We start from the raw sequence: 57,671 nt of genomic DNA, 5'->3' as shown, positions 1-57,671 counted from the left end.
AAGCGGTTCCCGGCGGTCAGCCTCGGCATCCTGGAGACGGACCCGGCGGACGGCCTGCGGCTGCTGCGTTCCGGAGCGCTCGACATTCTGGTCACGTACGAGTACGACCTGCTGACGCCGCTGTCCGACGGCGGCACGATCTCGGTCCACCTCCTCGACGACCCGGTCGTGGTCGCGTTGCCGGCCGGCCATCGACTGGCCGCCGCGGAGTCGATCGCCATCGCGGACCTGTCCGGCGAGAGGTGGATCGCGGGTCTGGTGGGCACCGCTTTCGGCCTGCTCGTCCAGCGCGCCTGCCGGGCCGCCGGCTTCGAGCCGCTGATCGCCCACCGGGCTCGCGAATTCAGGGTCCAGGAAGCACTCGCCAGCGCCGGCCTCGGCATCGCCCTGCTGCCGAACCTCGGTCGTACGACCGATCCGCCGGGTGTCCGGTTCGTCGCGCTGCGCCCGCCGATCTTCCGAAAGGTGCACGTCACCTTCCGGCGCGGCTCCGACCAGCGCCCAGCGGTGGCTGTCACCCTCCGCGAGCTGACTCGCGCGAGCGCAGGACACTAAGTCGATCCCCTGGAGAAAACCCAGATCCCTTACGCCCAGCTGGCGAACTCGACGTTTGCGCTGGCGAAGGCCGCGGTCCCGTAGGCATTCAGCCGTGTTCGCGCCAGCCGTTGGTCATCGGGAGGCGGCGGTCGCGGCCGAAGGCCTTTCCGGTGATTTTTGGCCCAGGGGCGGACTGCCGGCGCTTGTATTCGGCGAGGTCGACCGAGCGTACGACCCGGTCGACGATCGCCGGGTCGTGGCCGGCCGCCAGCAGGTCGGCGCGGCCCAGGTCGCCGTCGACGTAGCCGGACAGGATCGCGTCCAGTTGTTCGTACGGGGGCAGCGAATCGGTGTCCAGCTGGCCGGGCCGCAGCTCGGCGGACGGCGGTTTGCTGATCGCGTTTTCCGGGATCGGCGGGGTTTGGCCACGGCGGACGGCTTCTTCGTTGCGCCAGCGGGAAAGTCGCCACACCGTTGTCTTCAGTACGTCCTTGATCGGGTTGAAGCCGCCGCATGAATCGCCGTAGAGGGTGGAATAACCCATCGCCAGCTCACTCTTGTTGCCAGTGGTCAGCACGAGATGGCCTTCGGAATTGGACAGTCCCATCAGGACGATCGCGCCGCGCAACCTGGCCTGCAGGTTCTCCTCGGCGAGGCCGGTGAAACCGAGTTCGCCGTTGATGGCCTCGACGAAGCCGGCGATCGGCACGATCCGAAAGTCCAGCCCGATCCGCTTGGCCAGGTCGGCCGCGTCGCTTTGCGAATGGTCCGAGGAGTATTTGGTCGGCATCGAGACGCCGACCACGTTCGCGGGCCCGATCGCGTCGGCCGCGATCGCCGCCACGATGCTGGAGTCGATGCCGCCGGACAGCCCCAACACCACCGAGCGGAAGCCGTTTTTCTTGATGTAGTCCTGAAGTCCGAGCACCAGCGCCGACCACACCTCGCCGTCGGCGGACAGTCGCTCAGCCACCCGTACGAGCGCGGGCGACGTGATCGGCGGCACGGCCGGCAGCTCCAGCCGGAGCCGCTCGACGGCCATTGCGGCCAGCTCACCATCCACAGTGGACCTCGCCGGCTCGAGATCGAGATCGACCACGAGCAGCTCTTCGGCGAACTGCGCGGCCCGCGCCAGCAGCTCGCCATGGGCGTCCACGACCAGCGAGTCACCGTCGAAGACCAGCTCGTCCTGCCCACCGAGGATGTTCACGTACGCCAGCGGGGCACCGGCCTCGCGGGCCCGTCGCTGGCAGAGCTCCAGCCGGCCGTCGCTCTTGGTCTGCTCGTACGGCGACGCGTTGATGCTCAGCACCAGGTTGACGCCGGCCTCGCCGGCGGCGGTGACCGGGCCACCGGTGGCCCACATGTCCTCGCAGATGACGATCGCGAGGTCGACATCGCCGTCCGGCAGCCCCAACCGGATGATCGGCAGCCGGTCACCGCGGTTGAAATACCGGTCTTCGTCGAAGACGCCGTAGTTTGGCAAGTAGTGCTTGAAATACTTGGTGACGACCTGGCCGTCGTAAAGCAGTGCGGCGGCGTTGCGGGGGCCGCCGCCGGTGCCGTCGTCCGGGCCGCGGGTCAGCGGCCCGTCCAGGTCGTAGTAGCCGGTGACGACCGCGATCTCGCCGAGCCCTTCGGCCCGCAGTCGGGTGGCAAGCCGGGCCAGCTCGGCGCGGCTCGCGTCCGCGAAGGAATCCCGGTAGAGCAGGTCCTCGGCGGGATAGCCGGTCAGGAACATCTCGCCGACCGCGACGATCCCGGCGCCGGCCGCGTGCGCGCGCCGGGCCGCGTCGAGGACGAGGTTCGCGTTGCCGGCGATGTCGCCGACCACCGGGTCGAGCTGGGCCAGGGCCACACGCAGCTTGGGCATAGCCATATTCTCCAGGTTGCCGGCCGAACCGCACCGCGGGTGTGGCCGACGTGACGCTCGTCCGTACGGCCGCCCGTTCAGGCAGCGGTTGGTCATGACGGGGTAAAAGGTCCGCCTTTGGTGGCATGGGCATGTCACTATTTCGACACCGGCCACCCGCGGCATTTCTAAGAAGGCGAAGAACATGAGTCAACCTGGCTACCCACCAGCCGACCAGCCGTACGGGCAACAGCAACCGCAGGACGCACCCCCGGTGCCACCGGCGTACGGACAGCAGCCCAGTTATGACCCCCAGCAGGCGTACGGTCAGCAGCCGCAGCAGGGCTACGGCCAGCCCCAACCCGGATATGGCCAGCCCCAGCAGGGCTACGGCCAGCCCCAGCAGGGCTACCAGCAGCCCCCACAACAGGGCTACCAGCAGCCCGCGCCGCAGGGCTACGGCCAGCAGCCGTTCCAGGGCCAGCCGCAGTACGGCGCCCAGCCGTTCGGCGGCCCGTCTCCGTACCAGCCGCAGCGCCAGGCCGGCTTCATGGGCTGGGTCTCGTCGCTGCCGCCGTGGCTGTTCTACGTGGCGCCGATCGTCCTGATCATCTTCGGTGTCATCCTCACCGTCGTCGTACGAGTGGTCAGCCAGGACAACCCGATCGCCCTGATCTTCCTGTTCCCGGTGCTGATCGCCCTCTGGGTGTTTCGGATCGGCATGCGGATCATTCGTGGGGGCAACCGCTTTCGCCGGTGAGACACGCCGTGTCGGCCGCCCCTGTAACGAGCCCGAAACACGTCGGCGGCACACTCTGCCCTGTTGGATAGTTGTCTGAACGGGACAGAGTGAGCCGCGGGCCGGTTGACGGCGTCGACAGGGGGATAGATGGTGGACCGCCAGCAGGAGTTCGTGTTGCGAACCCTGGAAGAGCGCGACATCCGGTTCGTCCGGCTCTGGTTCACCGACATCCTCGGCACCCTCAAGTCGGTGTCGGTGGCGCCGGCCGAGCTGGAGTCCGCGTTCGAGGAGGGCATCGGCTTCGACGGGTCCGCGATCGAGGGCTTCGCCCGGGTGTACGAGTCCGACATGGTCGCCATGCCAGACCCGTCCAGCTTCCAGGTCTTCCCGTTCGAGGGCGGGCTGCACGGCGAGAGCGCGCGGATGTTCTGCGACATCAAGATGCCGGACGGGTCGCCTTCCTGGGCTGACCCGCGGCACGTGCTCCGGCGCGCGCTGGACCGGGCCTCGGAAAAGGGTTTCAGCTTCTACACCCACCCCGAGATCGAGTTCTATCTGATGGACGAGGTGCCGGCGGACGGCTCGCCGCCCATCCCGGTGGACAGCGGCGGCTATTTCGACCACACCACCCACTCGGCCGCCCGCGACTTTCGCCGGCAGGCCGTGTTGGCGCTGGAACGGATCGGCATCTCGGTGGAGTTCAGCCACCACGAGGTCGCGCCCGGCCAGCAGGAGATCGATCTGCGATATGCGGACGCGCTCGCGACCGCCGACAACGTGATGACCTTCCGGCATGTGGTGAAGGAGGTCGCGCTGTCGCAGGGCGTCTACGCGACCTTCATGCCCAAGCCGTTCTCGGACCAGCCCGGCTCCGGCATGCACACCCATCTTTCGCTGTTCACCGGCGAAAACAACGCGTTCCACGACCCGACCGACGGGATGAAGCTGTCGACGGTCGGCCGCCAGTTCATCGCCGGCCTGCTGGTGCACGCGCGGGAGTTCACCGCGGTCACTAACCAGTGGGTCAACTCGTACAAGCGCCTCTTCGGCGCTCCGCTGGACGGTCGCATCACTGAGTCGCCGGCGTACGTCTGCTGGGGCCACCTGAACAGGTCCGCGCTGGTCAGGGTGCCCGCGTACGGGAAAGCGAACTCGGCCCGCGTCGAGGTCCGCTCGATTGACTCCGCCTGCAACCCGTATCTGACCTTCGCGGTGCTGCTGGCCGCGGGCCTCCGCGGCATCGAAAAGGGTTATGAGCTGCCAGCTGGCGCCGAGGACGACGTGTCGGCGCTGACCGAGGCCGAGCGGCGGGCGATGGGTTTCACCGACCTCCCGCACAATCTGTCCGACGCGCTGCGGGTGATGGAGACCAGCGAGCTGATCGCCGAGACGCTCGGCGAGCACGTTTTCGACTTCTTCCTGAAGAACAAGCGCGCCGAGTGGGAAGACTTCCGCAGCCAGGTCACCCCGTACGAGCGAATGCGCTACCTGCCCTCGCTCTAGACGTTCGCGGCCGGTGGGTTCAACGAACCCCATTGCGGTCTACGCGTTCGACCCCCTAGCGTGGCAGCAACATCACGGGCAGTTGCCGGCGATGCGCGTCAACCACGGGGATTTCCATGTCACAGCAGCACTGGCCAGATCAGGCTGGGCCACCACCGGTCCCGCTGCCACCGCCGCCGGCCCAGTCGTACCGTCCGCCGCCGGCATACCCACCGCCGGCAGGCCCTGCGCCGCGGCAGTACGGCCCGCCAGCTCAGCAGTACGGCTCCGCGCCACCGCCGGACGGTCAGCCGGCTCCGGGCTACCCACAGCCGTACGCCCAACCGCAGCCGCCGCCCGGATACCCGCAGCCAGGTTATGGCCCTCCGCCGTACGGGCAGCAGGGTTACGGCCAGCCGCCGGCTGGTTATTCGCGGCAGGGCTATGGTCCGCGGCCGTACGGGCAGCGGCCGCTGTCACCGTGGTTGCAGTTCATGCAGGTGGGCGTGCGGCCGGGCAGCCCGGCCAAGGCCCGTTTGCGAGTGGTGTTCTATCTGGTGTCGGTGCCCATCACGCTCGTCCTGTTCGGCGGGTATGTGTGGCTGACATGGGACATTCGAGGCGGGTCTGCGGTGCGGCTTCCGATACTTATGGTGCTGGGGCTCGCCATCGGGTTCGGGGGAGCGGCCATCCGGCGGTTCACCCGCTGACCGACTCCCGTACGGGCAGCTTCGCGGGCCTCCCGGTCAGGGATTTGCGCTGGTCATGGGTGTGGGCGGGAAGGTCAACTACGGTGGCCAGACCGCCCCTCCAACTCCCGTGGATGTCAGATGTCGCAACCAAACTTTCCGCCACCTGGTCCCGGCTACCCACCCGCGGGCACGCAGTATCAGCAGCATGGACAGCCGGCCGGGTTCGCGCAGCCGCCGGCCGGTTTCCACCAGCCAGGCGGCTTCTCACAGCCGGACATCCTTGGGGCGTCCGGCCAGATCATTCCGTACGTTCCCGCTAAGCCGCGCGGCGTCAAATACGCGCTCTGGGTGGTGTTCAGCCTGGTCACGGTCCTTGCGTGCTTCGCAGCAGGCTATCTCGGCGGGGCCTGGTGGGCGAAGCAGCAGAACTTGGGCCCGGAAGCGGTGCTTCAGTACGGACCTATCGGCTCGATGGTGCTCGGTTTCAGCGGCATGGCCGTGTTCGGCTTTTTCCACGTCCGGGACACGCTGCGCCGATACCGGCAGCAGATGCGATGACCGTCAAACCGTTGCGGGTTTCCCTCACTCCTTGGATGCCAGATGTCGCAGCCGAACTTTCCTGAGCAGGACCCGAACTACCCGGCTTTCGGGGCACAGCCGTATCCGGCCGACCCGTCCGCCGGCTATGCGCAGCCGCCGGGCGGCTTCCAGCCGAACCCGCCACCGCAGCCAGGCATGATGCCGTTCAGCCAGGTGATGGCACAGGCCAACAACCGGGGCGCGGCAGCCAACCGGCGGACCACTCGCGGCGGGGCCCTCTGGGCGTTTTTCTCCCTCGCGATGGTGGTGGGTTTCTTCATCGGCGGCTACTACGTGACCAGATTGTTCCTTGGCACCTACTACGGGACCCACCTGTTCGTCGGAGAGCTGAACTTCGCCGCCGACGACCTGCACGAGGTCTGTCTCGGCGGAGCGGCCGTGCTCGGCGTCTTCGCCCTGTCGTTCCTGGCCATCGTCAACCGAGTGCGGCGCTGGCTGCTCTGGCGATCTGGCGGTGGCCGGTTCTGACCTCGGCGCGGGAAGTAGGGTTGGATGCGTGACGACGAGCCCGCTGCTGGTGGTGGAGAACGACCCGAGCGACGGCCCCGGCCGGCTCGGTGACTGGTTGACCGGCGCCGGGCTGGAGCTCGATCTCGTACGCCCGCACGCCGGCGATCCGCTGCCCGCGGATCTGGCCGCACACAGCGGGATGCTGGTGCTCGGTGGCGCGCAGGACGCCTTCGCGACCCCTGATCCGGCCACGAAAACGCAGTGGTTCCCGGAGCTGTCGGCGCTGATGCGGACGGCCCGGCAGGACCGTCGGCCAGTGCTGGGAGTGTGTCTGGGCGGCCAGCTGGTCGCGCGCGCGTTTGGCGGCCGGGTGGCCCGCGCCGAGAACGGCGGCGACATTGGGCCGCGGCTGGTCGGCAAGCGCGACCGGGCTGAGAGCGACCCGCTGTTCGGTCCGATGCCGCTGGCCCCGGACGTGCTGCAGTTCCACACCGACGAAGTGGTGCTGCTCCCGCCGGACGCGGTGCTGCTGGCCGCCTCGCCGCGCTGCCCGCACGAGGCTTTCCGAGTCGGTGACCGGGTGTGGGGGCTGCAGTTTCATATCGAATGCGACAAGGAGATGCTGGCCGGCTGGATCGCCGAAGACGCCGAGCGGGTTGCCGCGATTGGCTGGGAGCCGGACGAGTTGCTGGAACGGTTCGTCAGCGTGCTCGATGACGTGCAGGAGGCGTGGCAGCCGTTCGCCGAGCGGTTCGCCGCGGTGGTCCGCGGCGAGCTGACGGCCGGCCGGCCCGGCCTGCCGATTCTCGGCGCGGACCACTAGGCGACCGCGGTGCGCGGAGGTGGAGCGGCGCGACTTGCCAGATATGGGCTGTTGCGTACGGACCGAGCTGCCGACCTCCTGACCGGTGTGCCGTTGGGTTTGTGGGAGGCCGGCGCCGTCGTGGACAGCCCGGCTGAGGAGATCCTCGTCGCGCTCGGCGGGGTCGGCGATCCGGACCTCGCGCTGCTGTCGTTGCACCGGCTCGCCACCGAGGATCCGGCCGTGCTGCCGGCGCTTCGCGAGGGCGCGGGATTGCGCCGCCGGCTGTTGGGTGTGCTGGGGGCGTCTTCGGCCTTCGGTGACCTGATCGCGGCCCGCCCGCAGCTCTGGCACGAGCTGACCGACCCCGGCGCGTACGCACACCGCCCAGCCACTGGCGAGCTCGTTGCCGGTCTGCTCGGGGCGGTGGGCGCGAAGATCGCCGACGGACCGACCACCGGTACGAGTGGTGCGCATGCCACTGTGATCGGGCCGGCCGCGGTGCTGGCTCTGCGCAACGAATACCAGCGCCGGCTGCTCTGTCTGGCCGCTCGGGACATCACCGGCGCCTCCAGCATGGACGAGGTGTCGGCGGAGCTCGCGGACCTCGCCGACGCGTTGTTGCAGGCCGCCTTGTCGGTTGCCGCCGCCACCCTGCCGGCCGGTCGGCCGCCGGCCCGGCTGGCGGTGGTGGCGATGGGCAAATGCGGCGGCCTCGAGCTCAACTACGTCAGTGACGTCGACGTGCTTTTCGTTGCCGAGCCAGCCGATCCGGACGGCGACTGCGAGGGCGCGCTGCGGACCGCGACCACGCTGGCCAGCAGCATGATGCGGATCTGCCAGCAGGCCGCCTGGCCGGTGGACGCGGCGCTGCGGCCAGAGGGCAAGGACGGCCCGCTGGTGCGTACGCTCGCGAGCCACCAGGCCTATTACCAGAAATGGGCCCGCACGTGGGAGTTCCAGGCGCTGCTGAAGGCCCGGCCGGCGGCCGGTGACCTGGCGCTGGGCGGCGAGTGGCTGGGCATCGTGTCGCCGCTGGTCTGGAAGGCGGCGGATGCGGACGGGGTGGTCGCGGACGTGCGGGCGATGCGCCGCCGGGTCGTCGATCACCTGCCCAGCGCGGAGGCCGCCAAGGAGATCAAGCTCGGCCCCGGCGGGTTGCGGGACATTGAGTTCGCCGTTCAGTTGCTGCAGCTGGTGCACGGTCGTACGGACCCGGAAATCCGCAGTGGCAACACGTTGGAAGCGCTGGCCAAGCTGCGTGCGGGCGGCTATGTCGGGCTGGCCGACGGGACCGCGATGGGGGAGGCCTACAGGTTCCTCCGGACCGTCGAGCACCGGCTGCAGTTGCAGCGGCTTCGGCGTACCCACCGGATCCCGGACGACGACGATGGCGTGCGCTGGCTGGCCCGGTCGCTGGGCATCATGGGCTCGGCCGAGAAGGGACCGGTTGAGGCCTTCCTCGCGCAGTGGGCGCAGGTGGCCAGGCTGGTCCGCCAACTGCACGAAAAACTGTTCTACCGGCCGTTGCTGGAGGCGGTCGCGCGGGTGCCGTCGGACGCGTACAGGCTGAGCCCGGAGGCGGCCCGCGACCGGCTCGGCGTGCTCGGTTTCACTGACCCAGCCGGTGCGTTGCGGCACGTCGAGGCGCTGACCACCGGCGTCAGCCGGACGGCCGCGATCCAGCGGACCCTGCTGCCGGCGATGCTCTTCACCTTCGCGGACTCGCCGAACCCGGACGCCGGTCTGCTCGCGTACCGGAAAGTGTCCGAGTTGCTGGGCCGTACGCCGTGGTATCTGCGGCTGCTGCGGGACAGCGGCCCGGTGGCGCAGCGGACCGCGCAACTGCTCGGCGCCAGCCGGTATGTGGCGGATCTGCTGTCCCGCGACCCGGAGGCCCTGCAGCTGCTGGCCGACGACAACGAGCTGAAGCCGCGCAGCTTCGAAACATTGCTGACCTCGATGACCGGTGCGGCCGCCCGGTCGGTCGAGCCGGTGGCCGCGGTGACCGCGGTGCGTACGCTCCGGCGCCGTGAGCTGCTGCGGATCGCGTGCGCGGATGTGTTGCGGTTGCTCGATGTCCGGGAAGTCGGGCAGGCGCTCTCGGACGTTTCGGACGCGGTGTTGGCGGCCACCTTGCAGGCGGCGATCCGCGGCGTGACCGCCGAGCGCGGTGAGCCGTTGCCAGCCCGGATCGCGATCATCGCGCTCGGCCGCCTCGGCGGGCAGGAAATCGGATATTCGTCCGACGCCGACGTGCTTTTCGTGCACGAGCCGGACGAGGGCGTGGCCGACGCGGACGCGGCTCGCGCCGCGATCGCTGTCGCGGAACGGGTGCAGCGGCTGCTCGCGGCCCGCTCGGTCGATCCACCGCTGACCGTCGACGCGGGCTTGCGACCGGAAGGCCGGCAGGGCCCGTTGTCGCGGAGCCTCGCGTCGTACGAGGCCTATTACCGCCGCTGGTCCAGCGTCTGGGAGGCGCAGGCGCTGTTGCGTGCCCGGGTCGCCGCCGGCGATGCCGAAGTCGGCGAGCGACTGCTGTGGATCGCCGACGATTTGCGTTACCCGGTCGGAGGCCTGGATCAGGCCGGTGTCACCGAAATTCGCAGGCTGAAGGCCCGAGTCAATGCCGAGCGGCTGCCCCGCGGCGCCGATCCGACCACCCACACCAAACTCGGCCGGGGTGGCCTGGGCGACATCGAGTGGACCATCCAGCTCGTCCAGATGCAGCATGCCCGCGCGGTCCACGACCTGCGCTCAACGTCCACATTGGACGCTCTACAGGCCGCCGCCGAAGCCGGCCTGATCGCGCACCACTGCGCCGCCGACATGATCACCGCCTGGCGGCTGGCCACTCGCGTACGCAACGCTCTGATGCTGGTCCGCGGCCGCCCGTCCGACCAACTTCCGCGCTATGGGCCCGATCTGGCCGGCGTGGCGTGGGTCGTCGACCGGGAAACCGACGATCCTCAGTCCTTCGTCGACTCCTACCTCCGCACCACCCGCCGCGCCCGCCGCGCGGTGGAGGACATCTTCGGCGCCTAACCTCCCTCTTTCGTGCGACCAGCAGGCTGGCGGTTGTCGTGTGTAGGTGATCTGTGGTTGTCGGCTCGTCGTCGCTTGCCGGTGTGAGTCCGGTCCGGGTAGCTGCCAGGTGGCCCGATAGCAGACTGGTGGCTGGGTCTGGAAACGGGTCTGGTCGAAGCCCAGTGTCGAAAGCCCTTTGGGGTGGGTAAAGGGAGTGCCGAGCCCCCGAAGTCAGGGTGACGGCCAGGGAAGGCGCTGAAGACCTGGATGTGCCGGCGCTGAAGAACCTCGACAAGCTCAGTTTCCCTTACAGGACAGGCAATCCCGTGCATTACACGCCGGTGGCCCGCAGTCGGCACGAAACACCTGGGCTAGGGCAGGATTCGGCTGGTGAAGCCGGCGTCGCGAAGGCGCTCGTAAGCCGCTTGGACGTGCTCGGGAATGTCCTGGGCGACTGCGAATCCTTGATGGGCGTGGACGGTGATGCGTTGGGTGTCGCCGACGAGCATGTCGATGACGCGTTTGGTGTCCCCGATGGCCGCGATGTAGTCGGTGAGCGGCATTTTCTCGGATGAGCAGATGATGTCCAGCCCGGACCATTGTCTTTTCGCAGTGGCGTAGGCGCGGCGTTGTTGGTAGGGCCGGCTGACCACGATCGCCGAGCGGACCTGGATATCCAGTTGTTTCAGCAGAGCACGGGTTAGGGTGAAGTTCTCGCCGGTGTTGCGGGCTTTGGTTTCGATGAGGATGGCGTTGTCGGGTACGCCGAGTTCCAGTGCGTGTTCGCGGTAGTGGACGGCTTCGCCGCGCGGGAATCGTTCGATGGTTGTCGGGGCGTTGGCGCCGGTGAAGACGATCCGCGGGAACAGTCCCTGGTCGAACAGTTGCGCGGTGTGGGTGGCGACGCCGAGGTCATGGCTGCCCAGTCCGATGGCGATGTCGGCGGGTCGCAGCTGGTGGCCGAGTTGGTGGTAGTCCCACAGGGTTTCCACGTCGGCGTACTGCTCGGCGGTCAGCTCGGGTGCTGGCATGGCGATGGATGTCCTCGCGGCGGTCAGTCGGGGAGTTGAAAGTTGTACGTCCAGGAGAATCGGCTGGCCGCGTGGATTCCGCGGGCGAATTCGATGATCTGATCGTCGATGGTGTACGTGCGTCGTTCCAGGACGACCACCGGTTCCCCTGCGGGGAGTTTGAGTTGTTCGCCCTCGCTGGGAACTGGCATGCGCGCGTGCAGGCTTTCGGTGATGTGGTGTGGTTCTAGCCCCTGCAATGTGAGCACTGCGAAGCCGCCGCCGCGTCCCGCTGGTCCTGGTGTCGGGTTCACCAGTGGTGTTCCTTCGACGTGTGCGGGAAGGTAGTAGCTGGTGAGCGTGTGGGTGGGTGATCCGTCGTCGAGGATGAGTCGCGCTCGCTCGTACACCGGGGAGCCCGGCGGGATCGCGAACGCGGCGGCCACCTCGGCGTCGGCTTCGACCTGGTGGACAGTCTGGGTCTGGTCAGTTGGTCGCCAGGTGCGCCCGGACGCCTCGCGATCAGCGGCGAAAGCAACAACGTCGCCGAACTTCCACTTGTGTTTGGCGTAGCGTTCAACGCCAAGCCTGCGCATTGGCGGCCGATCGCGTACGACAGTGCCTCGGCGCCGGACGGGCGTCACTAGACCTTCAGCCTCCAGCAGCCCGACGGCCTTGCGTACCGTGCCGATGTTGACGCCGAACCTCAACGCCAACTCCTCCTGCTTGGGCAGCGTCGCTCCTGGCTCGTATTCGCCGTTGAGAATCCTGCCGCGCAACGTCTGCGCGAGCTCCCGGTAGCCCGTGGCCACTGCATCCCCTTATCTACCCAACTCATTTAACCAGATAACGATACCTGTAACCCATGTGTGCCACGCCGACCAGCATATACAGCTAGCTCTATTGACTTCACTTATCCATGATGATGCAATAGAGCTACATCTATTGCATCTGACGTGAGTCGGTTCTCCAGGCTTGCGTGCGGTCATCGCTAGGGATGGTGAACCTGTGGACGACTTACCCGTACATGTCGACGTGGACCGCACACTTCGTGTCAAGGTGATCGACGCATGCGGCTTGACGTGCACGTTCTGCCACAACGAGGGAACACCGGTGGTCGCCGACAATCTCGGCAACCGCACCGGCGCCTTTACTGACGGTGGCAGGTCGGGCCGGCGGTCGATCTATCTCGGGTCCAACGGGGCGCGTTTCCTGCCAGCGACGGTCGGGCCGACGCGGGAGTTCGCGACCGCTCTGGGGGTGCTGCGTGACAGGTTGGACCTTCGCGAGCTTCATCTCACCGGCGGGGAACCCACGCTGCATCCCGGCTTGGACCAGGTCATCACGGTCGCTCGCGAGGTCGGCTTCGGGGTGGCGATGACCTCCAACGGCGAGAACGGGGCCCGAGTGCTGCCGGCGTGTGCGGCGGCGGGCCTGAAACGGGTGAACTTCTCGATCTTCGGCACCACCGCAGTGGAGTTGGCGCAGGTCCAGGACGATCGATACCGTGACGCCACCCGTGCCGAACGCAAGATCCACGCGCTCCGCCGCTCCATCGAGACAGCACTCAGCGCGGGCATCGACGCCCGAGCCAACATCGTCGTACCGGACTCCACCCATATCCCGCGCGTACTGAGGCTGCTGTGCGACTACTCCGAACGGCTCTCCGTGCGGCTGCTGAACTCCCTGGACGCCGGCACCAAATCTTTGCAGGCCATCGACGCGGTCCTTGACCAGGTGCATGCAGAACCCGAAGCGCATTACGTCACCGCGGGCGCGTCGGGGTGGCGCACGCGATACCGGCTGCCAACCGGCAGGGCGATCTGGGTGAAGCGAATCCGATCCGTACGGCTGCCGCAGACATGCACCGGATGCCGATTCAACAACCCGACCGACTGTCAGGAGGGCTACTACGGTGTCCGGCTCTACCGAGACCGCGCCGGCGGATTCCAAGTGGGCGTCTGTATCCAGCGGATGGACCTCTGCATGCGCGTCGAACAGTTCGCGACCAGCAGCCTGCGCGATGAGATCATGACCCTGCGACAAGACGAATACACCTCATGGACCAGACACTCACCACACCCGGGAGACAGTGCATGGCCACCGAGTTCGAAGCCAAGGTCCTCGACATCGACCCAGACGAGATGACCGCGCGCATCCTGGTTGCCGGCGGAACCCTGACGCGAGCCATCACCACCATGCGACGCTACGTCTACGACATCGATCCCACCGACGCCACCCGATGGATCCGCCTACGTGACAACGGAAACCAGACAACGCTCACAGTCAAAGAAATCCGCAACGACAACATCGACGGCACCGATGAAACCGAAATCGTGGTCAACGACTTCGCCACCACGAACCTCCTGCTGGAGAAGCTCGGATTCAACGCCAAGTCGTATCAAGAAAACCGCCGCACAAGCTTCGCCTTCGGCCACGCCCAACTCGAAATCGACCAATGGCCACTCATCCCGCCATACCTCGAAATCGAGAGCACCTCACCCGAAGAAGTCATTGCTACTGCCCGCAAGCTGGCAATCGGCGAGGAACAACTCACCGGCGAAAACACCGTCAAGGTATACGCACGACACCACATCAATCTCGCCGATATCAAGGAACTACGCTTCCCAAACTGAGCATCGCTACCGCCACCCGCCTCGGTAGAGGACTATACAAACCGGCGGGCAAGGACCTAACCCCTTCTCGAACTCGACAAGGTGGTAGTCGCCGATTGATGACTACCAAAACGTCAAGTTCATGAAGTCAAGGCGTAGTAATTCTCGTAGACCGCGCGTGCCTTGGTCTGCGCATCGGTCCAGTCGAAGGTGTTGGGCAGGAATCGGGCCGGGCTAAGGGATTGCACGTACGGTGACGGGTCTGGCCGCATGCTTTCCATGACGTATTCCGCTAAACCCGCCGATCCGGAGACGCCGTGGGCGTTGCAGGCGGCCGCCATCACGAAGCCTCGTACGCCCGGCACCGGGCCGACGACGAAGCGGCCGTCCGGCGCGAACGCTGGCCAGCCGCGGAAAACCTCGGCCACCCTGAGCTGCGAAGCGCCCGGCACGACCGTCTCGAGGTCGGTGGCGAAGCCGGTCAACACGTCCCAGTCGGGCTCGATCGGGACGACCGGATCTCGTCGCGGGTCACGGCTGAGCGCCCGCGCTTCCCACCCACCACACAAAACTGACCGCAACTCGGCTCTTACGTACAAGTGAAGGTCCGGAATCCGCAGGACCGGCAGGTCCGGCGACCAACCGGGTGTCGGCGTACTGACGAAGTATTCGTGCCGGACTGGGATAATCGGCAGGTCGACGCCGATCATGGCGGCGAGTCCGGCGGCCCATGGCCCGGCCGCGTTGATCACCAGGTCGGTCCGAATGTCGCCCGCGCTCGTACGCAATCCTTCGACGACCCCGTCTCGTACGTCTACACCGGTCACTGTCGTGTGTGGACAGAACGTGACGCCGAGATCGCGGGCGGCTCTTGCGTACGCGGTGGTCAAACTGTGTGGCTGGAGATAGCCATCGGTTGGACACCACAGTGCCGCGCGGATGGCGGTGGTGTCCAGCAAGGGAAACCGGTCGGTGACCTGGGCGTTGGACAGGAATTCCGTTTCCAGCCCGGCCGACCGCGCGATCGCCGCCATCCGCTCGAACTCGGCGGCCCGGTCGGCGGTCAAGGCGATCCGGATGCTGCCGGTCTGCCGCCAATCCGGTGGATAACCAGTCTCCTTCTCCAACCGGGAAAACAAGTTGACAGAAGCCATCGCCAACCGGGTCCGGTCCACAGTGGACCTCACCTGGCCGACCAACCCGGCGGCCTGCCCAGTGGTCGCCTCGGCGACATCGTGGGACTCGATCACCTGCACGTCTTTCCAGCCGGCGCGGGCGAGGTGCAAGGCCACCGCGCATCCCACCGCGCCGGCACCGACGATGGTGGTCGCCGCGTCCGTCGGTTTTGACACGTCAGGCCCGGATACGTTCGCCGTGCGGGTCGAAAAGTGGCTCCGCGACCACCTCGCCGGCCACCGCCTCACCGAAAATCTCCACGGTGACCGGCGTGCCAGGCTTGGAAAGATCGGTCGGCAAATACGCGTACGCGATCGATTTCCCCACTGTGTAGCCGAAACCACCGGACGTGATGCGGCCAACGACGGCGTCGCCAATGCTGACCGGTTCGTTGCCCAGGGCGACCGCGCGTTTGTCCGCCAGCGTCAGGCAGCGCAGCCGCTCGCCCTGCAGGGGAGAGTTGATGCGCTGGTCACGCACCTCAGCGATCGCGTCCCTGCCCAGGAAGCCACCGGGTTTGTCCAGCTTGACGCAGAAACCAAGGCCGGCCTCGTACGGGTTGCGGGCCGGTCCGATGTCCGCGCCCCACACCCGGTAGCCCTTTTCCAGCCGCATACTGTCAATCGCCCGATAGCCGCCGGCTACCAGGCCGTGTTCCTGGCCGGCCGCCCACAGCGTCCGCCAGAGCGTGGCGCCGTACTCGCTGGGACAGTAAAGCTCCCAACCCAGCTCGCCAACGAAAGTGACGCGCAACGCTCGTACCGGCACCGACCCGACCGGGATTTCCTGCATGGTCATGAAAGGAAAAGCATCCAGGTCGGCCGGCGTAAGGCTGCTCAGGATGTCTCGCGCTTGGGGCCCCCACAAGGCGAAACAGGCCCACTGGCCGGTCACGTCGGTGACCCGTACGGATGGATCCCGCTGCGCCTGCCGGCGGATCCAGGCCGCGTCGTGAGTGCCGAAGGCGGTGCCGGTGACGACCAGGAACTCCTGCTCGGCGACTCGGGTCACGGTGAAGTCGCATTCGATGCCACCGCGTTTGTTGAGCGCCTGCGTGTACGTCACCGCGCCGATCTCGCGGGCGACCCGGTTGTCGCAGACCCATTCCATCAATTCAGCCGCACCGGACCCGGTGACCTGAATTTTCGAGAACGACGACTCGTCGAAGAGCCCGGCGGCTCGGCGGGTGCCGAGGTGTTCGGCGCCAATGGCCGGCGACCAGTGCTGGCCGGCCCAGCCCCGCGGGCGCAGCGTCTCGTCGCCCTGTGCCGCGTTCGAGTTGTAGTAGTTCACCCGCTCCCAGCCCGATTTCTCGCCGAAGAACGCGTCTTTCTCGACGTGCCAGGAATAGGCCGGCGAGGTGCGCAGCGGCCGGCCCGCGGAGCGCTCGTGGTTCGGATACCGGATGTCGTAGTAGGTTTCGTAGTTTTCTAGCGTACGAGCCAAAGTGTATGACGGTGACTCGTAATGCCGGCCGAACCGGCGAATGTCCATGTGCCACACGTCGTACGACGGCTCGCCCTCGACGATCCATTCGGCCATCACCCGGCCGATGCCGCCGGCGCCGGCGATGCCGTGCGCGCAGAAGCCGGCGGCCACGAAGAACCCACCGACCGCGGTCTGGCCCAGGCAGAACTCGTTGTCGGGGGTGAAGGCCTCCGGCCCGTTGAGCAGCTTGCGGATCCCCACGTCTCCGACGCTGGGCAGCCGGGTCTGCGCGTTCTCCATGATTTCCTCGAACCGCGGCCAGTCCTCGGTCAGCAGCTTGCCGTTGAAGTCGGCCGGCACGGCGTCCAATGTGGACGGGTCCAACGCGAACGGCCGGGCGTCGCGCTCGTACCCACCCATGATCAGCCCGTCGACTTCCGCACGGAAATAGATCAGCAGATCCGGATCGCGCAGGGTGGGCAGCGGTTTGCCGGTACGTTCACGAAAACCTTCGGTCACGAGATACTGGTGGGACATCGGCACGATCGGCACCCGGACGCCGACCATTCGGGCGATCTCGGCGGCGAACATTCCGCCGCAGTCGACCACGATCTCGGTCTCGATGTCGCCGCGGTCCGTACGCACTCGGCAGACCCGCTGTTTTTCGGTGTCAATGCCCAGAACCCGGGTGTGCGTGTGCACCTGAACGCCACCCGCCCGGGCGCCGGCCATCAGCGAGTAAGTCAGCTGGGAGGGGTCGATGTACCCGTCGGTCGGCAGGTAGGCGGCGCCCACCACCCCGCTGGTGTTCATCAACGGGAACAGCTCCTGGGCCTCCCGCGCGGAGATCTCAGTGAGCGGCAAGTCAAAAGTCCGGGCCCACCCGATCTGCCGGCGGATCTCCTCCAGCCGTTCCGGGGTGGACGCGAGCTTGATACCGCCGCATTCCACGAAACCCGGCGGCTGCTCGGACTGCTGCAGTTTCCGGTACAGCTCCACCGAATACATGTTCATCCGGGTCAGCGTCGGATCCGCCCGTAACTGCCCTATCAGCCCGGCCGAATGGAAAGTCGACCCGCTGGTCAGCTCGTCGCGATCGACCACCACCACATCGCGCTCGCCGAGCTGGGCGAGGTGGTACGCGACGCTCGCGCCCCCGACCCCGCCGCCGATGATGACGATCCGGGCAGCGGACGGAAAGGACTGGTCCTGCGGCACGCGCGAACTCCTTCGGTTCTAGTCTTCGGCAGCGATGGGCAACGCGCCGGCGACAGCGCGATGTTCGGTCAGTACGGTGAAAGTGCGGCGGCGTTGGACGGTGAAGTAGTAGATGGCGCCCACGCCGAGCACGACGACGACGAAGATCAAGCCACCCCAGGCGTACCCACCGGCGCCATAAATGGCTTCTCGCGGCCAAACCAGGTTGACCGCCATGAAGGCGCCATAGCAGACCGCGACGATGTTGATCGCCAGCCCGAACCTGCCGAGGCCGAAAAGCCCGCTTGCCGGGCCGTCCGGCGGCCAACCACGGAGCCGTTTTCTGAGCAATGGCACGGTTACCAGCAGGTAGGCGACATAGACGATGACGATCGAGACGCTGGTGACCAGCGTGAAGATCTGCGGAGTGCCGATGTTCACCAGCAGGATCAGCGCCGCGACCACGCCGACCACGATCGCCGGCACGACCGGCGACCGTCGGTGTGCGGAAACGTGCGCCAGCCCCGCTGAGAACGGCAGGTTGTTGTCTCGCGCCATGGAGAAGATGATCCGGATGCTCGCGGTGTGGATCGCGAGCGTACACACCGAAATCGCGATGGCCACGTCTACCAGCAGCAGCTTGGCGACGGTCGGGCCGAGCGCCGATTCCAGCACCAGCGGCAGCCCGCCCTTTTGCAGCGCGGCCAGATCCAGGGTGGGGGAGGCCATCAGCGCGAAAAGCAGCAGCAGCGCGCCGGCTATCCCGGCCGCGGCAAGCGCGTTGAGGATCGCCCGCGGCACCCGGCGGCGGGGTTCTTTGGTCTCCTCAGCCAAGGAGGACGCGGTGTCGAAGCCGAACATCACGTACGCCGGCATGATGACCGCGACGACAAGTGCCGCCCCATAGCCGAAAACACCGTAGCCGGGGAGCCCCTGACCAGCGTTTTGGGTGTGCAGCACGACATCCGGGCCGCGGCGGGCAGAGAACAGCAACAGCACGATGATGGCGACCGCGCCGACCAGTTCGACGAAGACCCCGATGTTGTTGACCCTCGAGATCACTTTCACGCCGAGGATGTTGATGATCGTGGTGACAATCAACAGGCAGCAGCCGAGAAACACCGCGTTGACGGTGTTGTCGGTGAAAACCTGGAAACCGGACCAGATCGGCGGCAGCACGATCTGCAGTGCGATGGAAACCGCCGCGACCGTCACGATCGATCCGACCAGCATCGCCCAGCCGGCCATCCACGCGCCGGCCCGGCCGGCGAGCTGTTTCGACCACTGGTAGACCGAACCGGCGATCGGGAACCTCGCGCCAAGCTCGGCGAAGCACAGCGCTACCGCGAACTGGCCAGCCAGCACGAAAAGCCAGGTCCAGAACAGCCCAGGGCCGCCGAACCCGTACCCGAAGCCGAACAGCTGGAACATCCCGGTGAGGATCGAGATGTAGCTGAATCCGGCCGCGAACGAGGAAAAGCTGCCCAACGTACGGGACAACCGTTGGTGATAGCCGAAACCGGCCAGGTCGTCGGTGTCGGTGCTGGTCGGATCCGGCATGTCGCCTCCGGTGGTCAGGTCCTGCGTGCCGCTTGGTCGAGCAGCCGGTCAAATCCGTCGCGAGTGAACTCCTGTCGCGCCCGTTCGTACTTTTCCATTCCCCAGGACCAGAAATCGAAGTCGAGATCTGAGCTGGCATGCTGGATCGCGGCCCACAGCGTCCAGCCGTACTTCGACATCAGCCCGAGCAGCCGGGCCCTTGCCACCTTGTCCGGTTGGTGGCCCTGGTAGTAGGCGGTCACCAGCCGGTCCAGTTGTTCCAGGTCCAGAGCAGACTCGCTCCAAATGTTGCCGAGCTCGAAGCAGGGGTCGTTGTTCCCGCCGTACTCGTAGTCGATCAGCCGGATCGAGGTGCCGTCGTCGATCATGTTGCCAGCCAGCAGGTCGTTGTTACACGGCACCGTCGGTACCGGATGCGCGGCCAGTGCGGCCCGGATGCGCTCGACCGCCGGCGCGAAACTCAGATAGTCGTCCGGGATCGCGAAACCGCGTTCCTGGATGATGCGGAGATAGTCCGCCTGCACCACGAACATGTCAAAGTCATTGACAAAACGCTCGCCCGCATGCAGCCGCTGACAGGCCGCCGCGATCCTTTCGGCGTACGCACCGCCGCGAATGTCGTCCTCGGTGAGGGTCCGTCCTGGAATGTACGAGACGGCCATGATCCCTTCGCCCGGCAGATATTCCAGCACCTGAGCGCCGACGCCGGTGGCCGCTGCGAGCCGGCTGTTCCGGTGCTCGGCTTGCCGGTCGATCGGCAGCGGTGAGTCGTCCGCCGGCGAGACCCGCACCACCAGATCGAAATCCGCGCCGGTGACCCGAAAATTCCGGTTCGTCAGCCCGCCGGGCAGGTCCGCTACCCGGTCGAAAGTCCCGCTGACACACGACAACCGGGACAACACCTCGCGAAGGCTCCAGCCGGACTGCGACACCGCCACATCAAGGTCAAGGGCAGCGGCCGAGGAAGGCGCCGGCACGGTCATCGGTCCCTCCACCTTTCGCAGGAACTCCGCCAGGCCCCGTTAGCGGTCGAGATTAGACTGTCGCCGGCAATTCGGTCTAGTCCAAATCGGACATCGTTTGGTCTGTTGTTCCGCTGGCTGTTTGGTGACCGTCCTGGTGGCACAGTATGCCGGAATTCGTGCGCCGCGGCAGCGTGGTTGATCTTGGTCGGCGGGCGGGGGTGGGTTTTCGTCGAGTGCGGGACTTTATCCCGCAGTCGACGTCGAGTGTGGGGTTTTGTCCCGCACTCAACGCTGGATCTGCGGCCGGAGGAAACCAAAAAGCGCCTGTCCGCGAGAAGCCGGACAGGCGCTGCACAACTGGTGGGCGATACTGGGATTGAACCAGTGACCTCTTCCGTGTCAGGGAAGCGCTCTCCCACTGAGCTAATCGCCCTTGCGTAGCAGAGGTGGAGACGGGATTCGAACCCGTGTAGACGGCTTTGCAGGCCGTTGCCTCGCCTCTCGGCCACTCCACCGCGAGGGTTTGGGCCTCATGTGGTTTCCGAGCGGACGACGGGATTCGAACCCGCGACCCTCACCTTGGCAAGGTGATGCGCTACCAGCTGCGCTACGTCCGCATGTCCCGGCAAGTTCTCCCGGCGACGAAGAGAACTGTACCGAAGTAGCAACAGCGCCGACAAACGGGGTTCACCTTTTCGACCCCTGGGTCGTTGCCTGCTCGACATCAGGGCTGTGACCTGCGGAGTCAGCCGTCGAAGGTGGGCGGATGGAGAGGTTTGCGGGAGAGGCGACGGCGTACGGCAGCCGCCCCGGTTTGTACGAGAGTGGCGCGCATCACTCGAAAACGACACCAGCCGGCCGGCCCGAGCGGGCCGACCGGCTGGTGTGGACAGGAGTGGCTACGCGCGGAGGAGTTCGGTGACCACCGCGTCGAGGTCGACGTACGAGGGTTCCTCGCCGGCCGGCACCTCGGCATAGCTGCGTTGCAGGAAGTCGTCCAGAGTCGCCGTCGGCACCTCGAAGAGGGCGTGCCCGTCGGGCGAGGACAAGGCGAGTGCGACGACCTGGCCGTCCTGGCCGGTCCACGGCCACACTCTTACGTCACCCATCCCTGCCGGCTCGGTGAGGCCGGTCAGCAGGAGGTCACGGGCGAAGGACCACGCGACCGAGGGTTCCGGATCGTCGCCGTCGGCCAGATCCGCGCAGAAGATGACATGCACGGCATATGGGTCTGTAGGTTCGTAGCGCAGCGTCGCCTGCACCGGCACCCCTGATCCGTCCGGCACAACCAGCCGTAAAGCCGTGTCCACCTGGACCGCAACTGGACGCGTACGCGCCATTTCGGCCACCTTTCTTCCCCCTGGCTAAATGCCCCGCCGTCGTCGTCTATTGGCATACCACCCTGGCTCAGACGCCAAACATGGAAATCTTCGCGGCCTGTTTTCGACACCGGACCGTGATCTGTCTGGCGCCCGGTGGCCGGCCCCCGGTGTGGGGCCGGATGCCGCATCGGTTATGGTTTAACCCGTCTCCCGGGCGATTAGCTCAGCGGGAGAGCACTCGCCTCACACGCGAGGGGTCACTGGTTCGATCCCAGTATCGCCCACTGTTAGAAGGAAAGATCCCCCATCGCGACATCGCGAGCGGGGATCTTTTCTTGCTGTCCGGATCACGATCGCGAATGTTGGTCGCGTGACTAAAAAGAACGCGGTCCGGATGTTTCCGGGGTGATACGACCGGAGTGTCGCAAGTGGACGCGCATTCACCCGGAAATAATGCGGTACGGGTGGTACGCCGGAATTCGCCGGATTCATGAATGGTCAGCCATCTGACCAAATCGGGCATGCCCGGCTGGGGAGCGGCCCGACACAGGGCAAGGGCATCACCGCCGGCCGGGCGGCGGTAGCGTCGGGATCATGAGCGAAAGCACCCCACCGGTCGCGAAACGCGTCCCGTCCACTCGTACGCATCACGGCGACACCGTCGTCGACGAATATGCGTGGCTCGCAGACAAGGAAGACACGGACACCCTGGCATATCTCCGGGCCGAGAACGCCTACGCCGAGAAGGTCACCGCCGGCCTCGCGGACCTGCGCGAGCAGATCTTCACCGAGGTGAAGGACCGTACCCAGGAGACCGACCTGTCGGTGCCCGCGCGCAAGGGCCCGTGGTGGTATTACGCCCGTACGGTCGAAGGTCAGCAGTACGCGATCCACTGCCGGCTGTCGGCGACCAGTGCCGAGCCGCCGTCCACCGAGACCGGCGAGGCGTTGCCGGGCGAGCAGGTGCTGCTGGACGAGAACGAGCTGGCCGAGGGGCACGACTTCCTGTCCGTAGGGACGTTCGACGTCAGCCCGGATGGCCGCCTCCTCGCGTACGCGGTGGACTTCGATGGCAGTGAGCGCTTCACCTTGCGGGTCAAGGACCTGGAGACCGGCGAGCTGCTCGGCGACGAGGTGCCGAACACCTTCTACGACACCGCCTGGTCGCTCGACTCGGCGTCGCTGTTCTACCTGACCGTCGACGACGCCTGGCGGCCGTACCGGGTCTGGCGACACCAGCTCGGCACCGCGGCGGCCAACGACGTGCTCGTGTACGAGGAGGCCGACGAGCGGTTCTGGGTCGGCGTCGGGCTCACCCAGAGCGAGCGCTACATCCTGCTCGACCTGCGCAGCAAGGTGACCAGTGAGACCCGGATCATCGACGCGGCGGCCGCGGACCGCGAGCCGGTGGTGCTGCGGGCCCGCAAGCAGGACGTCGAATATCAGGTGGAGCACCAGATCGCCGGCGATCGTTTTCTGATCGTCCACAATGACCCGGAAGTCGGCGGTGGCGTCAACTTCGCGGTCGCCGCGGCCTCGGTGGACAAGCCCGCTGACTGGTCGCCGCTGATCGAGCATCGTGACGACGCCCGGCTGCTCGGGCTGGACGTGTTCGACGGGCACGTCGTCGTGCACCTGCGGTTCGACGGCCTGACCGGTCTGCGGGTCTATCCGTCCACAGTGGATGGTGGGTGGGGTGAGGGTCGGGAGATCTCCTTCCCGGAGCCGCTTTACGCGGTCGACCCGGACGCGAACCTGGAATACCACACCGGCACGTACCGGCTGTCGTACGCGTCAATGATCACCCCGAGGTCCGTCTTCGACTGTGACCTCGCGACCGGCGAGCTGACCTTGCGCAAGCGCCAGCCGGTGCTCGGCGACTACGACCCGCAGCGGTACGAGCAGACCCGCGAGTGGGCGACCGCATCGGATGGCACCCGGGTGCCGATGTCCATCGTACGGCGAAAAGACGTGCCGCTGGACGGGTCCGCGCCCTGCCTGATCTACGGCTACGGCAGTTACGAGTCGTCTTCCGAACCGCGGTTCTCGGTGCCGCGACTTTCCTTGCTGGATCGTGGATTCGTCTACGCGATCGCGCACATTCGGGGTGGTGGCGAGCTTGGCCGGCACTGGTACGAGGAAGGCAAGCTGCTCCACAAAAAGAACACGTTCACCGATTTCGTGGCCTGCGCCAGGCATCTCGTCGCGCAGAAGTGGACCAGCGCCGACCGGCTGATCGCGTACGGTGGCAGCGCCGGCGGCCTGCTGATGGGCGCGGTCGCGAACCTGGCCCCGGACGCTTTCGCGGGAATCGTCGCGTCGGTGCCTTTCGTGGACGCGTTGAACTCCATTCTTGACCCGTCGTTGCCGCTGACCGTGCTGGAATGGGAGGAGTGGGGCGACCCGCTGCACAACGCCGACGTTTACGCGTACATGAAATCCTATTCACCGTACGAAAACATCGAGCCGGTCGACTATCCAGCGATTTTCGTGGAAACCAGCCTCAACGACACCCGGGTGCTCTACCACGAGCCGGCGAAATGGGTGGCGAAACTGCGCGCGGTCGGCGCCGGTGACCGGCATATCGTGCTGCACACCGAAATGGAGGCCGGCCACGGCGGCCGCAGCGGCCGGTACGACGCGTGGCGCGAACTCGCCCGGATGTACGCCTGGATCGTCGACACCGCCACCAGGTAACCAAAGGTCAGGACAGCAGGGTTTCGTACGAGGTGATGAAAAGATCCATCGCCTCGTCGACCGCCGCCTTGTCGCCGGTGGCCATCAGGTCCAGGAGGAGGCCGCGCGGGACGGCGACGCCCAGCCGGGCGTACGCGCGTGCCTTCTCCGGCGGCAGGCCGCGCTGGATCCCCCATTCGGTGAGCGGCGGCAGCCAGCTCTCCACCAGCCCGTCCAGCAGCGGCCTGGATCGCTGGTCACCTTGTAGGGCTCGGCCGTAGATCTCGAAAAGCAGCCGGACGTACGGCCAGTTCTCGGCCGCGCTGAGCCGCTGCCAGAACCGTCGCGCCATTTCGCCGACGTCGGTGGACTCGTCCGCGTTGAGTTCCGCGAACAGCATTCGCTGACGTTCCTCGACGGCCCGTACCACCTCGATCAGCAGCCCTTCCTTGGACGCGAAGTGGTAGATCAGCATCCGGTGGCTGGTGCCGATCGCCTTGGCCACCTGGCGCAGGCTGAGGTCGGCCGCGCCGTTGGTCGCGATGTAGTCGATCGCCCCGCCGAGCAGCCGCTCCTTCGCCGTCACACCCTGTCCTTCGCTGGAAGCCGTACCATATCGTATATGTACCAGGTGGTACACGCGTTGACCAGGAAGGACAGTCGATGGCGAGCCAACACGTCAGGGTGGAGAGCACGACGACCGCCGATCCGGCGACGGTTTACGCGCTCCTGCGGGACGGCAGCGGGTGGCCCGAATTCACCCCACTCGGGTCGTACGAGCTGGTGTCCGCCGGCACCGGCGAGCCGACCGAACTCGGCGAGATCCGGATCTTTCACACCGGGAGGTTCCACGCGCGCGAGCAGATCGTGGAGATGATCGAGAACCGGCGACTGAGCTATGTGCTGCTCGCCGGCATGCCGCTGCGCGGCTACCGCGCCGACGTCGATCTGGAGCCCACCGACTCCGGGACGTTGATCCGCTGGCACTCGACCTTCGACCCGAAGACTTTCGGTACGGGCTGGCTTTACCGTACGCAGCTGCAGGGTTTCATCCAGAAGACCGCGGACGGGCTGGCCGCCCGTGCGACGGAGGTAGCCCGAGACCGGTGAGCAGGTCGGTGCGAGCCTGTCGGTACGCGCCGGCCGTCAGCAGGTCGCCGGCGGCCGCGTACGCGTCGACCGCCGCGTCGAGCAAGGCCGCGCGGTCCAGCGGCGGGAACGCCTGATCGCTGACGGTGAGGCTCTCGGCGATTAGCCGGACCGCTTCGGGGGCGTCGCCCAGCCGCAACGCCAGCTGGCTCAGTCGCTGCAGGACCCGTGCCTGGATCACGCGGTCGCCGTTCCGCCGGGCCACCGAGCCGCAGCGTACGAAGGTGACCTTCGCGTCCGCGAGCCGATCGGCGGCCAGATATCCGTCGGCGCGGGCGAAAAGCCCGTAGCCGTCGGCGACCTGGGTGCCGGTCGCGAGCAGGTGGTCGGCGGCGCTGTGCAAGGTGCCGGCGGCTTCCGGCGATCCGCAGCTCAGCTGGGTCTCGCCGGTCCAGAAAATCGCCTCGTACCACAGTTTGCTGGCGTGGGTGGCCCGCGCTCGTTCGGCCGCCGCACCGAAATGGCACAGCGCGTCCTGCGTTTGCGCGCGGTAACTGGCGATCCGGCCCAGATAGATCAGCACGTGGGCCTCGGTGCTGGTTCCTTTCAGCAGCTCGCGCGCGGCCAGCAAGGACTCCTCCGCGCCGTCCAGATCGCCATCGGCGAGCCGCAGAATGCCCCGCAACCGCAACGTCAAACCGATCCCGTACGAGTCGCCGGCGTCGGTGAAGAGGTTGTGTGCACGGGAAATCGCGTCGGTGGCGTCGGCGTACCGGCGCCTGGTCGCGTGCAGCGCTCCGAGCTGCAGCTCGAGAGCGGCCTGGCCCGACCGGTGCCCGCTCTCGCGCATCGCGGTCAGCGCGTACGTGCCGGTGTCCCGCCAGTCCTCGACGTCGTCGAAAGCCGCGAACTCCTCAATGGACAGGGCAGCCAGCTCCCAGCACAGGTCCCGCAGCGCCGGCTCGTCGGCCGTCTGCCGGACGGCCGCCATCAGGTTGCCTCGCTCTGCGTCCGGCCACGCCAGCGAGGCATCCAGCAGCAGCTCCGGCCAACCGTCGATCGGTTGCCATCTGCCGGTTGCCTCGCTGTTTGTCGCGCCATCGCCGAAAACCGCTCCATGAGCTCGGTCCATAAGCGCGAGCCAGCCGGCGAAGGCGCGTCGCAGGGCAGCGGTTCGTACGGCGGCCGGCTCGGCGGCGCGGCCACGCTCTCGCGCGTATACCCGCAGCAGGTCGTGGAACCGGTAGCGGTGCTGGCCGAGTGCGTCCCGGCCGGCGACCTCCAGCAGTCGGGTGTCGACCAGCTCCACCAGCAACGCTTCGGCGTCGGCGATCGGACAGTCCAGCACAGCGGCCGCCACCCAGCCGGCGAGGTCGGGCGCGTCCAGCTGGCCGAGCCGGCCGAACAACCTTCCGGCCGGCTCGCTCAGGCCCTGGAAACTGAGCCCGAAACTAGCCCTGACCTGCAGTTCCCGATGCCGCAGCTCATCGAGTCGGTGATGTTCGTCGGCGAGTCGGTCGACCAGGTCCCGTACGGTCCAGTGGGTCCGCGCGGCGAGCTTCGCGCCGGCTACCCGCAGCGCCAGCGGCAGCCCGCCGCACAGCCGGGCCAGCTCGCGGGCGGCCGCGACCTCCACGCCGATCCGGTCCGGGCCGACCATCCGGCCGATCAGCGTCAGGCTGTCGGACAGCTCCAGTGGGCGCAGGTCGATCAGGTGCCCGCCGGGCAGGCCAGTCAGTCGTACGCGGCTGGTCACCACCACTGGACAGCTCGGCGTGCCGGGCAGCAGGGGCTCGATGTGCGCGTGGTCTGCCGCGTTGTCCAGCACGATCAGGATCCGCCGGTCGGCCAGCATGCTCCGGTAGCACGCGATCCGCTCGGCGAGGCGGTCCGGGATGGCGGCCGCCGGCAGCCGCAGCGCGCGCAGAAATGCGGCCAACACGGCGGCCGGGTCGGCCGGTCGGCCGTTCGCGCCGGCCAGGTCCACGTAGAGCTGGCCGTCCGGACACGCGCCACGAATTCGGTGCCCGATCCGTACGGCGAGCGTCGTCTTGCCGACTCCGGCAGGCCCGGAGATCGCTACCACGGACAGCGCGTCGGCGGTCTTGCCCAACACGTCCACGGCCGCGTCGACCTCCTTCTCCCGGCCGGCGAAGTCGGCGATATCGGCCGGTAGCTGGGCCGGCGCCGGCCCGCCCGGCGCACTGGTCGCACGGATCTCCCGCTCGACTTCGCGCAGCTCCGGGCCGGGATCAAGGCCGAGCTCGTCGGCCAAAGCGCGGCGACCGCGTTCGTACGCGTCGAGTGCCTGCGCTGGCCGCCCGGTCCGGTGGAGCGCGCGCATCAGCTGCCCGACGAAGCGTTCCCGCCAAGGCCAGCGGCCAACCAGGTCGGTGAGCTCGGCGACCAGCCGGTCCGGGAGCGACTGGTCGCTGCCCAGCTCGGCCTCGATCCGACCCTCCAGTGCCGTCAGCCGGCGCTCGGCCAGTCGCTCGGCGGCCTCGGCCAGCAGCGGCACGTGGTGCAGGCCGTCGTACGCCGGACCGCGCCACTGGCCGAGGGCGCGGCGCCAGAGCGCGCCGGCCGCCGTCGGATCGGCCTCGGCGAGCGCCGCGCCGGTCAGCCGCTGGAACCGGTCCGCGTCCAGCTCGCCCGGCTCGATGTCGAGTTGGTAGCCGGTCGCCTGCCGGCTGATCCGGGCCGGGTCGTCCAGCAACTGGCGGAGGTGATAGACGTAGATCTGCAGATTCTTGGCGGCGGTTTTAGGTGGCCGCCGGCCCCAAACCGCGTCGATCAGTTGGGCGACCGGCACCACAGTGCCGCGTTTTTCCACCAATACCGCCAGAGTGACTCGTTGTTTCACCGCGCCGAGAGCGACGGCACCACTGTCGGTTTCGGCGGACAATTCGCCGAGCACTCCGAATCGCATCCTATCGGCTGGCCCGCTCGCAGGTACGCGAACATTGTTCGCGAACGTATAGACGTACGAGATCGTAGAATTGGTAATTGTCGCGGCCAACGACGTAAAGCAGTCGCGCATCCACCAGTTGTTCGAGGATTTCCGTTGCGGCTGCTGGTGATTCGCCCAGGGCGCTGACGGCGAGCGCGACGGTCAGGCGCGTTGCTTCCAGCGAACCGAGATCGTCCAAAGCCTGCCGGAGCGAGGCGCTCAGGTCCTGGTAGCTCAGCGAAAGGGATGCTCGTACGCCGGAAAGGACCTCCAGACGCAGGCTGTCGTCGGCAAGCGACGCGGCCAGATCCGCGACTGGCTGATCGCGCAGCAGTTCGCCGGCGATCCGGAGCGCGAACGCTGAGCCACCGCATCGGTCCACCACGGTCGCAGCGGCGGCGCCCTGGTGCCGTACGCGCTCAGCCCCGGCCACGGCCGCCAGCAGCTCCAGGCCCTCTGACCTGGTGAAAGGGCCGAGGTCGAGCTGGTCGACGGCGGACAGGCCGGTGAGCCTTGGCCGGCTGGTCACCAGGACCTGGCTCGCACCGGCGCCCGGGAGCAGCGGCGCGACCTGGGATTCGTCGACCGCGCCGTCGAGCAGGACGAGCACCCGGCGGTCGGCCAGCACGCTCCGGTAAAGCGCGGTTCTTTCTTGCAGCTCGGCCGGAATCGGTTCTATCCCCAGAGAATCCAGAAAATCGGTGAGAATGGTGGCCGGCTCGACCCGTCGGGAAAGGGAACCGCCCAGATCCGCATACACCTGCCCGTCCGGAAACCGGTCCTGCAGCTGGTGGGCGATCCGCACCGCCAGGGTGGTCTTGCCGGCCCCGGCCGGCCCGGAAATGGCGACCACCGCGGCCACCTCGCGGCGCAGCGCGATTTCGGCTCCCCGACTGACAAAAATCGGCGGCAGTGCCGGCAGCTGAGCGGGCGCTGGCCGTCGATCCAGGGCCGGCGCCGGGGTGGCCAGCACGTCCCGCAAGGCAGCCTGCAAGCGAACACCGGGCCGCGCGCCGACCTCTCGCGCCAACGCCCGTCGGGCCGCGTGATAGACGTGGACGGACTCGCCGCGTCTGCCGGTACGCTCGAGCGCCGTCATCAACTGGACGGCGAACGCCTCGCGGGTCGGGTGAGCACGTACCAGCTGGCGCAGCTCGCCGACCACCTCCAGCTGCCGCCCGGCCATCAGGTCCGCGTCGATCCGGGCGCCCAGGGCCGTTAGCCGGAGCTCCTCCAGCCGCTCGATTTCGGTGCGGAGCAACACATCGTCGCGTAAATCTTCGTAAGCGGAGCCTCTCCACAGTCCGAGTGCCGCGGCCAGCCGGTCACCCGCCACAACGGCCGAACCGGCCGCGAGCGCGGCCCGCCCAGCGGCCACCAGGGCTTGGAACCGCTCCAGATCCACCTCATCCGGGTCGGTCCGCAGGACATAGCCGGCTGGGGTGGACCGCAGCCGATCCGGCTCTTCGAGCGCCTTCCTGAGGTGGTGGATCGCGACGTGGACGGCATTCGGCGCGGTCCTGGGCGGGCGTACCGGCCAGAGCGCGCTCATAAGCCGCGCGGCCTGCACCGGCTGGCCGGCGGCGTTCAGCAACACGGCCAGCACTGTGCGCTGGTTGCGTGATCTCAGCTCGACCTCGCCGCGAGCGGTTTCCAGCAGCGCCGGTCCGAGCACCCCGAACCGCACCGCGCCTCCACAGCTCATCTGCCCTCTTGGCAAGCGTATCAACAACCAGCCAGGGGCAGTATTTCCCTGTTTTTAAGGAGGTGGGGCGGGTAATTGCTGGGCTGTGGCGTTCGTACGCACCGTGAGTTAGCCGGCACTGGGTGAGTTGGCGCAGGTCGGGATGGTTACGGTCGGGTCATGACGGACGCGACCCAGACCCATGAGGGTGAGCCGGAGCACCACGCCGGCGGCCGCGCCAACCGGCTGAACTGGCTGCGCGCGGGGGTGCTCGGCGCCAACGACGGCATCGTGTCGGTGGCCGGCATCGTGCTCGGCGTGGCCGCGGCCACCACTGACCGACCCGCCATCCTGACCGCCGGCATCGCCGGGCTACTGGCCGGCGCGCTGTCCATGGCGGCCGGTGAGTACGTGTCCGTGAGCACCCAACGGGACAGCGAGAAGGCATTGCTGGCCAAGGAGAAATGGGAGCTCGAAAGCATGCCGGACGCGGAGCTCGCGGAGCTGGCCGAACTCTACCAGAACAAGGGTCTCTCACCTGAGCTGGCGATGGAGGTCGCCGAGCAGCTCACCAAGCACGACGCGTTGCGAGCCCACGCTGAGGCGGAGCTGGGCATCGACCCCGACGATCTGACCAACCCGTGGCAGGCCGTGCTTGCTTCTTCGGTGTCGTTCACCGTCGGTGCCCTGCTGCCGCTGCTGGTGATCACGCTGCCCGCAGTCGTACGCGCCCCGCTGTGTTTTGTCGCAGTGCTGGTCGCGCTGGCCATCACCGGCGCGATAAGTGCGCGGCTGGGTGGCGCTCGGGTGAGTCGGGCGATGGTGCGTACGGTCGCTGGCGGCGCTCTCGCGATGGCCGTCACGTACGGCGTCGGCCGCCTGCTCGGGGTGACTCTCTAACGCAGAAGGCGAGTGCCGGCAAGGCGAACGGGCCGGGTTTCACCGGTGAGGGCTTGGCTGCTGCATAGGCTCAATGCCCGTTTAAGACGACGACCAGCCTCGGTCAGGGACAACAGCAGATTTGTCTTGCAGACAGTGGTGACGAAGTGTCAGTGGACGATTTCGGTGCGTACGGGCGAGCCTCGGGATTGCCCTGGCAGGAGTCAAAATCTCCTGTCGACGGTAGTATCGAAGGACAATGTTGACGCTGCCAAAGCAGACGAACGCCACCCCTGTCGAGAGATCGATGCGCGGCTCGGCGGACGCTGAGTTGGTGCTGGATGCGGCGATGGCGACGTTCCTGGATTTCGGCATTCGGCGGGCCACCATGACCGAGATCGCTCACCGGGCAGGCATCGGGGTGGCCACGGTTTATCGGCGCTTCCCGAAGAAAAGTGGGCTTGTGCAGGCGACCGTGACGCGGGAGGTGCAGCGTTTCATCGCCGATGTGGACAGCAAGATCGCGCACGCGAGCACCCCGACCGAGCAAGTTGTCGAGTGTTTCGTGGCTTTTGTCGTTGGCGCCCGAGAACATCCTTTGCTGCGGCGGATTCTGGCCACCGATCCAGAGGTCGTGCTGCCCGCTTTGACCGTCTCCGGCGGTCCAGTTGTCGGGCTCGGCCGGGCTTATGTGGCGGACAAAATCCGCCGGCTGCAGGGTTCGGATGCGGGATCTGTAGAGGAAACCGAGATGGTGGCCGAAATGTTCGCCCGGCTGGCCCAGTCGATGGTGCTCACCCCGGACGGCCGGATTCCCAGCAGCGACGACGACGCGACCCGCGCCTTCGCTCGCCGGCACATCGCCCCTTTGGTCGTGCCAGCCAGATAACTCGTCGCGGGTCTTCTACAGGAGCGCTACGTCGGAGATTTGCCAGTGATTGTTGGTTTTGACGAGGACCATTTGCATGCGGTTGCGGTCGACCCGTGGCTGCGGGCTGTTGGTGTTGGTGATCTGCTGGTCGACGAAAAGGACCACTACCACCCGGTCGCTGGTGCCCTCCGAAACGCCGGCGCGTACGACGGTGCCTTTCGAGGTGGCGTGATATTGCTGGATGAGTTTGGTGAGATTCTGGCTGACCTTCGCATACTGCTGGGCGAACTGACCGGTTGAGTTCGCGGTGATCTTCTTGAAGTTCCCGGAAAGCGACCGATAGTCGTAGGTCGACAGGTCGGTCGCGTACGTACGGGCGGCGGCCAGCGCGCTTGCCTCGGCCTTGGTGACGGCCGTCTGTTTGTAGCTCTGCCAGCCAAAGTATCCGGCCACCGCGGCGATCGCCACGATCAGGACGACAACACCGGCGGTGCGTAGGCTGAAGGACGGCCGCATGCCACGCAGAAGTCGCCGAAAGGCCTGGCCGACACTGATCTCCTCGACCTTCTCCGCCGGCTTCTGCGCTTCTTCCGGCGGGGTCTCGGACTCTTCCGGCCGTGGCTTGGGCGACGGGCGCCGGGCGGCCTTGTCGGACTTGGTCACCGAGACGGTCTGGGACATCACTGCACTCCTTGCAACAGAATCGCGGACCAGGACTGGGATCCGTACGCGGACGCCTGGCCGCCGTTCGTGCCGAGCCGGAACTGCTGGCCGGTCGGATCGGTGGCGTTGCCGGTGGCCGGGTCATATGTTCCGGTGGTCCGGCGCTGCGGGCTGGGGACGTTTTGCGAGCCGCGCTGCTGCAGATCCGGCAGCGTGGAATTACAGAGATAGTTGGGTTGCACCGGGCGTACGGACGTGTCCGTCGGTGTCCGGCGCGGGGTGTTGTAATAGCAGACCGGCCCCTGCGCGGCCAGCAGACTGAAAAACGCGGTGTCGCCGTGAGCGATGCCGCCGACCCTGGTGAAGGTGTCCGGCAGCGAGATCAGCAACTCGTTGATGGCCGCCGTACGGATGCTGATGATCTGGCTGGTCGTCACGGTGTTACCCAACAGCGTGGTGAACGACTCCTGATTGTCCTGCAGCAGTGGGACAAGTTGGTTGGCGACGCCGGTGCCCTGGTCGAGCAGGTTGCCGATCTCGTTGCTGTGACTGCGTACTTGGCTGGTCAACCCCTGCAACGCCGAGGTCAGCGCCGGCAGGTCCACCGAGCCCGGGTTGGCCGGATTGAGCAGGCTGTTGGTGTTTCCGATCAGCTGCAGGAGTTGTGGTTGGTACGTCTGGACACTCCGCAGCAGCGCGACCAGATTGTCCAGCAGGTGACGCAGATCCGGTCCCATGCCGGACAAGCCTGTGGAGAGCTCGTTCGTCAGGGTCGCGACATCGTGGGTGTTGATGCTGTCGGCGAACGTCATCAGGTGCACCAGCAGTGTTTCCAGCGGCAGCGGGGTGCTGATCCGGTTGCCCTGAATGACGCTGCCATTGGCCAAATAGGGCGCGTTTGTGTTCTGTGGCTGCAGATCGACGTGCTGAATGTCAATGGGTGTGTCCATGTCGATCACCGCGCGGGCATTGGCCGGGATGTGCTGGGTGGCGTCGATGCTCAGTACCGCGGCGACTCCGGCGTCGTCCTGGTTGAGGCCGACCGACTGGACGATGCCGACCCGGGCACCGCGATAGGTAACCAGCGACTGCGGTACCAAGCCGGAGGCGTCGGCCATCCGTATGGTCACCTGGATCGTGCCGCGCAACGCGGTGACCCCGAAAAGCTGGACGCCCACGTACGCCGTGCAGATCGCGCCGAGCAGGGTGAAAATCACCAGCCGGACGACGGGGGAGCGACGATTCACCGGACACCTCCGCTCAGCAGTTGCCCGACGCCGCCGGTCGGCGGCGCGTTTGTCGCGGTGCTGGGGGCGATCCGCGAACCGCCGGTGATCAGCGACTCCAGAGTCCCGGACACCGAAAGGTCCGCGTCCATTGTCAAGTAGTCACCGGGAATGCTTCCTTCCAACAGGTGCTGGAAAGTCTGCAGTGACATCAGCGTCGAGCCGAGTTCGGAGTCGAAGCCAGCCAGTGCGGTCAACACCGGGCGCAACTGCCGGGCGCGCTCGACCAGACCAGCGCTGGTTTGTGAGAGCAGGCCGGTGGTGGTCTTCGACAACTGGGTGATGCTCGTCAGCAGGGTGAGAAAATCGGTGCGCTGACTGAGAAGCACGTCCAGGGCCGGCGTGATATGGGTTAACGCGGCCTGCAGGGCGGCCTGGTTTTGTGCCCCCAGGGCGGCGAAACTGTTCAACGCGCTGATCGTCCGGTTGATGTCATTGCGATGCGCGTCCAGCGATCGCAGCAGGCTGTCCAGCTGTCCGAGCAGATTTCGCACCTGTTGCTCGTGTCCAGCCAGCGCCCGGTTGGTCTCGGTGACGATGGTTTGCACCTGATCCAATCCGCTGCCGGACATCAGCGCGCCGACCGCGGCCAGGGTGTTCTCCACGTCCGGCGCGCGGGCGGTGTCCGCGAGGCCGATCACCGCCGCATTGGCGAGGAATCCGCGGTCCGCCTTGTCGGGCGGGACCAGCAGCACATATTCCTCACCCAGCACCGAAGTCAGCTCCAGCCGGGCGGTGGTGCCGACCGGCAGTTGGGTGCCGACATCGATCCGCATGTGTACGACGGCTTGAAACTTCCGTGCCTGCAGGGAGGTCACCCGGCCGACGACGGCCTGGCCGATCCGAACCTGCCCGCCCAGCGGAAGCTGCGCCGCGTCAGTGAAAATCGCGGTCAGATCGTACGAAGGGCCTTCGCCGCCACGGCCAATCGGCAGGTTCTGGAAACTGAGGCCACAGCCGCTCAGCAGCACTGCGGCGACCGCCAGCAGGGCACCGACGCGGAGTCTCATCCGCCACCTCCGGGGTAGCCGCCGGAAGGCTCGAGGGGGTTGGAGAGGTTGGGCGGGAACGGGATCGGATTCACCAGACCGGCTCCACTGCACAGCGGTACGGGCAGTTTTTCACACAGCTGGCGGGTGGCGTCGAACTGGGTCAGTACGGTGGAGATGTCCAGCCGTACGCGCAACCGCCCGTCCGGGCCGACCGCGCGGCCCAGGTTGTCCGACATCAAAGGCAAAGTGTCCAGGATCTCGGCTAGATCCTGTTGGTGGCTGACCAGGGTGCCGGTGACTTGGTTCAGCCGGGTCAGGTCTGCGCCGAGCGCACTTCCGTGTGCTTTCACCAAAGCAGCCACCTGGGTCAGCACAGTCGCCAGTTGTCCCAGCGCCGCGCTGATATCTGCGCGTTCGGCGTTCAGGTCGCCGGCCAGCCCGGTCACTGTGGTGGTCAGCGTGGTGATATCCGAGCGGTGATTGGCGAGCAACTGCACCAGCTGGTTGAGGCTGGTGACCAGTCCGGCCACCTCGGTGCTGTCACTGACCAGCACTCCACTTGCTTGCGTGAGGTTCTGCACAGCCGTACGGAAAGGGCCGCCGTTGCCCTGCAGAGCCGTGGCCGCGCTGTGCAAAGCGGCGCCGAGCGAGCCGGTTTTGTTGAGACCGTTGGGTCCGAGGCCGGCGAGCAGGGTGTCCAGCGACTGCACCAGCTCGGTCCATTTGATCGGTGAATGCGTACGGGTGGCCGGGATCAACGCGCCTGGACTCAGCATCGTGCCGCTGGTGTAGGCGGGGGTGAATTCGACGGTGTGGTCCGCGATGACGGACGGCGTGGTGACCCAGGCCTGGGCGTTCGCCGGGATCTGGGTGTCGCGCGGCAACGACATGTAGACGCGTACCACCGAGCCGCGTGGCTCCACCGAGGTCACCCGGCCGATCGGTACGCCCAGGATCGCCACTTTGCTGCCGGCGAAAACCCCGTCAGCGTGGGCGAAATCAGCTGCCACGGTCAGCGTTGGATCGGGTCGCAGCAGCACATATCCGCCACCGAGCACCACGATCAGTGCGGCGATGACGGCTCCGATCCGCCAGCCCGTGCTGCTCATCGGCATCCCTTCACCAGCGCCGAAACGCACAGCAGGTTGTCCGGAAGTGGCCCGGCCGGGCCAGAAACATCGCCCCATGGGCCGTTTCCGGTGGCGTTGGTGAGATATCTGGTCATCGGCGCGAGCTGGGTCAGAGTTGCGCCGAGCGCCTGGTCGTTCTGGGCCAGCAAAGCGGTGATCGAGTGCAGGCGAGTCAGCAGCTGGTTGACCGCCGGGCCGTTTTGGGTGAGGAACTGGCTGACCTGGCCGGTGAGCGCGGTCAGGTCCGCGACCATCGCCCGGATGACCTGCCGGCGCTGGTTGAGCATCTGTGCCACCAGGTTGGCGTCGCCCAGCAGGGTGACCAGCGTGCTTTGCTGCTGCAGCAGGGAATTCGTGACGGTTTGGACGCCGGTCAGCAGCGCGTGTATCTGCCCTTCTCGTTGCGACACGATCGCCGCGACCATGGACACTCCGGTGAGCGTTTGGGTGACGACCGTGTTGTCGGTGGGCGTGACCTCGGTGATGCTCGCCAACATCCGTTGCAGCGCGGGCAGATCCAGTTGGTCCGTGGTGGAGGTGGTGGCCCGGCTGAGATCGTCCAATGTGTACGGCACGGACGTACGGGCGATGGGGATGATGCCGCCGTCCAGGCTGCCGGATCCGCCCGGGACCAACGAAAGATAGCGCCGGCCGAGCAGGGTGGCGACTTTGATGCCGGCGGACGTGCGGTCGCCCAGCGACTGGGCGTGGTCCAGCCGGAAACGCACTTGGACGTGGTCGCCGGCCAACGTCACGCCGGTCACCCGGCCGGCCGCTACCCCGGCCACGTAGACCTGATCGCCGGTGGCGAGCCCGCTCGCGTTCGCGAAATCGGCAGTGTAGTCGCCCGTACGAAGGTAAAACACGACCTGCGGCCCGGCGACCGCGATCACCGCGATAAGGACCAGCGCCAGCGCGCCGATCATGCCGCGGGACATCGCGCTGGAACTTCCAGGGTTTTTCCTGCTGAAAATGCTCATCGACACACCTGCGAACGGGCTCCGGTGACGCTTACCGGTATGGACGCGTTGTCTCCGACGGAGATGCTCAAATTACAAATGTAGACGTTGACCCAGGTGCCGTAGTCGAGCGCACGGCCGACCGTGCCGACCAGGGTTGGCGCGCCTTTCAGGGCCTTGTCCAGAGCGGTCCGGTTGGCGACCACCATGCCAGCGGCGCGGTTGAGCTGGGTGAGGTCGGTGGTGGCCGGCGGCCGCAACTGGGTCACCAGCCCGGAAAGTGAGCCGGCCAGCGCCGCGGTGCCGTCGATTGCGGCGGCGATTTGCTGCCGGTCACCAGCGGCCGCGGCCGCCAGCGATCCGAGCCCGGTCAGCAGGGCACGGAAATTCTGCTGGTTGCGGGTCATCGTGTCGAGCACGGCATCCAGGTTCGTCAGTACGGCACCGATGACCTGGTCGCGGCTGGCGAGGTTCGCGGTCACCGCCACGAGTTTGTTCAGCAGGTCGGCGATAGTGCCGGACTGTCCTTGAAGGACGGTGACGATCTCGGACGCCAGCTGGTTGACCTGCTGGGGGTTGATCGCGTCGAAGAGCGGCTTGAATCCGTTCAGCAGCGCGGTCAGGTCCAGGGCCGGCCGGGTCCGGGAGATCGGGATCGTGTCTCCGGGATTCAGGACACCCGCGCTGTGGCCGCTGCCCGGGGTGACCGCGAGATAGCGTCCGCCAGCCAGGTCGGCGTACCGGATAATTGCGTTCGCGTTGGCTGGCAGTTGCTGGTCATCGGTGACCGCGAAGGTGACCACCGCCTGCGTGTTCTGAAGGCTGACCGAGTCGACCCGGCCGACCCGTACGCCCGCGATGAGCACGTCACTGCCCGGCACCAGCCCTTGCGCGTCACTGAAAACGGCGTGGTATTCACCGCTCGGCCCGGACAGCGGCTGGGCCAGCGTGTTGATCACCAGCACGGTGGCCAGGACGGATACCAGCAGGAACAACGAAAGTTTGATGGCGGTCCTGATCACGGCGTCACCACCTGGGTGCCGCGCAGGATCGGCCCTGCCAGCAGGTCCAGCAAGCCGGTGGTATTTGCCTGGCCGGCCGAGTTCGGATCAAGCAGGTCAGGGAAAAGAGCGCCGATGGTGTTCTGCTCCTGCCCGCTGCCGACCGGCCCGGAGGTGCCTCCGGCTGGCTGGCTGCCTGGCGGTGGCATCAGGACGGTCCCGCCCTTCGGTACGGCCGCACCGCAGTTCGGCCCGGAGAGTCCCGGATAGCGCGGGCAGTCGGCCGCGGTGTAGGCGGCTGGCGGCGGAAAGATGATCGGCGCCTGCAGTTTCAGCCGCCCGCTGCTGAAAACCTGGCTTCCCTTGTTCAGGAAGGTGTGCAGGTCGGTGAGCGTACGGCTGATCTGGCCGGGCTGAGAGGCCAGTGCGTCCAGCGGTGGACCGGTCAGTCGTACCAGCTGGATAATCCGACTGGAGTTGTTTCCCAGCAACTGGTTCGACTGCTGCGCGAGCGAGGTGCCGGCGCCGAGCAGTGACCGCAGGCTTTGCTGTTTGGCCACGATGGTCTCGGAGATGGACACCGCGTCGTCGAGAGCGTGGAAAGCGTCCGGTGCGCTGGACGACAGTTGCTCGCTCAGGGTCGCCAATGCCCGCAGATTTGGTCCTACAGACCGCAAAGCTGGCTGTAGCTGATGGGTCAGGATGTCTAGCTCGGCGATCGTGGTGCCCAGGTCGCCACCGCGCCCCCGCAGGACTTCGGCCACCGCGCTCAAAGCGGCGTCCAGCTGAGCCGGCTGCAGTTGGGACAGCAGGTCATAGATTCGGTTGAAGGCTTGGTAAAGCTGGATGGTCTCGGACGACATGTCCGCTCGCAGGACACTGCCGTCCCGCAGCTCGCCCTGCGCGCCGCTCGGCGGGGTCACCAGATCCACGTACGCCTGACCGAAAACAGTCCGCGGCAGCAGCCGCACTTGCACATTGCCCGGTATGGCGTCCACATCGGACGGATGCACCCGGATCACCAGCCGTGACGTCTCGGCGCCGGCCTGGACGGCGAGCAGCGTGCCCACGACCACCCCGTGGTGCTGAACCGACGAAAGTGGCGCGATCGAACCGCCGACGGACGGCACGGTCGCGGTGACCACCGGATCGGTGTTGAAGGCGCCGGTGCTGTTGACCACCAGAAGGACGGCGGCGGCCAACAAAACGGTGAGGGCGACCGCGCCGCGCAGGGCGAGGCTGCCGCGTCCGGGCCCGCTCATCCGGAGCCTCCGACTCCGGGCAGCGTCGGGCGCAGCCCCCAGAAAGTCAGTGTCAGCAGGACATCCACCAGCATGATCAGCACGATGCTGGTACGCAGTGCCCGCCCAGCCGCCTTGCCGACGCCGGCTGGTCCGCCGCTCGCGGTGTAGCCGTAATAGCAGTGCACGAGCGTCACGACGATCGCGAGGACCAGTGCCTTGATCAGCGAGAAGACCACGTCTTTTGGCGTCAGCAGCAGGTGGAAGTAGTAGTCGTACGTGCCCGATGACTGGCCGGACAGGAAAACCACGGCGAAACCGGTGGCCACGTACGAGCCGAAAAGCCCAATGAGGTAGAGCGGAATGACCGCCACGAAGGCGGCCAACATCCGTGTGGTGACAAGGAAAGGCAGCGACGGCACCGCCATCGACTCCAGCGCGTCCACCTCGTCGCCGATTCGCATCGCGCCGAGCTGCGCGGTGAATCCGGTGCCGACCTTGGCGGCCAGCGCGATGCTCGCGACCACCGGCGCGATCTCGCGGGTGTTCGCCAACGCTGCCACCAAACCGGTGATGGGGGACAGGCCGATGAGGTCGAGGCCCTGGTAGCCGCCCAGACCGACCTGAGTGCTGGCAACGAAAGACATCGCGAAGATGACCCCGACAGTGCCGCCGCCGGCCAGCAGCGAGCCGGATCCGAAGCTGATGTCCGCGACCAGGCCAGCCACCACTTTGGTGTAGCGGCGGACGGTTCGCGGGATGGCGACCAGTGCTCGTACGTAGAAAGTGAACTGCGCCCCGACCATCGCGAGCGCGTCGACGATCCGCTGATAGCCGCGCACCAGCACGTTGCCGACGACGTACGGGCCGGCCATCAGTACGCCCCTCGGGCCGGTACCAGGATCGGGTAGAGCTCGGTCATCGCCGTGTTGGCGATGAAAACCAGAATGAACGACAGCACGACCGATTCGTTGACCGCGTCGCCGACGCCCTGCGGCCCGCCTTTGCAGGTAAGTCCTTTGTAGCTGGCGACAATCGCCGCGATCACCGCGAAAACCGCTGCCTTCACCTCGGCGAGCACGAAGTCGGCGGGTCGCGCGTACTGCGTCAGGGTGGCGAGGAAACTGCCGGCCGTGCCGTGCAGGATTTCGACGTGGAAGATCAGGGTGGCGCCGATGCCGACGGCCATTACCACACCATCGAGCAGCACGGTGACCACGATGGCGGCGAAAACCCGGGGGAGCACTAGGCGCTCGATCGGCGAGATGCCCATGACTTCCAGGGCGTCGGTTTCCTCGCGGATTTTCCGGGCGCCGAGGTCGGAACAGATCGCCGAGCCGCCGACCCCGGAAATCATCAACGCGCACACCAAAGGCGCGGCCTGCCCGATGATCACGAAGGCGACCACCGCTCCGCTGTAGCGTTCGGCGCCAATCTGACTGGCGAAAGACCCGACGGTGATCGCCACCGCGACCCCCAGCGGGATCATCACGAGGATGGACGGCAGGCTGGTCACCGCCGCCAGGAACCACGTTTGCTCCAGGCATTCCTGCCACGCGATCTTGCGCTTTCGCACGGCCCGGCCGGCCGCCATCGCGGTCTCCACGGCGAAGCCCAGCAACAGCCCCACCTCGGCGGCGGCGCTCGCCAGCGGCCCGCGTGCCAGCGACGGCGGTGCGACCACGGGCGACCCCTCGATGCTCTTGGTGTTGCGCGACAGTGGTGGGCGTCACATGCTCTGGTGCGGGACCTTACCCATGAGTCACATGCCGGTCGATAGGTTTGCCGAAATTTCTATCAGGGTTATCTACTCTTGAGTAAGTTAAGAATGCATGCAACACTGAGTACCAGATAATCCTCGGGTGACGGCTGGAGGCGACCACCGTGACTGCGTACGAGCACGACGACATCGCGCCACAGAATCTGGTCCTGCAGCCTCGGGACGTGCATTTCGACTGGTCAGAGCTGCCGATGCACTGGGTGCCGGACGAGCCGATGGCCACTCACGTGATGAATGTGCTGCATCTGCTGCTGCCTGAGGGCGAGCGTTGGTTCGTCCGGCTCTTCCAGGAGGTCGTGCCGCGGATCCACGACGACACGCTGCGCGAGCAGGTGCTCGGGTTCATCGGCCAGGAGGCCGTGCACGCGGAGGCGCACAGCGAGGTGCTTGACCACCTGCTGGCGAAGGGCCTGGACCCGCGGCCGTTCACCCAGCGCGCCGAGTGGATCTTCCGCCGGATGCTGGGTGACCGGGAGGGTCTGAGCGGCAAGGCCGCCGAGCAGTATCTGCTGGAGCGGGTCGCGATCGTGGCGGCGATCGAGCACTTCACCGCGCACATGGGTCACTGGATGCTCAATGCGAAGGCTTTGGATGAGGCCGGCATTGATCCGACCATGCTCGATCTGCTGCGCTGGCACGCCGCCGAGGAGGTCGAGCACCGCGCGGTGGCGTACGACCTGGCGCGCCATCTTGACCGTCGATATATGCGACGCGCCCGCGCGATGATCGTGGTGGCGCCGCTGATGGGCGTGATCTGGTTGCGTGGCACGCGTTTCATGATCGCGAACGACCCGGAACTGAGAGGTCTGCCCGCTCCTGACCGTAAACGCAAGATTGGTTGGCGGGCCCTGCGCCGAGCCGGCAAACGCGGGTTGTTGCCTCGCCCACGTGAGCTCGGTGGCGCCGCACTGACTTATCTGAAGCCGAAATTCCATCCCAGCCAGGAGTATTCGACCAGTCAGGCAGTGGCGTATCTGGCGTCGTCGCAGGCCGCCCGGGCCGCGCACTGACCGCGATGGATCCGACCGCCACGATCCCGGACCGGATGCCGCCGGACCAGTTCCTCGCCTTCATGACCGGCTTCACCGACCGCTACATGCGGGGGCTTCGGTTCCTCAGCAGCGGCCGGCCAGCATCCGGTGGGACAGCCGCTGACCTGCGACTACGGGTCGAGTCCCGGACGGTGGAGGCCGAGGACGTGGTCAGCCTGCGGTTGGCGCGTACGCACGGCGGCCCGTTGCCGGCCTGGCAGCCCGGCTGCCATCTCGACGTGGTGTTGCCGTCCGGTCTGCGTCGGCAGTATTCGCTTTGCGGCGACCCGGCGGACCGTTCCTCGTACCGCATCGCGGTCCGCCGGCTGCCGTCCGGCGGCGGTGGCTCGGTCGAAATTCATCAGCTGCAACCTGGAAGCATGCTGACCGTACGCGGTCCGCGCAACGCGTTTCCTTTCGTTGCCGCGGAATCCGTGCTGCTGGTTGCCGGCGGCATCGGCATCACGCCGATGCTGTCGATGGCCTGGGAAGCCGCTCGGCGCGGGCTGGACTGGCGGATGGTGTACGCCGGACGATCTCGCGACTCCATGCCATTCCTTGCGGAGTTGGAAAATCTTGACGCCACTCGGGTTTTTGTCCGTCCTGACGACGAATACGGCCTGCCGGTCGCCGACGATGTGCTGAAGTCCGCGGTGGCCGGTGGCAGCATCTACTGCTGCGGGCCGGCGCCGTTGCTTTCGCTCGTACGCGCCGGATTCGCCGACACCGGCGCCAGGCAGCTGCATTTCGAGCGGTTCGCGGCTCCGCCGGTGATCGACGGCCAGCCGCTGGAGGTTGAGCTGCGCCGCAGCGGCCAGGTGGTGTCGGTGCCGGCCGACCGCTCGGTGTTGGCCGCGATCCGGGACGTACGGCCAGCCGTCGCGTATTCGTGCCAACAAGGTTTTTGCGGGACTTGTAAGGTGAAAGTCCTTTCCGGCGCGATCGATCACCGGGACCGCCGGCTGACCGACGCGCAACGAGCCGCTGGCGAGATGTTGATCTGCGTGTCGCGCGGCGAGAATTTGGTGGTGGACCTGTGATGGCATTCGACTACAGCGAGCGCGATATCGAGCGTTTTCGAGAGGCGCAACAGCTCGCGTACGCATGTGCGCAGAAGGTCGCTGACTGGCTGGAGCCCGGCGTCACTGAGCGGCAGGCGGCCGGCAAACTCAAGCACGAGCTGATCGCCGGTGGCGTCCAGGATTTCTTCCATGTGCCGTTCGCGTGGTTCGGGGACCGGACGGCTTTTCGGCACTTTCGCAGCCCGCTGGATTTCTTCGCCAGCGGGCGCAAACTCCGTGAGGGCATGCCTTTCGTGCTGGACTGCGCGCCGGTGCTGGACGGCTACACCGCGGACATCGGCTATGGCGGTCGGGTCGGCGCGAACCCGATCTGGGACCAACTTTTCCGGGACCTGAGCGAATATCGTTCGCTGATCCTGGAGAGTGTACGCAACCGCCAGCCGTTGAACGACATCTACGCCGACGTGGACGCACTGATCGTCAAACACGGCTACGACAACCGCCATCGGGTTTATCCGGGTCGGGTCATCGGCCACCAGGTCACCCGGATCAAAGCGGCCGGCCCGCAGGGCGTGACGTTCGCCGGTTTTGGCGTACGAACGATCCAAACGCTGGGCCGTGAGTTGATTTCCGAGCGGTTGCACGGACGTTCGCCACTGTGGGCCGACGGGCGGTCGTCCCGGCACACCCCGACACCGGGGCTGTGGGCGGTCGAGCCGCACATTGGTTTCGGTGATGTGGGGATCAAATTCGAGGAACTCCTGGTCGTCACCGACGATCCGGACAACCCCGCCTACTGGCTGGATGATGACCTGCCGCATGTGCGCCGGTGGGCCGAGATGAGCCCGCAGTTGATCGATGTGAGGGAAGGTGCGGCGTGAGGGCTGAGTCGAGCACGGTGGTGTCGGGTGACGTCCGGCTGGCGGTCTGGGAGTCAGGGGACCGTACGAAGCCAACTGTCCTTCTCGTACACGGATATCCAGACACCCACGCGGTATGGGACGGGGTGGTCAGCGAGCTGTCCGAGCGATTCCACGTCGTCACCTATGACGTACGCGGCGCCGGCGCCTCTGAGCCGCCCCAAGGCCGCGGCGGCTACCAACTGGACCAGCTGGCGAGAGATTTCTTCGCTGTCGCCGACGCGGTCAGTCCCGACAAGCCCGTCCACGTTGTCGCCCATGACTGGGGTTCGATCCAATCGTGGGAGGCGGTGACCGAGCCCGACGCGCATCGGCGGATCGCGTCGTACACGTCGATTTCCGGGCCCTGCCTGGATCACGTCGGCGAATGGATTCGCTATCGGCTGAGCAACCCGACTCCCCACCACCTCCGCCAGCTGGCGACCCAGCAGCTGCATTCCTGGTATATCGTCGCTTTCCACCTCCCGGCCCTCGCGCCGCTCGTGTGGCGACTCGGACTTTCCGCTCGTTGGGGCAAAGTCCTGCGGACCTTGGAAGGCGTGAAGACGACCGCTGGGCATCCGGCTGCGACGCTGTCTAGTGACGCGATTCGCGGCATCTCGCTTTATCGGGCCAACATGCGCCCTCGGCTGCAGAATCCGCGGCCCCGCAGTACCGAGGTGCCGGTGCAGGTCATCAGCCCAACCGGCGACCACTACGTCACCGCGGCTTTGGCTGAAGGGCTGGAAAGGCACGTATCGCAGCTGTGGCGGCGATCCCTCGCGGCCCGGCACTGGGCACCGCTGACGCACGCGCCGGCGGTGGCCCGGATGGTCGCCGAGCTGGTGGACCACATCGAGGGCGCGCCGGCCGCGCCGGAACTGCGGCGAGCCCGGGTCGGTGGTCCGAAAAAGCGTGCCTTCGACGGCCAGGTCGTGGTGGTGACCGGCGCCGGCAGTGGCATCGGTCGGGCCACCGCGCTGGCTTTCGCCGGTGTGGGCGCGAAAGTCGTCGTCGGTGACATCGATCTCGAAGCGGCCGAACGGACCGCGTTGCTGGCCGGGCTGGTCGGCCCGCCGGCGCACGCGTACGAGGTGAATGTGGCCGACGAGAAGGCCGTCCAGGAATGGGCCACCGAGGTCGCGGCCACCCACGGCGTGCCGGACGTGCTGGTCAACAATGCCGGCATCGGTCATTCGGGGACGTTCCTGCAGACCACCACCGCGGAATGGCAGCGCGTGCTGGATGTCAATCTTTGGGGCGTTATCTACGGTTGCCAGGCTTTTGGCGCGCTGATGGCCGACCGCGGCGAGGGCGGGCACATCGTCAACGTGTCATCGGCCGCCGCGTACCTGCCGTCCAAGATCCTCGCCGCGTACGCGACCAGCAAAGCCGCTGTTTTCATGCTGTCGGACTGTCTGCGGGCCGAACTGGTCACACATGGCATTGGTGTTTCGGCGATCTGCCCCGGCGTGGTCAACACGAACATCACCAAGACCAGTACGTTTTCCGGGGTTTCGGCGGCGGATCAGGACAAACAGCGGGAGCGGGTGTCCCGTGCGTACGCGCGGCGGAATTTCGGCCCTGAGGGCGTGGCGAAGGAGATCGTCCGGGCTGTCTGGCATGGCCGCGCGGTGGTGCCGGTGACGCCGGAGGCCAAGGTGGCGCGGCTGCTGTCTCGACTGTCCCCAGCCATCCTGCGCCGGGCGGCCCGCCTGGGTTAGGCCTGTCCGACCGCGTTGCGGACGACGGCTGCGCGGAAAGTGCCGGCGGGTTGTCGTAGCGAGCGCAGCCCAACTACTGGGGCGGATCCGCCGCGAAACGGACGCCGAGTTCGGCTATCCGGTACGAGCGGTGTTCCGCGCGCATCCGGCCGGCGCGTTCCAGCAGGCTGAGGCCGTGCAAGGCGGCCCAGAACACTTCGGTCACGGTGCCGTCGCCGTTGTCGCCGATCGCTTCCGCCAGTGCGTCGAACCCGGCGCGAAGCTCGGATTCGGTGTCGTCACTGGCGAATCGTGCGTCGATTGGCTGTTGGAACATGGCCTCGTACACAGCGGGATGCTCTCGGCCGAAGTCCAGATAGGCGACGGCGACGGCCTCGATGGCACGCCGTCCGCGCTTGCGGCCGAGTGCCGCACGACACTGTCGGGTCAGATCGACGAAGCCCTCCAGCGCGACCGCCAGCATGATCTCCGACTTTCCGCCGGGAAAGTGGCCATAGAGCACGGGCTGCGTGTATCCGATGGCATCGGCTAGATGTCGAGTTGTCACAGCTGCCCACCCATCGGCATCGGCACGTTTCCGCGCAGCAGCGAGAATGCGACGGTGTCGCTCGTCGCTGCGCTGCTGACGCGCCGTCTGTTCTGCCATCAGCTCTCCTCGGGTGGTCTAAGCAACCACTATCATCCTATCAGTGCTAGAGTTTCTAGCGTTGCTAACTAAGAGAGGAGCTCTTCATGGCATTCGTTCTCGCTGTCACCGCCGCATCCGTCTTTGGCCTCATGGTCGGCGTCGAGTTCGCGGTCGCCTTTGTCATCAACCCGATCATGTTGCGCCTGCCGTTCGGCGCGTCGCTCGTCGCGCGAGCTGACGGTGCGCGCATGTTGGGGCGCGCGATGCCCATCTGGTACGTCGGTTCCCTGATCCTCATCGCCGCCCTCACGGCTGTCACATGGGGCACGCCGAGCGCCGCCGCCGCACTCGTCGCCGCGGTCTTGCTAGCCATCAGCGTCGTCATGTCCGTCGTCTTGCTCGTGCCGATCAGCAAGCGCTCAATCACGTGGACCGCGGAAAGTCATCCCGACGACTGGCGGGAGCAGCAGCAGCGCTGGGATCTGCTCCACTTCGCCCGCGTCGCGATCATCGTCGTGGCCTTCGTGCTCGTCGTTGCCGCGGCGACGATGCTCTGACCCGTGCCAATCGCACAAAGCCCGAAGAGGAGCCGGGCCGGCGGCCCCGATAGCATCGTTGGTGCTGGTAACACCGCCGACATCAGGGAGTTCGCCGTGTCCGTACCCGTACGTCCAGCCGTGTCCACCACCCTCGTGGTGCCGGCCGGCACGACGGCGGCCGCGGCGGTCGAGGCGGCTGGACTGCCCAACTCCGGTCCGAAGGCGATCGTGGTCGTACGGGACGTGGACGGCAGGCTGCGCGACCTGGAATGGGCGCCAGAGGCGGATGCGCAGGTCGAGCCGGTGGCGATTGACACCGACGACGGCCGCGCGGTGCTCCGGCACTCGACCGCGCATGTGATGGCGCAGGCCGTGCAGCAGCTGTACGCCGAGGCTCGGCTCGGCATCGGCCCGCCGATCCGGGACGGCTTCTACTACGACTTCGACGTGCCCAAGCCGTTCACCCCGGAAGACCTCACCGCCATCGAGAAGAAGATGGGCGACATCGTCAAGGCCGGCCAGCGGTTCCACCGCCGGGCGTACGGGTCGCTGGCCGAGGCGAAGGCCGAGTTGGCCGCCGAGCCGTACAAACTCGAGTTGGTTGACCTCAAGTCCGATGTGGACACCTCCGAGGTGATGGAGGTCGGCGGGGGAGAGCTCACCGCGTACGACAACCTCGACCGTAAGACCGGCGACCGGGTGTGGGGCGACCTTTGCCGCGGTCCGCACCTGCCGTCCACCAAACATATTGCGGCCTTCAAGCTGATGCGATCGGCGGCCGCGTACTGGCGGGGCAGCGAGAAGAACCCGCAGCTGCAGCGGATTTACGGCACCGCTTGGGAAAGCCGGGACGCGCAGAAGGCCTATTTGGCGATGCTGGTGGAGGCCGAGAAACGCGACCACCGCAAGCTCGGCACCGAGCTGGATCTGTTCTCGTTCCCGGACGAGATCGGCTCCGGGTTGCCGATCTTCCACCCGCGTGGCGGGATTGTCCGGCGGGAGCTGGAAAACTACTCGCGCGAACGGCACGAGGACTCCGGCTACGAGTTCGTGAACACCCCGCACATCACCAAACGGCACCTTTTCGAGACCTCCGGCCACCTGCCGTACTACGAAGACACCATGTTCCCGCCGATGGACCTCGAGGGCGCGGAATATTTCCTGAAGTCCATGAACTGCCCGATGCACAACCTGGTCTTCCAGTCCCGTGGCCGGTCGTATCGGGAACTTCCGTTGCGGCTGTTCGAATTCGGCACGGTCTACCGGTACGAGAAGTCCGGCGTCGTACACGGCCTCACCCGGGTGCGTGGGCTGACGATGGACGACTCGCATATTTACTGCACCCAAGAGCAGATGCCCGGCGAGTTGCGCAGCCTGCTCGCTTTCGTGCTGGATCTGCTGCGCGACTACGGCCTCGACGACTTCTACCTGGAGTTGTCGACCCGCGGTGAGGGACCGAAATTCCTCGGCTCCGACGAGGAATGGGAAGAGGCGACCGAAACCCTGCGGCAGGCCGCTCTGGATTCCGGGCTGGAGCTGGTTCCGGACCCGGGTGGCGCGGCTTTCTATGGTCCGAAAATCTCGGTGCAGGCGAAGGACGCCCTCGGTCGTACGTGGCAGATGTCGACCATCCAGCTCGATTTCAACCAGCCCAAGCGATTTGAGTTGGAATACCAGGCCGCGGACGGCACCCGGCAGCAGCCGGTGATGATCCACCGGGCGCTTTTTGGCTCTATCGAACGCTTCTTCGGTGTCCTGCTGGAGCACTACGCGGGCGCCTTCCCGCCCTGGCTGTCGCCCGTCCAGGTGGTTGGCATCCCGGTGTCGGACGCGCACGTCGAGCACTTGGAGAAGGTGGCCGCGAAGCTGCGCGAGCACCGGATCCGGATCGAGGTGGACAGCTCGGACGACCGGATGCAGAAGAAGATCCGGACGGCCCAGAAGCAGAAGGTGCCTTACATGCTGATCGCCGGCGACGACGATGTCAGCAAGGACGCGATCAGCTTCCGCTACCGCGACGGCACGCAGAAGAACGGCATCTCCATCGACGACGCGGTCGCCGAGATCGTGGACGCGGTGAAAACCCGCAAACAGGTCTGAGTTTCCTAACTCTCTTAAAAATGCGGAACCTCGTCGGGCACCGGGTGCCCGACGAGGTTCCGCTTTAAAGACGCTCAGTCGTCGATGGCGGCGTACGCCGAGGTCCAGAAGTCCTGCCAGACCGGCGACCTCGGCGGGAAAGTCTGCCGCTGGGTTAACAGAATCCCGGTGAGTTCCTCGACCGGATCGTAATACCACGAGGTGCCGGAGCCGCCGTCCCAGCCGAATCGGCCAGGCCCGCCGGCCAGGTCGGTGCGCTTGGTGGCGATGGAGAGGCCGAAACCCCAGCCGTGGCTTTCCCACCAGCCAGGAACGAAAACGGCGTTCGCTTTCTGAGAGTCGGTCAGCTGGTCGGTGGTCATCAGCTGCACCGACGGTCGGGACAGCAGCCGCCCGCTGGGACAGCGCCCGTGGTTTGCCATCATCTGGCCAAAAGCGTGGTAGTCGTCGAGCGTCGACACCAGGCCGCCGCCGGCGTCCGCGAGGACGGGCGGCTTGCCGAGGGTGGCGGTGTCGTCGATGACGCTCGGCTCGGCGTCGGGTGGTCCACCGTACGCGGTCGCCAGCCGGTCGAGTTTTTCCGTCGGCACACTGAAACTGGTGTCCTTCATGCCCAGCGGTTCGAAGAGGCGCTCGCGCAGGACCGCTTCCAGTGATGTCCCGGCGGCGCGGGCGATCAAGATGCCGAGCAGGGTCGCGCTGACGTTGTAGGTCCATCCTTCGCCGGGCTGGTGGATCAGCGGCAGGGTGCCGACCGCGTCCAGCCAGTCTTGCGAGAGCCGGCCGGCCACTCCCGGCCGAAAGCCCGCGATGTCCTTGTCCACGATGTCTCTTACGATCGGATATCGTTCTGGGGGACCAAAAATGGTGCCCAGTCCGGACCGGAAGGTCAGCAGGTCGCGTATGGTGATCGGCCGGTTCGCCGGCACGGTGTCATCGACCGGACTTTCCAACGACCGCAGCACTCGACGGTCGGCCAGCTCCGGCAGCAGTCGGTCGACCGGCTCGTCCAATCGCAGCGCGCATTCCTCGACCAGGATCATCGCGGCCGCGGCCGCGAGGGGTTTGGTCAACGATGCGATCCGAAAAATCGTGTCTCGCCGGATCGGGTCGGTGCCGCCGAACGCCTTGCTGCCGATCGTGTCGACATGCACCTCGCCGCGCCGACTGACCAGCGTCGCCAGCCCTGGCGCGTACCCGCGTTCGATGTGCCCGGCCAAAACCTTATGCATCCGGTCAAGCCGGAGCGCGGACAGCCCGCCACTCATTGATCCTTGTTCCTTTCCAGCAATGCGGTGAAAACCTGTGCCAACTCGGCCGCGTCCTCGGCGGCGTGATGGGTATGCGGAAGTCCGGTGAGGCTCAGTTTCTTTTTGATGACACTCTTATGCGTACCGGACCAGTCGCACGCGTTCATGCCCATCCAATAGCTGCGCAGGTCGATGCCGGCGCCGCTGCCACCGAACGGGCTTTTGCCAACGAAACGGTGAAAATACCAATGCACGAACATGCCGTCGAACACCGCCGGCGCGGCCAGGAAAACCGGCCGGCCGATCGTACGCAGCCCCTCGATCCACCCGTCCACCGCCGCCATCGCCTCCTGCGCGGTGGGCGCCTCGCGAACCAACCGATCCCGGTCCAGCCCGGAAACCGCCAGCGCGGCCGGCACGAAATCGTCCGAGATCGGCTTGATCTCGGTGTAGAAACTCAGGTCCGGCCGGCCGGCCACGGACATGCCCAGCGAAATCATGCTGTATGGCCCCGGAATCGGCCCGTCCGCCTCGACATCGGTCGCGATGTAAAGCTCTGTCATGAAGACCAATATAACCTGCCTTGAGCGGCGTTTCCCGGTTGTCCACAGCGCGGAAATCCGTCCACAGATTCGCGGCCACCACCGAAGGTGACTGCGGGGCGTGGGTTTGTCGTTTCTCGTGAGCGACGGAGATTCTCGGCGGTATTGCGGTGAATCCAGGCTCGGCGCACGTAACTCGACATTCACGAATCACCGAAGTCACCCTGCGTACGATCGCTGCGTGTTCGGTGGTGCGGATCTGAGCGCTGATCAGAACTGAGGCTGCAGTGACTGGACCGTCGCTGCTTACGCGAAGCGGACGCAGGGTGCGACTGATGGGCACTATTTCGCGGCCGGTCCAACCGAAAAGGTGGCTGACCAGATTCAGGCGCCCCCAAATTGAGGATCTGCCGGGGGACCGACAGTTTTGCGACCTAGCTGGTGGCCGGGAGTGGACCCGGCGTCGGGAGGTGGGGGCGCGGCGCCCGTAGGATCGGGGGATGGGAACGGGACAAGGGCCGGAGCCGACCGAGCAGGCCGGGGTGGGCGAGCCGGACCCGTTCCAGCGAATGTGGACGCCGCATCGGCTGGCGTACGTGTCGGGGCCCGATCGCGGCAACGACTGCCCGTTCTGTGCGGTGCCGGAGTTGCCGGACGCGGACGGATTGGTGCTGGCCAGGGGCAAACTCGTCTACGCAGTCCTTAACCTCTACCCGTACAACCCCGGTCACCTGATGGCGGTGCCCTATCGGCATGTCCCCGACTACACCGACCTGACTGACGGCGAGGTGGCCGAGCTGGCCGACTTCACCCGGACCGCGATGCGGGTCATCCGGGCGGTCAGCAAGCCGCACGGCTTCAATATCGGGATGAACCAGGGCACCGTGGCCGGCGCCGGCATCGCCGAGCACCTCCACCAGCACGTGGTGCCGCGGTGGGGCGGCGACACCAACTTCATGCCGGTCATCGGCCACACCCGGGTGCTTCCGCAGCTGCTCTCGGACACTCGGCAGCTGCTCGCCGACGCCTGGCCGGCGGCGTGATCGGCGTTCGCCGGTGAGCCGCGGGACGGACCTGCTGGCCGAGTGGGAGCCGCTGCCCTTCGGTGAGCGGCAGCGGCGGATCTTGGCCATCGGGCGTGGCCTTGACAAAGCCGAGCTCATCGGGCTGATTGTCGAGCTCAGAGGCCTCAGTGGAAGGTACGAGCGGTTGCTTGCGGCCAGTCTCGCGGCGGCCGCCGGGGCGGTCGACCAACTGGCCTGGGCGGCCCGCGACCAGGACCCGGTGGTGGCGCGATATGCGCTGGCCAAAGCCTTGCCGCTGATCACTGACACGCAACTCGCCGAGTTGCTGCCGCAGTTGCCCATGGCCCAGCATCGCGCGGTCTACCAGGAGTTGCGCCGTGGCCGCCGAACCGCGCTGGCGGACCAGCTGCTGCCGGACGTGCGAGCCCGTTGGGGCGATCGGGAAGGGGCGGCCGTGCTGCCGGCGGCGAGTGCGGCGGCGGTGGCCGACTGGCTGCCGCGGCTCGGCTATGCGATGGGCGGCTGGAGTGCGCTGGCCCGGCAGCATCCCGACGCGGTGCTGAGCTACGCGATCGCCGAGCTGGACGACCTCGACGACACCGGCCGCCAGCGCTGGTGGACCGGTCGCGATCAGCTGATCGCCGCGCTGGTCGACCACCGGCCGGCACTTTTCGTACGGGTGCTGGAAAGCCGGCTGGTCGGCCGGGTGCCACCGGTGGTCATGGCCCGGCTGGGTGGTCTCCTTGGCGCCGATGCCGACGGCGTGGTCCGGCTGCTGACCGGGCAGGGCCGGATCGGATGGTATCGCGGTGATCGCTGGCTGACCCGCTCACAAGCCGACCGGATCGCCGCGCTGGACGATCGACACGTCATCGCCGTCGGCCGAGCCGTACATGCCGCCGACGGCGGTGACCGCGATATTTCCAGGCGGGTGCTGGAAATCATCCGAGCGGTCGCGCCGGGCCGCCGACCATCCATTGTGGACGGGGTGATGGCTGGTACGGAGCCGGCGACCGCGGTGCTCTCGGAGTCCGTGCTCGATCTGCTCCCCCGCGAGCGCCGCCAGCTCGAGGTGCGCCGGATGTTGCGGCTGCGGGGTGTAAGAGCCGATGCCGACTTGACCGCGCGACTGCACGCGTACCTGCCTTTTCCCGAAGCGCGACGAAAACTGGGGCCGTTGACATCGGCTTGGGATGTCGACCAACGGATGCTCGGCTACTGGCTGCTGATCCGCTCCGCCGGACGCACCGGCGATCCGCATGTTTTCGCGGACGCCCTGGATAATCTTGACCGGCTCGGGACTGAGCAGGACCGGGTCAGGCGATGGGTGGTGAGCGCACTCGGGTTGGTGCCGTTGCGGATGTTCACCACAGCCGCGGTCGACGGGCTGACCAAGATCCGGGATAGCGCGGTCAACGCCCGGGACTTGTCCGGTCCGACCTGGCAGCAGTTGGTACGGCTGGCGATCCGGCTGCTGGCCGCTCATCCGGACCGCGGCCAGCGATTGCTCCGCTGGGCGGCGGAAACCGCGACCAGCCGAATCGCCGTCGCCGCCCTGACCGAGCGCTCGGAACTGCACCTGTTGCCGGCCGACCGGGTGCAGCTGATTTTTGACCTGGCGCGGGAGTCATTCGTCGCCTCGCTGGATGGTGATGACGCCGTGCCGGTGCTGAGTTTCGCGGAGGCGTTGGGGGATCGCGGCTGGCAGGTGACCGGCCTGCCAGCACTGGTGGAACGAGTGCTGGGCGTTGGTCAGCGGGAAATGTGCCAGCGGGCGGTCCAGTGGCTGCTGACCTCGCCGAACAATCGTGCCCACTGGCTGGAAAAACTGCTCGACTGGGACCGGTCGGCGCTCGCCGTGCCAGCCGCGCACGGCCGGCCGTCGTTCTTCGACCAGCTGGCCCTGCACCGGCCGGACCTGCTTGGCGAGGTGCTGGCCGGCCAGCCGTTGAGCGGTATTTTAGGCATCACGGAACGAAACTGGGTGCCCATCGCGGCCGAGGCCGCGCAGCGGTGGACGACCAACCAACAGCGTTCATACGCCCGACTGCTCGCGACCGTGGACTTGGAAATCGCCGCGCCGCGGGTGCAGTGGCGGGTCGCGTACGCACGCGTTTGCCTGTCCGTGGGCAGCGAACCGGACGTTCCGCAGTTGCTCAACCACGAGGTGGCCCAGGTGGCGAACGCCGCGTTGGCCGGTCTCGTACGCTCGCGCAAACCGGCCGCCGCCATCCGCCTGCTGGTCGAGCGCATGGACGGTGACCAGGCGGCAGTGGCCGGGCCGGTGCTGGGCCGGTTGGCTCGCTGGGTGCCACCCGAGTCGTTGTCCACGCTCCTGGCCGACTTGTTGCAGAGCGCGCCCAAAGTGACCGCGCGCAAGGAAGCCGCCCGGTTGATCGCCCGGCACCGGGGCCCGGACGCGCTGGCGACGCTGACCGAGGCGTGGCAGCGGCGAAACCAGCACCGGGACGTGAAGACCGCCATCGCGGTGGCGTTGATCGCGTTTCTGGACGACGGGCGGGCCTGGCAGGTGCTGGAGGCTTCGCTCGCGGAGTCGCCCGATGCGGCCGTACGACTGCTGAAAACCGGTCCGGACCAGGTGCCGCCACGCCATCGTGGGCGGTTCGCGCGGCTGCTCACCGGGCTGGCCCGTCATCCGGACGCCCAAGTCGCCGGAGAAGCCTGTGATCATTTGGCGAAGTGGAGCAACGCCGCTCCCGAGGTGGCCGCGGAACTGGCCAGCATCGTCGCCGACCTGGACTGCCCGCAGTGGCCGCGGGCGGTCTTCCCGTTAATTGGCGGCGGTTTGGCCGCCAGTAACGAGTTTTTGTTGCCGTCGCTGATCAACGACCTGGTCACCGCGACCGGCAAGGACATCGACGCGGAACGGGACCGGGACGCGCCGGCCCGGCAGCGGCTCGCCGAGATCGCCGAGCAGTTGCGAGATCCGGCGCACGACTGGTCCTACCCGGAGGGCGTGCTGCGGACCGCGGCGCGGGATTTGCGCACGGACCAGGAGTTCGCCTGGTTGGCGGTCCGGCTGTTGGCGATGGATACCCGGTTCGACGACGAAAGTTGCACCGGGAGCTTGCTGGACATCGCCGAGGTGGCGGCCGGTCGCCCGTTGCTGGTGGCTCGCGCCGTCGCCGAGATCGGAGCGGTTCTGGAGAACTCCCGAATCGACAACGGACGGGTGTTGCTCGCGGTGCACCAGCTGACCAGCCGCGGTGATCTCGCTGGCGGCCTCATCGCGGTGGAACTGCTGAAATCCGTCGGGGAGCGGATCGGTTGGCCGCAGCCAACGCGTTCGTCGCTGCGCTGGTTGCGGCGGCACCCCGACGGGGACGTACGGGCCGCCGCCTGGTCCGTTTTCAGTGCCGTCGAATAGCTATTTCTGGCTCAGCAGATCCGAAAGCGTGACCAGCTGCAGGCCACGCTTGCGCAGCCCCGCGATGATCGCCGGCAAGGCTTTGTCGGTGTCAGGTGCGTTCGCCTCGGTGATGTGCATGACCACGATCGCGCCCGGTTTCGCCTTGGACAGCACGTTGTTCTCGATTGAATTTATGTTGTGGTTGAAGGGATCGTCCGCGACCACACTGTATTGGATGACCGTGCAGCCGGCGGCCGCGATCGACTCCAGTGCGGTTTTGTCGTAACAACCGCCGGGAAAACGGAAATACCGGGTCTGGTGGCCGCCGTACGGCTTGAGAATGTCGAAGGACCGCTCGACGTCGGCGGCCATCTGGTTGGGCGGCAAGGTGCCCAGGTCGTAACACGTCTTGGTGAAACCGCGGTGCGTGTACGAATGGCTGGCGATCTCGAATCGGGAGTCCGCCGCGATGCGCCTGGTGACCGCCGGATACTGCTGCACCCACAGGCTCGCGAGGAAGAACGTGGCCGGCGCGTTGTCCCGGTCGAGCACGTCCAGGACGCGGGTGTTCGCGTACGAGATCTTCGGGTTGCGGGCGAGTTTGGCGAGCATGCCGGCGGTCATGTTCGAGTCGAAGGTGAGCGCGATCCGGTTGCCGGCCGGCGAGCCCTGCGACACCACTTCCGGTAGGCCGCCAGGCGTTACCGCGCCCGGCACGCTCGCCGTCACCGGGATGGTCGGTGCGGCGCCCGGGACCGGCGCGGCAGCCGTGCTCGCGGCCGATGGTTGCTGAGGGGTGGGCGCGGAACAGGCTGCTATCGCGCCTAATAGCAGCACAAAGCCGGCCGCAATGACCGCCGATTTCTTCTCGTATCCCCGTGAAGTTCCCACAGCAAACCAGCATGCCACCTCGCTGGACGGCCCCAGTTCCCGCGGTCATAAGCAGGTATTCCGGTGACCATTTCTTGGCGCAGGAGGGGCCGCTGCCGGGCGTCGGTGATCAGCTCTCGCCGAGGAAGATCGGGTTGGTCATCGCGACCATCGCGTTCGGCTGGGTGGTGTTCGGGCTGCCGGCGGCGCGCCGGACCTCGGCTCGTACCCACCGGGAGTAGCGCGGGTAGGTGGTCCACGTGAGGGTCGCGCTGCCGGCGGCCGGGACTGGCACGGACTGTTCCGGGCCGAGCTGGTCGAAGAGCGTGATGGTGGTGCCGGGAACCCCGCCGACGGTGACGCTGACCGTCACTGGCGTACCAGTGTCCACCGGCACCCGGCCGCCGATCCCGGCTGCGTGGCCGCCGCCGGTCGCGGTGAAGTCGAGGGTCACCGCGGACGACTCGGCCAGCCACGACCGGCCCGCCTTCAGGCCACGCAGCAACGCCTTGCGCTCCAGGCTGTCCGCCTGCACGACGGTATGCGGCAGCCCGACGATGTGCTCCGGGTTGTGCGCGTCGGAGTCGCCGATCGCCGGAATCCACCGGCCGGTACGCAGCAGCCCGTCCCAGTGCGTGACGGTGGCGTCGTCGTCCGCGGTCCACGGCCCGTTCCAGACCTCCATCAGGTCGGCCAGGTCGTAGTTGAACTCGAAAGTGCACCCGAAACAGTTCGCGAACGGATGCGCGGCGGTCACCAGCCCGCCGGCCCGGTGCGTCTGGTCCACGAACCGCCGAAAGTCCGCGGGGTCGGATGCGCGATAGCGCCAGTCAAGCCACGTACCAGCCGGAATGCCGATCGCCGGCCAGTGCCCGGACCGGGTAGTGATCTCCTCGCCGTTCAGGATCAGCAGGTCGTCGGTGGCGTAGTTGCCCCAGATCAGCTGCGAACTGTGCGTGTTGTGGTCGGTCGACACGATGAAGTCGAGGTTGGCCGCACGGGCCGCTGCGACCAGCTGATCAGGCGTACGTCTGCCGTCGGAGTAGACAGTGTGCAGGTGCGAGTCACCGCGATACCAGGACTTGCCGCGCTGCTTCTTGGGCGCGGTGGTCGGCGCCGGATTCGGGTGGAACGACTTGCCCTGCGGCCCGTACGTCAGCGTGATCTCGACCTGGTAGTTCAGCCCCTGCGGGGCGATCGTGTACGGCCCGAGGATGACGTGCCAGGTGCCTGGGGTGATCGGCCCCGCGATGTAGGCCGGCGTCGCGTCCGACGCGGAGATCGTGAACCGGTCCCGGAAACCGCCGGACCAGCCGCGGAAACCACGCTGGTTGCCCAGTTGGATGCCCTCCGGCCCGAACATGCCGATGTCACAGGCATTGCCCCGCGTCCCGGCTGGCACGGTCGGGCGGTCGTACGAGTAGACGACGTCGATCTGGTTCACGCCATGCGGCACCTGGACGGGAAGATAGTAGAAATCCGGGTTGCCGGCCGCGAACGAGCCGTTGACCGTACGCGTCTGCGTCGTCCCGGACGCGGCGTCCGCGAACGCGACACCCGGCAGCAGGTTCACCGCCGCCCCAGCCGTCAGGACCCCACCAGCCCGCAGCAGGTTGCGCCGACTCACGTTCCCAGCAGACATGCATTCCTCCGCATCGATGATCGCCTCGTCCGACGCTAAGCCCGACCGTCGACCAGGGAACCACCAACAGGTGAAATCTGCCCCCATCGTCGGTGGCCTGACCAGGCCAATCACCTCTTTCTCGGGCACCTTCAGGACGGGGTGGGGTGGCGCTGGGGGAGGCATTGGTACGAGCGAATGGGCGGATCCAGGTGAGCCGGCCCTCAGTGAAGGTGGCCGACTGTGGTTTGGAGGTGACGGTCGCGCACGGGTGAGAACGGTGGGTGCGGCAAGTGAGTGGTGCCAGCGTTGGTAAAAATCAACCCCGTGCCCGCGCCCATCGGCCGCCAGGCCGATGTTGTCGCCCCTCCGGCAGGAGCGTCCGCCTTTGA

47 protein-coding genes and 4 tRNA genes (1 of these 51 cut by a window edge) are annotated in these 57,671 nt (G+C 66.9%); 23 read left to right on the top strand and 28 right to left on the bottom strand.

Translation table 11 applies throughout. The features are described 5' to 3' along the window. Positions 1 to 555 carry the 3' portion of a LysR family transcriptional regulator gene (locus tag ABD301_RS06870; RefSeq protein ID WP_344308186.1) on the top strand. Its footprint begins 345 nt before the window's first position, so the window shows 555 of its 900 coding nt (coding positions 346-900); its start codon lies off the left edge, out of view; its stop codon occupies positions 553 to 555. Between the two features lie 88 nt (positions 556 to 643). Here ABD301_RS06870 and ABD301_RS06865 read toward each other — a convergent pair whose 3' ends face one another. Then, positions 644 to 2,410 carry an NAD+ synthase gene (locus ABD301_RS06865; protein WP_344308184.1) on the bottom strand — a complete coding sequence of 589 codons (1,767 nt, stop codon included), beginning with the start codon at positions 2,408 to 2,410 and terminating at the stop codon, positions 644 to 646. Between the two features lie 184 nt (positions 2,411 to 2,594). Here ABD301_RS06865 and ABD301_RS06860 point away from each other — a divergent pair, with 184 nt between their 5' ends. The 7 genes from ABD301_RS06860 (at position 2,595) to ABD301_RS06830 (ending at position 10,202) form a co-directional block, all read left to right on the top strand. Next, positions 2,595 to 3,149, top strand: a complete 555-nt coding sequence (locus ABD301_RS06860; protein WP_163570181.1) for a hypothetical protein — start codon at positions 2,595 to 2,597, stop codon at positions 3,147 to 3,149. Positions 3,150 to 3,281: 132 nt separating this feature from the next. Then, complete coding sequence (locus tag ABD301_RS06855) at positions 3,282 to 4,634, top strand: glutamine synthetase family protein (RefSeq protein ID WP_344308588.1); 1,353 nt, start codon at positions 3,282 to 3,284, stop codon at positions 4,632 to 4,634. Between the two features lie 116 nt (positions 4,635 to 4,750). Next, on the top strand, positions 4,751 to 5,323 hold the full coding sequence (locus ABD301_RS06850; RefSeq protein ID WP_344308182.1) for a hypothetical protein: 573 nt from the start codon (positions 4,751 to 4,753) through the stop codon (positions 5,321 to 5,323). 120 nt (positions 5,324 to 5,443) lie between these two features. Continuing rightward, positions 5,444 to 5,863 carry a hypothetical protein gene (locus ABD301_RS06845; protein ID WP_344308180.1) on the top strand — a complete coding sequence of 140 codons (420 nt, stop codon included), beginning with the start codon at positions 5,444 to 5,446 and terminating at the stop codon, positions 5,861 to 5,863. A gap of 42 nt (positions 5,864 to 5,905) precedes the next feature. Continuing rightward, positions 5,906 to 6,373, top strand: a complete 468-nt coding sequence (locus tag ABD301_RS06840; RefSeq protein WP_344308178.1) for a hypothetical protein — start codon at positions 5,906 to 5,908, stop codon at positions 6,371 to 6,373. 28 nt (positions 6,374 to 6,401) lie between these two features. Then, complete coding sequence (locus ABD301_RS06835; RefSeq protein ID WP_344308176.1) at positions 6,402 to 7,178, top strand: type 1 glutamine amidotransferase; 777 nt, start codon at positions 6,402 to 6,404, stop codon at positions 7,176 to 7,178. A gap of 9 nt (positions 7,179 to 7,187) precedes the next feature. Continuing rightward, a complete protein-coding gene (locus tag ABD301_RS06830; RefSeq protein ID WP_344308174.1) occupies positions 7,188 to 10,202 on the top strand; it encodes a bifunctional [glutamine synthetase] adenylyltransferase/[glutamine synthetase]-adenylyl-L-tyrosine phosphorylase in 3,015 nt (1,004 codons plus the stop codon). A 353-nt stretch (positions 10,203 to 10,555) separates the two neighbouring features. Here the strand turns inward: ABD301_RS06830 and ABD301_RS06825 are convergent, their stop codons facing one another. Then, positions 10,556 to 11,215 carry a YdcF family protein gene (locus ABD301_RS06825; RefSeq protein WP_344308172.1) on the bottom strand — a complete coding sequence of 220 codons (660 nt, stop codon included), beginning with the start codon at positions 11,213 to 11,215 and terminating at the stop codon, positions 10,556 to 10,558. A 23-nt stretch (positions 11,216 to 11,238) separates the two neighbouring features. Further along, entirely contained in the window at positions 11,239 to 12,006 is a 768-nt protein-coding gene (locus ABD301_RS06820) for a GntR family transcriptional regulator (RefSeq protein ID WP_163570230.1), read from the bottom strand. A 196-nt stretch (positions 12,007 to 12,202) separates the two neighbouring features. Between ABD301_RS06820 and ABD301_RS06815 the strand changes: the two genes are divergently transcribed. Beyond that, a complete protein-coding gene (locus ABD301_RS06815; protein ID WP_344308169.1) occupies positions 12,203 to 13,342 on the top strand; it encodes a radical SAM protein in 1,140 nt (379 codons plus the stop codon). Then, positions 13,291 to 13,830, top strand: coding sequence for a class IV adenylate cyclase (locus tag ABD301_RS06810; protein ID WP_163570231.1), 540 nt, complete (start codon positions 13,291 to 13,293; stop codon positions 13,828 to 13,830). The genes ABD301_RS06815 and ABD301_RS06810 overlap by 52 nt, the downstream gene beginning before the upstream one ends. A 119-nt stretch (positions 13,831 to 13,949) precedes the next feature. Here the strand turns inward: ABD301_RS06810 and ABD301_RS06805 are convergent, their stop codons facing one another. From ABD301_RS06805 to ABD301_RS06770, 8 genes are all read right to left on the bottom strand, one after another. Continuing rightward, positions 13,950 to 15,161, bottom strand: a complete 1,212-nt coding sequence (locus ABD301_RS06805; RefSeq protein ID WP_344308166.1) for an NAD(P)/FAD-dependent oxidoreductase — start codon at positions 15,159 to 15,161, stop codon at positions 13,950 to 13,952. Between the two features lies 1 nt (position 15,162). Then, positions 15,163 to 17,631, bottom strand: a complete 2,469-nt coding sequence (locus tag ABD301_RS06800) for a GcvT family protein (RefSeq protein ID WP_344308163.1) — start codon at positions 17,629 to 17,631, stop codon at positions 15,163 to 15,165. An 18-nt stretch (positions 17,632 to 17,649) separates the two neighbouring features. Then, positions 17,650 to 19,170 carry an amino acid permease gene (locus tag ABD301_RS06795; protein ID WP_344308161.1) on the bottom strand — a complete coding sequence of 507 codons (1,521 nt, stop codon included), beginning with the start codon at positions 19,168 to 19,170 and terminating at the stop codon, positions 17,650 to 17,652. Between the two features lie 14 nt (positions 19,171 to 19,184). Further along, entirely contained in the window at positions 19,185 to 20,153 is a 969-nt protein-coding gene (locus ABD301_RS06790) for a choline kinase family protein (protein ID WP_163570237.1), read from the bottom strand. A 340-nt stretch (positions 20,154 to 20,493) separates the two neighbouring features. Next, positions 20,494 to 20,568, bottom strand: a tRNA-Val gene (locus tag ABD301_RS06785). Between the two features lie 11 nt (positions 20,569 to 20,579). Continuing rightward, positions 20,580 to 20,650: transfer RNA gene (locus ABD301_RS06780), tRNA-Cys, on the bottom strand. Between the two features lie 29 nt (positions 20,651 to 20,679). Then, positions 20,680 to 20,752 (bottom strand) — tRNA-Gly (locus ABD301_RS06775). Between the two features lie 282 nt (positions 20,753 to 21,034). Beyond that, positions 21,035 to 21,475, bottom strand: a complete 441-nt coding sequence (locus tag ABD301_RS06770) for an SsgA family sporulation/cell division regulator (protein ID WP_163570298.1) — start codon at positions 21,473 to 21,475, stop codon at positions 21,035 to 21,037. Positions 21,476 to 21,669: 194 nt separating this feature from the next. On the opposite strand from ABD301_RS06770, the gene ABD301_RS06765 reads away from it, so the two are divergent. Continuing rightward, a tRNA-Val gene (locus tag ABD301_RS06765) sits at positions 21,670 to 21,741 on the top strand. Between the two features lie 310 nt (positions 21,742 to 22,051). Beyond that, complete coding sequence (locus ABD301_RS06760) at positions 22,052 to 24,154, top strand: S9 family peptidase (RefSeq protein WP_344308158.1); 2,103 nt, start codon at positions 22,052 to 22,054, stop codon at positions 24,152 to 24,154. Between the two features lie 7 nt (positions 24,155 to 24,161). Here the strand turns inward: ABD301_RS06760 and ABD301_RS06755 are convergent, their stop codons facing one another. Next, on the bottom strand, positions 24,162 to 24,719 hold the full coding sequence (locus tag ABD301_RS06755) for a TetR/AcrR family transcriptional regulator (RefSeq protein WP_279581559.1): 558 nt from the start codon (positions 24,717 to 24,719) through the stop codon (positions 24,162 to 24,164). Positions 24,720 to 24,796: 77 nt separating this feature from the next. Here ABD301_RS06755 and ABD301_RS06750 point away from each other — a divergent pair, with 77 nt between their 5' ends. Beyond that, entirely contained in the window at positions 24,797 to 25,243 is a 447-nt protein-coding gene (locus ABD301_RS06750) for an SRPBCC family protein (protein ID WP_163570238.1), read from the top strand. Here the strand turns inward: ABD301_RS06750 and ABD301_RS06745 are convergent. Both ABD301_RS06745 and ABD301_RS06740 read right to left on the bottom strand, forming a co-directional pair. Continuing rightward, the gene (locus tag ABD301_RS06745) at positions 25,182 to 28,151 is read right to left on the bottom strand and encodes an AfsR/SARP family transcriptional regulator (RefSeq protein ID WP_344308155.1); all 2,970 of its coding nucleotides are present in this window, start codon (positions 28,149 to 28,151) and stop codon (positions 25,182 to 25,184) included. The genes ABD301_RS06750 and ABD301_RS06745 overlap by 62 nt on opposite strands. Position 28,152: 1 nt before the next feature. Beyond that, the gene (locus tag ABD301_RS06740; RefSeq protein WP_344308153.1) at positions 28,153 to 29,877 is read right to left on the bottom strand and encodes an AfsR/SARP family transcriptional regulator; all 1,725 of its coding nucleotides are present in this window, start codon (positions 29,875 to 29,877) and stop codon (positions 28,153 to 28,155) included. Positions 29,878 to 30,036: 159 nt separating this feature from the next. On the opposite strand from ABD301_RS06740, the gene ABD301_RS06735 reads away from it, so the two are divergent. Next, a complete protein-coding gene (locus tag ABD301_RS06735; RefSeq protein ID WP_344308151.1) occupies positions 30,037 to 30,756 on the top strand; it encodes a VIT1/CCC1 transporter family protein in 720 nt (239 codons plus the stop codon). 238 nt (positions 30,757 to 30,994) lie between these two features. Then, positions 30,995 to 31,624, top strand: coding sequence for a TetR/AcrR family transcriptional regulator (locus tag ABD301_RS06730; protein ID WP_344308150.1), 630 nt, complete (start codon positions 30,995 to 30,997; stop codon positions 31,622 to 31,624). Positions 31,625 to 31,639: 15 nt separating this feature from the next. Here ABD301_RS06730 and ABD301_RS06725 read toward each other — a convergent pair whose 3' ends face one another. The 9 genes from ABD301_RS06725 to ABD301_RS06685 are packed head-to-tail and all read right to left on the bottom strand — an operon-like array spanning position 31,640 to position 40,472. Next, on the bottom strand, positions 31,640 to 32,287 hold the full coding sequence (locus ABD301_RS06725; protein WP_163570251.1) for a VirB8/TrbF family protein: 648 nt from the start codon (positions 32,285 to 32,287) through the stop codon (positions 31,640 to 31,642). Continuing rightward, positions 32,287 to 33,516, bottom strand: coding sequence for an MlaD family protein (locus ABD301_RS06720; RefSeq protein WP_163570252.1), 1,230 nt, complete (start codon positions 33,514 to 33,516; stop codon positions 32,287 to 32,289). The genes ABD301_RS06725 and ABD301_RS06720 overlap by 1 nt, the downstream gene beginning before the upstream one ends. Next, positions 33,513 to 34,565: an MCE family protein gene (locus ABD301_RS06715; protein ID WP_344308147.1), complete on the bottom strand. Its 1,053-nt coding sequence runs from the start codon at positions 34,563 to 34,565 to the stop codon at positions 33,513 to 33,515. Before ABD301_RS06715 ends, ABD301_RS06720 begins: the two co-directional genes overlap by 4 nt. After that, positions 34,562 to 35,656, bottom strand: coding sequence for an MCE family protein (locus ABD301_RS06710; RefSeq protein WP_344308145.1), 1,095 nt, complete (start codon positions 35,654 to 35,656; stop codon positions 34,562 to 34,564). The genes ABD301_RS06715 and ABD301_RS06710 overlap by 4 nt, the downstream gene beginning before the upstream one ends. Then, positions 35,653 to 36,657 carry an MCE family protein gene (locus ABD301_RS06705; RefSeq protein ID WP_344308143.1) on the bottom strand — a complete coding sequence of 335 codons (1,005 nt, stop codon included), beginning with the start codon at positions 36,655 to 36,657 and terminating at the stop codon, positions 35,653 to 35,655. The genes ABD301_RS06710 and ABD301_RS06705 overlap by 4 nt, the downstream gene beginning before the upstream one ends. Then, positions 36,654 to 37,658, bottom strand: coding sequence for an MCE family protein (locus ABD301_RS06700; RefSeq protein ID WP_344308141.1), 1,005 nt, complete (start codon positions 37,656 to 37,658; stop codon positions 36,654 to 36,656). The genes ABD301_RS06705 and ABD301_RS06700 overlap by 4 nt, the downstream gene beginning before the upstream one ends. Then, positions 37,655 to 38,899, bottom strand: coding sequence for an MCE family protein (locus tag ABD301_RS06695; protein ID WP_344308139.1), 1,245 nt, complete (start codon positions 38,897 to 38,899; stop codon positions 37,655 to 37,657). The genes ABD301_RS06700 and ABD301_RS06695 overlap by 4 nt, the downstream gene beginning before the upstream one ends. After that, complete coding sequence (locus ABD301_RS06690) at positions 38,896 to 39,753, bottom strand: MlaE family ABC transporter permease (RefSeq protein WP_163570265.1); 858 nt, start codon at positions 39,751 to 39,753, stop codon at positions 38,896 to 38,898. The genes ABD301_RS06695 and ABD301_RS06690 overlap by 4 nt, the downstream gene beginning before the upstream one ends. Continuing rightward, positions 39,753 to 40,472 carry an ABC transporter permease gene (locus ABD301_RS06685; RefSeq protein ID WP_163570302.1) on the bottom strand — a complete coding sequence of 240 codons (720 nt, stop codon included), beginning with the start codon at positions 40,470 to 40,472 and terminating at the stop codon, positions 39,753 to 39,755. Before ABD301_RS06685 ends, ABD301_RS06690 begins: the two co-directional genes overlap by 1 nt. A 290-nt stretch (positions 40,473 to 40,762) precedes the next feature. On the opposite strand from ABD301_RS06685, the gene ABD301_RS06680 reads away from it, so the two are divergent. From ABD301_RS06680 to ABD301_RS06665, 4 genes are read left to right on the top strand one after another with little or no spacing between them, the layout of a single operon-like run. Next, the gene (locus ABD301_RS06680) at positions 40,763 to 41,668 is read left to right on the top strand and encodes a metal-dependent hydrolase (RefSeq protein ID WP_344308134.1); all 906 of its coding nucleotides are present in this window, start codon (positions 40,763 to 40,765) and stop codon (positions 41,666 to 41,668) included. 5 nt (positions 41,669 to 41,673) lie between these two features. After that, a complete protein-coding gene (locus tag ABD301_RS06675) occupies positions 41,674 to 42,729 on the top strand; it encodes a PDR/VanB family oxidoreductase (RefSeq protein WP_163570267.1) in 1,056 nt (351 codons plus the stop codon). Continuing rightward, the gene (locus tag ABD301_RS06670) at positions 42,729 to 43,592 is read left to right on the top strand and encodes a M24 family metallopeptidase (protein ID WP_344308131.1); all 864 of its coding nucleotides are present in this window, start codon (positions 42,729 to 42,731) and stop codon (positions 43,590 to 43,592) included. The genes ABD301_RS06675 and ABD301_RS06670 overlap by 1 nt, the downstream gene beginning before the upstream one ends. Continuing rightward, positions 43,589 to 45,334 carry an SDR family oxidoreductase gene (locus tag ABD301_RS06665; RefSeq protein ID WP_344308129.1) on the top strand — a complete coding sequence of 582 codons (1,746 nt, stop codon included), beginning with the start codon at positions 43,589 to 43,591 and terminating at the stop codon, positions 45,332 to 45,334. The genes ABD301_RS06670 and ABD301_RS06665 overlap by 4 nt, the downstream gene beginning before the upstream one ends. Positions 45,335 to 45,407: 73 nt before the next feature. Here ABD301_RS06665 and ABD301_RS06660 read toward each other — a convergent pair whose 3' ends face one another. Then, entirely contained in the window at positions 45,408 to 45,980 is a 573-nt protein-coding gene (locus ABD301_RS06660; RefSeq protein WP_163570268.1) for a WHG domain-containing protein, read from the bottom strand. A gap of 86 nt (positions 45,981 to 46,066) precedes the next feature. Here ABD301_RS06660 and ABD301_RS06655 point away from each other — a divergent pair, with 86 nt between their 5' ends. Together ABD301_RS06655 and thrS are read left to right on the top strand one after the other, a co-directional pair. Further along, positions 46,067 to 46,519, top strand: a complete 453-nt coding sequence (locus tag ABD301_RS06655) for an anthrone oxygenase family protein (protein ID WP_344308127.1) — start codon at positions 46,067 to 46,069, stop codon at positions 46,517 to 46,519. Positions 46,520 to 46,615: 96 nt separating this feature from the next. After that, positions 46,616 to 48,601: a threonine--tRNA ligase gene (gene thrS, locus ABD301_RS06650; RefSeq protein WP_344308125.1), complete on the top strand. Its 1,986-nt coding sequence runs from the start codon at positions 46,616 to 46,618 to the stop codon at positions 48,599 to 48,601. 74 nt (positions 48,602 to 48,675) lie between these two features. Here thrS and ABD301_RS06645 read toward each other — a convergent pair whose 3' ends face one another. Both ABD301_RS06645 and ABD301_RS06640 read right to left on the bottom strand, forming a co-directional pair. After that, positions 48,676 to 49,869: a serine hydrolase domain-containing protein gene (locus tag ABD301_RS06645; protein WP_344308123.1), complete on the bottom strand. Its 1,194-nt coding sequence runs from the start codon at positions 49,867 to 49,869 to the stop codon at positions 48,676 to 48,678. Next, positions 49,866 to 50,414 (bottom strand): 3'-5' exonuclease, encoded by a 549-nt coding sequence (locus ABD301_RS06640; protein WP_344308121.1) that lies wholly within the window; start codon positions 50,412 to 50,414, stop codon positions 49,866 to 49,868. The genes ABD301_RS06645 and ABD301_RS06640 overlap by 4 nt, the downstream gene beginning before the upstream one ends. 479 nt (positions 50,415 to 50,893) lie before the next feature. Between ABD301_RS06640 and ABD301_RS06635 the strand changes: the two genes are divergently transcribed. Together ABD301_RS06635 and ABD301_RS06630 are read left to right on the top strand one after the other, a co-directional pair. Beyond that, the gene (locus ABD301_RS06635) at positions 50,894 to 51,436 is read left to right on the top strand and encodes an HIT family protein (protein WP_344308119.1); all 543 of its coding nucleotides are present in this window, start codon (positions 50,894 to 50,896) and stop codon (positions 51,434 to 51,436) included. Between the two features lie 13 nt (positions 51,437 to 51,449). After that, a complete protein-coding gene (locus ABD301_RS06630; RefSeq protein WP_344308117.1) occupies positions 51,450 to 54,806 on the top strand; it encodes a HEAT repeat domain-containing protein in 3,357 nt (1,118 codons plus the stop codon). Here the strand turns inward: ABD301_RS06630 and ABD301_RS06625 are convergent, their stop codons facing one another. Continuing rightward, positions 54,807 to 55,679 (bottom strand): polysaccharide deacetylase family protein, encoded by an 873-nt coding sequence (locus ABD301_RS06625; RefSeq protein WP_344308115.1) that lies wholly within the window; start codon positions 55,677 to 55,679, stop codon positions 54,807 to 54,809. It lies immediately after the preceding gene. Positions 55,680 to 55,788: 109 nt separating this feature from the next. Continuing rightward, entirely contained in the window at positions 55,789 to 57,300 is a 1,512-nt protein-coding gene (locus ABD301_RS06620; protein ID WP_163570278.1) for a CehA/McbA family metallohydrolase, read from the bottom strand. Positions 57,301 to 57,671: the final 371 nt, after the last annotated feature.

This window comes from Fodinicola feengrottensis, assembly GCF_039530045.1.
GTDB classification, from domain to species: domain Bacteria; phylum Actinomycetota; class Actinomycetes; order Mycobacteriales; family HKI-0501; genus Fodinicola; species Fodinicola feengrottensis.
This window is presented reverse-complemented; position numbering and strand designations above follow the sequence as displayed.

Excerpts from the sequence above, each read along its gene's own strand:
- ABD301_RS06745 (WP_344308155.1), bottom strand. The coding sequence starts at position 28,151 with ATGCGATTCGGAGTGCTCGGCGAATTGTCCGCCGAAACCGACAGTGGT.
- ABD301_RS06845 (WP_344308180.1), top strand. The coding sequence starts at position 5,444 with ATGTCGCAACCAAACTTTCCGCCACCTGGTCCCGGCTACCCACCCGCG.
- ABD301_RS06710 (WP_344308145.1), bottom strand. The coding sequence starts at position 35,656 with ATGAGCAGCACGGGCTGGCGGATCGGAGCCGTCATCGCCGCACTGATC.
- ABD301_RS06750 (WP_163570238.1), top strand. The coding sequence starts at position 24,797 with ATGGCGAGCCAACACGTCAGGGTGGAGAGCACGACGACCGCCGATCCG.
- ABD301_RS06695 (WP_344308139.1), bottom strand. The coding sequence starts at position 38,899 with ATGAGCGGGCCCGGACGCGGCAGCCTCGCCCTGCGCGGCGCGGTCGCC.
- ABD301_RS06635 (WP_344308119.1), top strand. The coding sequence starts at position 50,894 with ATGGGAACGGGACAAGGGCCGGAGCCGACCGAGCAGGCCGGGGTGGGC.
- ABD301_RS06645 (WP_344308123.1), bottom strand. The coding sequence starts at position 49,869 with ATGAGTGGCGGGCTGTCCGCGCTCCGGCTTGACCGGATGCATAAGGTT.
- ABD301_RS06795 (WP_344308161.1), bottom strand. The coding sequence starts at position 19,170 with ATGCCGGATCCGACCAGCACCGACACCGACGACCTGGCCGGTTTCGGC.
- ABD301_RS06860 (WP_163570181.1), top strand. The coding sequence starts at position 2,595 with ATGAGTCAACCTGGCTACCCACCAGCCGACCAGCCGTACGGGCAACAG.
- ABD301_RS06660 (WP_163570268.1), bottom strand. The coding sequence starts at position 45,980 with ATGGCAGAACAGACGGCGCGTCAGCAGCGCAGCGACGAGCGACACCGT.
- ABD301_RS06825 (WP_344308172.1), bottom strand. The coding sequence starts at position 11,215 with ATGCCAGCACCCGAGCTGACCGCCGAGCAGTACGCCGACGTGGAAACC.
- ABD301_RS06655 (WP_344308127.1), top strand. The coding sequence starts at position 46,067 with ATGGCATTCGTTCTCGCTGTCACCGCCGCATCCGTCTTTGGCCTCATG.
- ABD301_RS06690 (WP_163570265.1), bottom strand. The coding sequence starts at position 39,753 with ATGGCCGGCCCGTACGTCGTCGGCAACGTGCTGGTGCGCGGCTATCAG.
- ABD301_RS06640 (WP_344308121.1), bottom strand. The coding sequence starts at position 50,414 with ATGACAGAGCTTTACATCGCGACCGATGTCGAGGCGGACGGGCCGATT.
- ABD301_RS06685 (WP_163570302.1), bottom strand. The coding sequence starts at position 40,472 with ATGGCGGCCGGCCGGGCCGTGCGAAAGCGCAAGATCGCGTGGCAGGAA.
- ABD301_RS06675 (WP_163570267.1), top strand. The coding sequence starts at position 41,674 with ATGGATCCGACCGCCACGATCCCGGACCGGATGCCGCCGGACCAGTTC.
- ABD301_RS06740 (WP_344308153.1), bottom strand. The coding sequence starts at position 29,877 with ATGAGCTGTGGAGGCGCGGTGCGGTTCGGGGTGCTCGGACCGGCGCTG.
- ABD301_RS06730 (WP_344308150.1), top strand. The coding sequence starts at position 30,995 with ATGTTGACGCTGCCAAAGCAGACGAACGCCACCCCTGTCGAGAGATCG.
- ABD301_RS06770 (WP_163570298.1), bottom strand. The coding sequence starts at position 21,475 with ATGGCGCGTACGCGTCCAGTTGCGGTCCAGGTGGACACGGCTTTACGG.
- ABD301_RS06840 (WP_344308178.1), top strand. The coding sequence starts at position 5,906 with ATGTCGCAGCCGAACTTTCCTGAGCAGGACCCGAACTACCCGGCTTTC.
- ABD301_RS06725 (WP_163570251.1), bottom strand. The coding sequence starts at position 32,287 with ATGTCCCAGACCGTCTCGGTGACCAAGTCCGACAAGGCCGCCCGGCGC.
- ABD301_RS06705 (WP_344308143.1), bottom strand. The coding sequence starts at position 36,657 with ATGAGCATTTTCAGCAGGAAAAACCCTGGAAGTTCCAGCGCGATGTCC.
- ABD301_RS06715 (WP_344308147.1), bottom strand. The coding sequence starts at position 34,565 with ATGAGACTCCGCGTCGGTGCCCTGCTGGCGGTCGCCGCAGTGCTGCTG.
- ABD301_RS06735 (WP_344308151.1), top strand. The coding sequence starts at position 30,037 with ATGACGGACGCGACCCAGACCCATGAGGGTGAGCCGGAGCACCACGCC.
- ABD301_RS06670 (WP_344308131.1), top strand. The coding sequence starts at position 42,729 with ATGGCATTCGACTACAGCGAGCGCGATATCGAGCGTTTTCGAGAGGCG.
- ABD301_RS06760 (WP_344308158.1), top strand. The coding sequence starts at position 22,052 with ATGAGCGAAAGCACCCCACCGGTCGCGAAACGCGTCCCGTCCACTCGT.
- ABD301_RS06810 (WP_163570231.1), top strand. The coding sequence starts at position 13,291 with ATGGCCACCGAGTTCGAAGCCAAGGTCCTCGACATCGACCCAGACGAG.
- ABD301_RS06620 (WP_163570278.1), bottom strand. The coding sequence starts at position 57,300 with ATGTCTGCTGGGAACGTGAGTCGGCGCAACCTGCTGCGGGCTGGTGGG.
- ABD301_RS06790 (WP_163570237.1), bottom strand. The coding sequence starts at position 20,153 with ATGACCGTGCCGGCGCCTTCCTCGGCCGCTGCCCTTGACCTTGATGTG.
- ABD301_RS06850 (WP_344308182.1), top strand. The coding sequence starts at position 4,751 with ATGTCACAGCAGCACTGGCCAGATCAGGCTGGGCCACCACCGGTCCCG.
- ABD301_RS06865 (WP_344308184.1), bottom strand. The coding sequence starts at position 2,410 with ATGCCCAAGCTGCGTGTGGCCCTGGCCCAGCTCGACCCGGTGGTCGGC.